This is a genomic window from Streptomyces griseoloalbus (genome assembly GCA_014650015.1).
Lineage (GTDB): Bacteria > Actinomycetota > Actinomycetes > Streptomycetales > Streptomycetaceae > Streptomyces > Streptomyces griseoloalbus.
The window spans coordinates 112,962-170,632 of the sequence record BMUD01000010.1; the positions used below are offsets into that span (position 1 = coordinate 112,962).

Below are 57,671 nucleotides of genomic sequence, written 5' to 3' on the forward strand. Positions count from 1 at the left end.
ACGCACCGCGCGGCGGCGGGGGCCCCGTGCGGCGGGTCGAGCTGCTGCCCGTGCTGACCGTGCGCGGGTCCACCCGGCGGTGGGACGGAGACTCGGACTGAGCGAAGTGAGCGTTTGAACGTTTTATTTTCTTCTGATCGATCTCTTGACCGTTTGTAGGTCGGGCGTTGAGGATTCCCGTGTCCCGAACAGCCGTGTCCCCGACACGCAGGAGCCGCGGGAGGCGCCATGCCCGGTCGACACCCCCGTCGATCCGTGCTCGCCGTGATGGCCGCCGTGCCGCTGACAGGAGCCCTGGGCGCCTGCAGCGGGGGCGCGGACACCCCATCACGCAGCACGACACGAGCCAGCAAGGCCACACGCATCACCTTCTGGTCCGCCCTGCGCGGCAGCCAGGAGGTGGTCGACGCCTTCAACCGCACACACGACCGCATCCAGGTCGACTTCCAGCAGATCCCCTCCGGCGCGCAGGGCGGCTACGCCAAGCTCAGCAACGCCGCCCGGGCCGGTAACGCCCCCGACGTCGCCACGATCGAGTATCCGCAGGTGCCGGGCTTCGCCATCGACGGCGTCGCCCGCGACATCACCGACCTCGTCAGCGACTCCCTGCGGGCCAAGCTGCTGCCCCAGGCCCTGGGCCTGACCACCTTCCAGGGGCGCACCTTCAGCGTCCCGCTCGACGTCGAGCCCATGGTCATGCACTACCGCACCGACCTCTTCGAGCGGTACGGCCTCGACGTACCCCGCACCTGGGAGGAGTTCGCCGCCCTCGCGCCCGTCGTGCGCCGCAAGGCGCCCGACCGGCGGCTCGTGCTGTTCCCCACCGACGGGGCCACCCAGTTCGCCGCCTACTCCTGGCAGGCCGGCGCCCAGTGGTTCGACACCCGCGACGGCGCCTGGAACGTCTCCCTCGCCGACGCGCCGACCCGGCGCGTGGCGGCGTACTGGCAGGACCTCGTCGACCGCGAGGACGTCTTCATGAACGCCGTCGAGAGCAGACAGTCCGACGCCCAGATCGGCAACGGGCTGGTCCTCACCCGGCTCAGCGGCGCCTGGGACGCGGGCGCCCAGATGAACGCCCGCCCGGGACAGAAGAACCAGTGGCGCATCGCCCCGCTGCCGCAGTGGGACACGGGCCGCCCCGCCGTCGGCACCCACGGCGGCTCCACGTTCGCCGTCACCAAGGACAGCCGCCACCCCGAGGCCGCGATGGAGTTCATCGCCTGGCAGGTCTCCCACCCCGACGCCCTGCGCGCCCGCCTCTCCAGCGGCACCAGCAGCCAGTACCCCGCGGCCTCCGCCCTCGTCGCCGTGGGCCGGGACGCCTTCGACCGGTCGTACTACGGCGGCCAGGACATCTACACCCTCTTCCAGCAGGAGGCGGAGAAGATCCGGGAAGGCTGGGTCTGGGGCCCGCGGATGACCGCCACCGGCAAGGTCATGCAGGACTCCTTCGCCCGCGTCGGTGCGGGCCGCGGCTCCCTCATCGACTCGATGCGCACCGCCCAGGACGGCACCATGCCCGACCTGAAGGCCCTCGGCCTGTCGACCAGCCAGCACAGCACCTGAGCCGCCCGAAAGGCAGGTGACACCCCTCATGACCGCGACCACCGAGCAACCCGTGCGGGCCCCCGCACCGCGCGCCGCCGCACCCGCCGACCGCGTCCGCAAGACCGCCCGGCGCCGCCGACTGGGCGCCTGCGGTGTGCTGATGACGCCCTTCTTCCTCCTGCTGGTCACCGTCTTCCTGATCCCCGTCGGCACCGCCACGTATCTCAGCTTCTTCAGCGACGACCAGCCCGGCCTCGGCTTCGGCCCCGAGCGCACCGTCTTCGTCGGACTGCGCAGCTACGCCGCCGTCCTCACCGACCCCACCTTCCTCGGCGGACTCGGCACCGTCGCCCTGTATTGCCTGATCTACATCCCGCTCATGGTCGTCGGCGCGCTCGCCCTCGCCCTGCTGCTGGACTCCGGAGTCGTCCGGCTGCGCGCCTGGGCCCAGCTCGGGCTCTTCCTGCCGCACGCGGTGCCCGGCATCATCGCCGCGCTGATCTGGCTGTACCTCTACACGCCCGGCATCAGCCCGGTCATCGACCTGTTCGCCCGCGCCGACATCACCATCGACTTCCTGGGCGTGCACACCGTCCTGCCGTCCATCGTGAACATCGCCCTGTGGAGCAACCTCGGCTACAACATGGTGGTCTTCTACGCCGCCCTCCAGGCCGTCCCCCGCGAGGTGATCGAGGCCGCCGTCGTCGACGGCGCCGGCCCCGTGCGCACCGCCCTGAAGGTCAAGACCCCGCTGGTGCGGGCCTCGATCGTGATGGTCGCGATGTTCACCCTGATCTGGGCGCTGCAACTGTTCACCGAGCCGATGCTGCTCAGCCAGTCCTCACCGATGATCAACTCCCGGTTCTCGCCCAGCATGTACATCTACGACGCGGCCTTCACCCGCAACAACTACAGCCTGGCCGCGGCCGCCTCGGTCGTCCTCCTGCTGTGCACCATCGCCCTGTCCTACGGCGTCACCCGCCTCACCAGCCGCAACGCCGCCGCCGAGGAGACCCGATGAGCGCCACCGACAGCACCCTGCTGCGCCCCCGGACGCTGGGCCGGGTCACCGTCAACGCCGTCGTCGGCCTGTCCGTCCTCTACACCCTGCTGCCCGTGCTCTGGCTGCTGTTCGCCGCCGCCAAGAACCGGGACGCGCTGTTCGGCAGCGACCTGCTGTCCCTGAGCGACTTCTCCTTCCTCACCAACCTGAGCGACCTGTTCGTCATGGACGGCGGTCAGTACGGGCGCTGGTACGTCAACAGCCTGTTGTACGCCGTGCTCGGCGCCGCCGTCGGCTCGCTGGTGAGCGTCGCCTGCGGCTACGCCTTCGACAAGTACCGCTTCCGCCACAAGGAGAAGCTGTTCGGCCTGGTGCTCGCCGCCGTCATGGTGCCGCAGACCGTCCTCGCCCTGCCGTTGTACCTGATGGCCTCCGAGGCCGGGGTCGTCAACACCTTCTGGGCGGTGTTCGTCCCCGTCCTGTTCAACCCCTTCGGTGTCTACCTCGGCCGCATCTTCAGCCAGGGCTATGTGCCCGACGAGGTGCTGGAGGCCGCGCGCATCGACGGCGCCGGCGAACTGACCACCTACGTCCGGGTGGCGCTGCGCATGCTCGGACCCGGCCTGGTCACCATCTTCCTGTTCCAGCTCACCGCCATCTGGAACAACTTCTTCCTGCCCATGGTGATGCTGTCCGACCAGGACCTGTACCCCGTCAGCCTCGGCCTGTACACGTGGAACAGCTCCGCGTCGGTCTCACCGGAGTACTACCCCGTGGTGATCATGGGGTCACTGCTCGCCGTCCTGCCCCTCATCCTCGCCTTCGCCCTGCTCCAGCGCTTCTGGCGCAGCGGACTGACCGCCGGCGCCGTGAAGTGACCCCGCTCGCACAAGGAGTGCCCTCAGCACCATGACCGAGTCCACGCCCGGCCCCGGCTCCCGCCCCCGCGCCGCACTGGCCATGTCCCCGGACGTCGCCTCGGCCGTCCTCGACACCGAATCCCTCACCGCCCTCGCCGCACTCTGCGACCTCGCGCCCCTCCCGGTGCTGACCGACCTGAGCACGCCCCGGGCCCGCACCGTGCTCGCCGACGTCGACCTGCTGGTCACCGGCTGGGGCTGCCCGCCCCTGGACGCGGACGTCCTGCGGGCGGCGCCACGGCTGCGGGCCGTCGTGCACACCGCGGGCAGTGTCCGCGGCCATGTCACCGACGCCTGCTGGGACCGCGGCATCGAGGTCTCCTCCGCCGCCGCGGCCAACGCCGTCCCGGTCGCGGAGTACACCCTCGCCATGATCCTGCTCACCGGCAAGCACGTGCTGGAGACCGCGCGCGACTACCGTGCCGCGCGCAGCCGGCCGGACTGGCTGCGCACCCCCCGCTCGGTCGGCAACCACCGCCGCACCGTCGGCCTCCTGTCCGCCTCCCTGATCGGCCGCCGGGTCATCGACCTGCTGCGCCCGCACGACATCGACACGCTGCTGTACGACCCGTACGTCGACGACGCCGAGGCGAGGGAACTCGGCGTGGAACGCGTCGAGTTGACGGAGCTGTTCCGGCGCAGCGACACCGTGAGCGTGCACACCCCGCTGCTGCCCGAGACCCGCGGACTCGTCAGCCGCGAGCTCATCGACTCCCTGCGCCCCGACGCCGTACTGATCAACACGGCGCGCGGCGCCGTCGTCGACCAGGACGCGCTCACCGACGCCGCGCTGGCCGGCCGCATCCGCGCCGTGCTCGACGTGACCGACCCCGAAGTCCTGCCCGCCGAGCACCCGTTGTGGCAGTGCGACAACGTGCTCCTCACCCCTCATCTCGCCGGCTCCCAGGGCAACGAGTGGCGCCGGCTGGCCGATCTCGCCCTCGCCGAGATCGCGCGCTGGGCCTCCGGCGACGGCTTCCTCCACCCCGTACGACGCGAAAGGCTGGCCTTCCTGGCATGAGCATCCCGTTCGACATGCCCGCCGACGACCACGACATGAGCCCCCGCACCGGCTACACCCGGGCCCACTGGGAAGCCGTGGCGGACGGACTCCTCACCGCTGCCTGGCGCTGGAGCACCCCCGGCTGCGCCCTGCTGGACCTGCCGGGGCGGCCCTCCCGCTCGGGCGTGCGCTCCGACGGCCTCGAAGGCTACGCCCGCACGTTCCTCGCCGCCGCCTTCCGCGTCGCGGGCTCGGGCGGCGACGACCCCCACGGCCTGCTGGAACGGTACGCGAGCGGACTGGCCGCGGGCACCCGCACCCCGGGCCGCGACGACACCGAGTCCTGGCCGCTGATCCTCGACCACGACGTGCAGGGCCAGCCGATGGTCGAGTCGGCGTCGGTCGCCCTCGGCCTGCGGCTGACCGCGCCCTGGCTGTGGAAGCACCTCGACGCCGGTGTGCAGGACCGTGCGGAGGAGTGGCTGCGGGGCGCGCTGCGGCACACCCCGGCGCCCAACAACTGGTACCTCTTCCCCTACACGGTCGCCGGGTTCCTGGAGTCCGTCGGCCGCGGGGACGCCGAGACGGCGGCGGCCCGGCAGCGGGCGCTGGAACTGCTGGAGGGCTGGTACCGGGGCGACGGCTGGTACGCCGACGGGGACGGGCGCGCCTTCGACCACTACAACGGCTGGGCGCTGCACCTGTACCCGGTGCTCGACGCCCATCTCGCGGGCGACGGGGAGGCGCTGGCCCGCCACGGCGCACGGCTGCGCACCCACCTGGAGAGTTTCGCCCTGATGTTCGGCGCGGACGGGGCGCCGCTGCACTTCGGCCGGTCGCTGACGTACCGCTTCGCCGCCTCGGCGGCCGTCGGGCTGGGCGCGGTGACCGGCCACACCCCGCTGACGCCGGGCGCCTCGCGCCGCATCGCCAGCGGCAGCCTGCGCCACTTCCTGGACCGGGGCGCGCTGACCGCCGACGGTCTGCTGAGCCTGGGCTGGTACGGCCCGCACGAGGCCGGTCTGCAGAGCTACTCCGGCCCGGCGTCACCGTACTGGGCGTCCAAGGCCTTCGTCGCCCTGCTCGCCCCCGCCGGCCACGCCCTGTGGACCGCCCCCGAGGAGCCGGCTCCGGTGGAGGAGAGCGACCGCGTGCTGGCGCTGCCCGCGCCGGGACTGCTCGTCCAGGCGACCCGGGCCGACGGCATCGTACGGCTCCACAACCACGGCAGTGACCATGTGCGCCCGCACGAGGGCGAGACGGCGGCCGAGGACGACCCGCACTACGGGCGCCAGGCCTACTCCACCCGCACCGGCCCCACGGCACCGGGCAACATCGCCGACAACCACCTGTCGGTGGAGACCGGCGGCCGGCCCAGTGTGCGCCGACGGGTCCATCCCCTGGGCGCGGGACACGGCGACGGGTGGGGCTGGGCGGCCTCGTGGCACCGGCCCGCCTTCGCCGGCGGTCGGCCGATGGTGCCGGGCCTGAGGGTGGAGAGCGTCACGGTGGCACACGGCCGGTACGAACTGCGGGCGCACCGGGTCGTGGGGGCACCGGCGGGATCCCGGCTCACCCACACCGGCTGGGCCACCGGCCCCGAGGAGTCCCTGACCTCCGCCCTGTACGGCCTGCACGGCTGGGACGATCCCTCCCCGGTCCTCGTCCGCGCCCCCCAGGGCACGGCCTGGACCCGGTGGGCCCACGTGCCGCGCCTCACCGGCGGCTGCGACGGCACCTCCGTGCACGTCGCTCTGGCATCCCTCACCGCGGAACCCGGCACCGTACCCCTGTCCGAAGCCGTCGGGGAGGTGCTGGTGCACGACGGGACGGTCGAGGTCGTCTGGGCCGACGGCACCACCCGCACCCGCATCACCTTCGACCCCGTGGAGGTGCGTCACACGCAGCGGTGATCAGGTGAGGCGGCGTCAGGACTGCGCCTCCTCGTCACCTGCCGCGCTCCCCTCGGTGCCGTCGGGCGCCGTGTAGAAGACCGACGAGCCCTGCTTGCTGCGCTGGGCCTGGTTGCGGGCGACCAGGCCCTCCAGGGTGCCGCGCACGACCGTGGTCCTGATGGTGCGCTCGGGGTGGGCCTGTCCGAGGGCGGCGGCGACCTCCGCCGCCGAGCGCGGCTCACTCTGCTCGCCCAGATGCAGGCGGACGAGTTCGACCAGCTTGGGCCCGTCCGTCCTGGCGGACTGCGCCTCGGGCCGCTCCGCCTCCGTGGACGGCTTGCGCGCGGACTTCCCCGACGCGGTGCGCGCGCCCGCCTTCTTCGCCCGCTTCGGCTTGTCCGCCCCCGACTTGGCGCCGCCCCTCCTGCGCGGCGCCGGGACGGTCGCCCGGTCGGGCGCAGTGCCGGCCCCGGGTGTGCCCACGGGCTCGGCGGGGGCGGCGGGCTCTGCGGCGGCCTTGGGCTCGGCGGGAGCCGCGGGCTCGCCGGGGGCCGCGGCGAGGCCCAGCGCCTGCCGCATGTTCACCAGAAGGGTGTGGTCGTGCTGAAGCACGGTCAACTGCTCCTGCAGCGCGGCGATCTCCGCGCCGACGCGCTCCTGCTCCTTGACGTTGCGCTCCAGGTCGTTCGCGACCTGAGCCGTGTACTGCGACGTCAGGTCGGTGGTGGCGGTCGAGTTCTCGGACACGGCAGTGCCCCTTTCTTCCTCGTGGTTCCCCTGGTGGCCAGCCATGGTACGGCCGCGCGCGGTTGACCGTTTCTTCTGAGCGGTCCCCGGTTGACGTTCCCGTGCGGCGCGAGAGGCAATGGGGTGCCCATGGACGTTGTGTGCGTGCCATTGACAAGAGGGACGCGAGCCGGAAACTTCAATCCAGGAGCCGCAAGAAACGAACGGGTCAATGCAAAACCTGTACTAGCGTCTGGTAATCCATGGCAGACGCTCTCTGGGCTGCCCTGGCCGGCCACCTCCGCCCGCTCCCGCGAGGGCTCCGTCCTGCTCCGCCGTACGTCCCGCGCACCGCCCGACCACGCCCCAGCACCCGCCGTGGAACGAGGACTTCATGAGACGGAAGCGTTTCGGCCTGCGGACGATCACCGGCCTGCTCCTGGCCGGCCTGATCGCCGTCGGTCTCCAACCCGGTACGGCCACCGCCGCGGCGAAGGCGGTCCGTGGCCCCAATCTGGCGCTCGGCAAGAGCGCCACGGCCGGCGGTTCCCACACCGGTCATCCCCCGACGCAGGTGACCGACGGAAGCCAACTGACCTACTGGGAGGGCCCGGCGGGGGCGTTCCCGCAGTGGATCAGTGTCGACCTCGGCGGCACCGTCGAAGTCGACCGGGTCGTCCTGGAGCTGCCCACCGGCTGGGAGGCCCGCACACAGACCCTCGCCGTGGAGGCCGGCACCGACGGCTCCTCCTTCACCGGCCTGTCCGGTTCAGCCGCCCACCGCTTCGACCCCGCCGACGGCAACACGGTCACCGTGGACTTCACCGCCCGCGCGGTGCGCCACATCCGCGTCCTGGTGAACGCCAACACCGGGTGGAACGCCGCCCAGCTGTCCGAGATCGAGGTCTACGGCAGCGACGACGACGGCAACCCGGAGCAGCCGCCGGTCGACGGCGGCGACCTGTCGCTCGGCAAGCCGATCGAGGCCTCGTCCACAATTCACTCGTTCGTGGCGACCCACGCCAACGACGGGAAGGTGGACACCTACTGGGAGTCCAACGGCCACCCCGCCACCCTCACGGTGGAACTGGGCGCCGACGCCGACCTCAGCGAAATCGTGGTGCGACTCAACCCCGACTCCGCCTGGGCGAAACGGACTCAGAGCATCGAAGTCCTCGGCCGGAAGCAGACGAGCGGCTCCTTCACCTCGCTCAAGGCCCGCGCCGACTACACCTTCGACCCCGGCCCCCACGACAACACGGTCGCCATCCCGGTCACCGGCCGCTACGCCGACGTGCAGCTGAGGTTCACGCACAACTCCAGTGGATACGGCGCCCAGGTGGCCGAGTTGCAGGTGAGGGGCACCGCCGCCCCCAACCCCGACCTGGTCGTCTCCGACCTCACCTGGACGCCCGCGTCCCCCACCGAGTCCGACGCCGTCACCGTCCGCGCGACCGTGCGCAACGCGGGGACGGCCGCGTCCGCCGCCGCCACCGTCGACGTCAGCCTGGAGGGCACCGTCGTGGGCAGCGCCCCCGTCGGCGCACTCGCCGCGGGCGCCTCCGCGACCGTCTCGGTGGACGCGGGCAGGCGTGCCGAGGGGAGCTACACGGTGTCCGCCGTGGTGGACCCCACGGACACCGTTCCCGAACAGGACGACACCAACAACAGCCGCACCGCCACCGGCGAACTGACCGTCGCCCGGAGCCCCGGCCCCGACCTGGAGGTCCGTGGCATCAGGACCGACCCGGCCAGCCCCGCCGCGGGCGCCGCGGTGTCCTTCACCGTCTCCGTGCACAACCGGGGCACCTCACCGGCCCCCGCGGGCTCCGTGACCCGTCTCGCCGTGGGCGACGGGACACTCGACGCAGCCGCCGGGACCATCGCGGCGGGCGCCACCGCCGAGGTCGCCGTCGGCGGCACCTGGACCGCCACCGGCGGCGCCCACGTCCTCACCGCGACCGCGGACGTCACCGACACCGTCGACGAGACCAACGAGAACAACAACATCCTCACCCGCTCGATCGTGGTCGGCCGCGGCGCCGCCGTGCCGTACACCGAGTACGAGGCGGAGGACGGCACGTACCGGGGCACGCTGCTCAGCGCCGACGCCGAGCGGACCTTCGGACACACCAACTTCGCCACCGAGTCCTCCGGACGCGAGTCGGTCCGCCTCGACTCCGGCGGTCAGTACGTCCAGTTCACCTCCACCAACCCGGCGAACTCGATCGTCGTACGCAACTCCATCCCGGACGCCCCGGGCGGGGGCGGCACCGAGGCCACGCTCAGTCTCTACGCGGACGGCAGATTCGTGCAGAAGATCGGCCTCAGCTCCAAGCACAGCTGGCTGTACGGCAACACCGACGCCCCCGAGGGACTCACCAACACCCCGCAGGCCGACGCCCGTCGTCTCTTCGACGAGTCCCACGCGCTGCTCGGAGCGACCTACCCGGCGGGCACCGTCTTCCGGCTCCAGCGCGACACCGACGACACCGCCGCGTTCTACGTCGTCGACCTGATCGACCTGGAACAGGTGGCTCCCCCCACCGCCAAGCCGGCCGGATGCGTCTCCATCACGGAATACGGAGCCGTGCCCAACGACGGGATCGACGACACCGACGCCCTCCAGCGCGCCGTGACCGCCGACCAGAAGGGTCAGATCGACTGCGTGTGGATTCCCCCGGGCCAGTGGCGCCAGGAGCAGAAGATCCTCACCGACGACCCGCTCGACCGGGGCCAGCACAACCAGGTCGGCATCCGTGACGTCACCCTCCGCGGCGCCGGCATGTGGCACTCGCAGTTCCACACGCTGACACCACCGCACCAGGCGGGCGGCATCAACCACCCCCACGAGGGCAACTTCGGCTTCGACATCGACGACAACACCAAGATCTCGGACATCGCCATCTTCGGCTCGGGCACCATCCGCGGCGGTGACGGGGGAGCCGAGGGCGGTGTCGGTCTCAACGGCCGGTTCGGCAAGAACACGACGATCAGCAATGTGTGGATCGAGCACGCCAATGTCGGAGTCTGGGTGGGCCGCGACTACAGCAACATCCCCGAGCTGTGGGGCCCGGCCGACGGACTGCGGTTCAGCGGGATGCGCATCCGCGACACCTACGCGGACGGCATCAACTTCGCCAACGGAACACGTAACTCCGTGGTGGAGGACTCGTCATTCCGCAACACCGGCGACGACGCGCTCGCGGTGTGGGCGAGCAAGTACGTCAAGGACCCCTCCGTCGACATCGGCCACGACAACCCCTTCCGCAACAACACCGTCCAACTGCCCTGGCGCGCAGGCGGCATCGCGGTCTACGGCGGCTACGGCAACACCATCGAGAACAACCTGATCCACGACACGATGAACTACCCGGGCATCATGCTGGCGACCGACCACGACCCCCTGCCCTTCTCCGGGCAGACGCTCATCGCCAACAACGGGCTGTACCGCACCGGCGGTGCCTTCTGGAACGAGGACCAGGAGTTCGGAGCCATCACCCTTTTCGCGCAGGGCCCGGACATCCCGGGGGTGGTGATCCGTGACACCGACATCCATGACTCGACCTACGACGGCATCCAGTTCAAGTCGGGCGGGGGAGCGGTGCCGGACGCCCGGATCACCGGCGTCACCATCGGCGCGTCGAACAACGGGTCCGGCATCCTCGCCATGGGCGGCGCGCGCGGCAGCGCCACCCTGACGGACGTCACCATCACCGATTCGGCCGAAGGGGACGTGGTGATCGAACCCGGCTCGCAGTTCGTGATCAACCGGTAGCGCCACCCCCGCGCGCTACTCCGTCCGGCGGGCCCGTACTCCACTCGGGGTGCGGGCCCGCCACCCGGACGGGCGCCCGGCCGCGGTCTTCCGGGTGACGGGGGGTTCCGCCCCGGGGGAGGGCAGATGGGGGACTTCCCCGGACTCGCGCGGGGAGCCGAGGCGTTTCGTGGAAGTCGAAGTCAGGCTGAGGGCATGGCTTCATCGATCCACTGCCCGCACCGCTCGTGTCACCGCGCTCCGTGGGCCGGCCGGCGGGCCGGCGTCCCCTTCCGTGCGCGCGGCCGTGCGGCGGTGTCGGCCGCCGTCCTCGTCGTGCTGGCGTTCCTGACCGGATGCGGGGCGGTCACCGGTACCCCGGCGCGGGACGTTGCGACGGACACCGCACCGACGGCGGATCCGCCCGGCACCGGGCACACCGCACCGACGGCGGGTCCGTCCGGCACCGGGCAGACCGCGCAGGGCCGGGCGGGCGCCGGGACGGAGCCCCGGCCGCCCGCCCGGATTCCCGGCCTCGGCCCCCGGACGCTGGCGTGGATTCCCGAGAACGCCCGCCAGGTCCTCGTCGTCACCGGCAGGGGCAGAAACGACAACCGCTCCGAGGCCGTGCTCCACCGGCGCACCGGCTCCGGATGGGAGGCGGGCCCGGCGTGGCCCGCGCACAACGCCCTCAAGGGCTGGACCGACGATCACCGCGCGGGCGATCTCCGCTCACCCATCGGCGTGTTCGCCCTCGGTGACGCCGGGGGACTGCTCCCCGATCCCGGTACCGAGCTGCCGTACGACCGGTCGGACGGATTCGGCGTCGGTGGCACGGGCTTCGCCGGAGAGCCACTGGCAGGGTCCTTCGACTACGTCATCGCCATCGACTACAACCGCCTGCCGGGCACGTCCCCGCTGGACCTGACGCGTCCGCTCGGCGCCGACAAGGGCGGCGGCATCTGGCTGCATGTCGACCACCAGGGGCCCACCCAGGGCTGTGTGACCCTCGGCGAGCGCCACATGAGGGAACTCCTGCGCACCCTCGACCCCGACCGGCACCCGGTGATCGTCATGGGCGACGCCCTGTCGCTGAGCCTGTGAGGGGCCGCACTCCGTGCCAGGGGACGTCGGACGCGGGGACGACCGGCGGCGACCGCCACAGGAACCGGCGCACCGCCGGCGGACCGCTACAGGAACCGGCGCAGCGGAGTGACCGCCGCCTCGCGCAGCCGCCGGGTCACCGGGCGACGAAGCCAGTGCGCGGGATCGACGGGCTCACCGGCGCGCCGGTCCTCGTCGAAGTCGCGGTCGAGCGCGGCCGTGAACTCCTCGTCGAGCACGGCCAGCATGACCTCCTCGTCGTGCTCCATCGAGCGCCGGTTGAAGTTGGTGGAGCCGATGAGCGAGGCGACGCCGTCGACCGTGACGATCTTCGTGTGGAGCATGGTCGGCTGGTACTCGCGTATCTCGACGCCCGCGTCGAGCAGGGTCCCGTAGTGCTGCTGCCCGACGATCCGGCACACCCGCTGGTCGGTGTACGGCCCGGGCAGCAGGATCTCCACCCGCACCCCCCGACGGGCGGCCTGCGCGAGCAGCTCGACGAAGTAGGTGTCGGGGGCGAAGTAGGCCGTGGACAGGCGGAATCGCTCCTCCACGGAGGTCAGCACGATGCGCATGAGCGTCTGCATGTCCTGCCAGCCGAAACCCGCCGAGCCGCGCACCACCTGCACGGTGGCCCGCCCGGGCTGCTCGTGCTCGGTGAACCGGTCGCGCTCGTCGTAGAGGGAGTCGTGGCACTCCGCCCAGTTCTGCGCGAACGCGGCGGCGATACCGTCGACGGCCGGACCCCGCACCCGTACGTGCGTGTCGCGCCACTCACCCGGGTTGCGGGCGTCGCCGCACCACTCCTCGGCGATGCCCACCCCGCCGGTGAACGCGGTGTGCTCGTCGACGACGAGGGCCTTGCGGTGGCAGCGGTGGTTCTGCTTGAACGGCGACAGGTGCAGCGGTTTGCGGAACCAGGCGACCTGTACACCGGCGGCGTCCATGGCGTCGAGCAACTCCTGCTCTATCTCCATCGCGCCGAACCCGTCGAGCAGCAGACGCACCCGCAGTCCGGCCCGGGCCCGCTCGGCCAGCGCCTGCGCGAACTCCTGCGCGATGGCTCCCTTCCAGTAGACGAACGTCATCATGTCCACGGTGTGCTCGGCCCCGCGGATCGCCTCGAGCATCGCGGGGAAGATCGCGTCGCCGTTGCGCAGCGGCACGAGCTCGTTGCCCTCGGTGGCGGCGATGCCGAGCAGCCGCTCCAGGCGTCTTCGCAGCCGCTGCTTGCGCAGTTCCGACATGCTCGCGGTGGTCACGCGGCGTCCTCGCCTTCCAGGCGCCGGGCGGCACGTCGACGCAGCCACAGGGGGAGGGCGTACCAGGACAGCACGAACCACAGCATGACCGCACCGGTGAGCAGCTCGGACAGCAGACCCGGGACGACGACGTGCAGGATGAGCAGGAGCGTGCAGCCGATCGTCAGTGCCATCAGCACCATGCCGCACATCATGAGCCGGTGCGCGACCTCCACCATCTCGTCCTTCATGCGCTGACCGGAGAGAAAGCGGTGGAGGGACACCGGCGCTATCAGGGACGCGGTGGCCGACGCCCCGAGTACCACGGTGATGACGTAGACGACGTGGGCGAAGGTCCCCAGGCTCCTGAAGTGGCTCGTGAAGGCCACGCTCAGCAGGAATCCGAAGAGGATCTGCACGCCGGTCTGCGCGACCCGCGTCTCCTGCATGATCTCGTTCCATCTGCGGTTCACGCGTTCACGCGGTGTCTCCGGTGTCTCCGGTGTCTCCGGTGGCTCCCGGCGCGCGGCGACGGCGTCGCCGTCGCCGCGGGTGCCGTCGGCCTCCTCCCCCGAACGCGACCGTCCGAGGTCGGACTGTTCCACCGGCTTCGTCGTCAAGGCCATCGAGTTCCTCCCCACCTTCGAGCACTCCTTGTGCCCCGCCCGGTCATATGCATGCCGAGCTACCGCCGCCTCCCCTCCCGACGGCGCCCCGGCTTCCTGGGACGGTCGGCCCCGGAGGCCGGAGCGCGGGAGGGAGGCCGCGGGAGGGGGCCCGTGAGTCAGGGGGCGATACCGACCCCCTCCACACGGCTCCAGGACTTCTCCTGTGCCGCCGTCATGGCGGGCCAGGTCGTCCCGCCCGGGCGCGGCCTGACGCGTGAGGCGTACGACGAGGGCCGGTAGGCCGGGTCGTAGAAGCATCCGGTGGCATACGTGCGGTCGAACGTGGCGCAGCTCGCGGCGATCGACCGCGGTGTCGGCTTGTCGCCGGTGCGCACCCAACGGTCCAGGGAGGCGATGGAGTTGGCGTATTCCGAGTCGCTCAGCGCGCTGTGCTCGTGCTCGTGCGTGAACGTCTGCACCAGGTGCGCGTCCCGGTGGGCGCCCGTGAGCGTGTCGCGGTAGGCCGCCTCGTGCTCGATGAAAGCGGTGGGGTCGTCGATGGCGTGCAGCGTGAGGACCGGGATCTTCACCTTGCCGGTGAGGTCACTGTCGTAGGACAGGTCGCGCACGGCCGTCGGATCGGCGGTGAACCGCTCCACCCCCGCGTTGAGAGCCTCGTCGTCGTGCGAACCGGAGTACCGCACACCCTCGTTGGTGAACGGGTTGCGGTCACCCAGCCGCTTGTGCACGATGTCGCGGAACGTGAAGACCGAGAAGCGCAGATGGGACTCCAGCGTGCGCTCCGGAATCCTGGTGACGGCGAGGATGTCGTCCAGGTTGCGCTGCTGCAGCGCGGTGCGCTCCTCGGGCGGCGAGGCGTATCCCGTGCACTCCTGCAGCCGGGCGCGCATCCCGGTCGTCGTCAGCGTCGAGGCGGGGCGCAGACCCTGCCACAGCGGGTACTGCGGCTCGCTCGGGCGCGGCAGGTTGGCGCAGTAGTACTGGTAGACGACGCGCAGGTCGACCCGGTAGTCGTAGCCGCGGGAGCCGCCGCCGAGGACGCCGTTGGTGAGCAGCGCGCCGTCGTAGGGGCCGCTTGCCCCGCCGTACGTCTCCACGACCTTGGCGGCCACGTTGCCGCCCCAGGACTGGCCGTGGACGTACGTCCGCTGGGGCCGGCCGAACTCCTCGGTGAACAGGCGGCGCAGGTTCTCGGTGTCGGCCGCCGCCATCCTGGTGCCGTAGCCGCCCCGGCGGTAGGACGAACCGGCCCAGGCGTACCCCTGGTCCACCATGACCTGCCACCGCTCCAGGTCACCGATGCTGCGCTCCGGGTCCGACCCGTCACCCAGATCGGGGCCACCGTGCGCGTGGACGACGAGCGACGTGTTCCAGTCCTCGGGGATCGCGATCGCGTAGTACGCGCCGTTCGTGTCCCGGCCGGTGTAGCACGTGGCCTTCTCCGCCAGAGCGGAGGGACAGGCGACGGGGGCCGGCTCCGCACCCTCGGCCCCGGTGGCCGGCGCCTGGGTGAGGGCACCGACGACGGCACCGGCGAGGCACAGAGCAGCCGCCCGCCACCGGCCTCGCCGGGAAAGGAACGATCGGGGACCACGGGTGACATGACGGGATCTGTTCAAGGCGCGACTCCTGGTTCGTGGCGCGTTCCTGCGCATGGGCCGGGATGTTAGGAAGACCGGACGCCAAGGGCCATGGGGGCGGCGGTTGCGTTCATACTGTTCGGTCGGCCCCCATCACCCTGTTCACTGACATGAACGGGGTGACCGGAGGACGTGGAGGGCTTGGCGGACCGCTGACCGGTGGAACCGGCGTGCCGATGGCCCGTGGGCCGTGCGGTGCGCCATCGGGTGCCGTGCGGTGCCGTCCGGGCGCCGTCCGCGCCGGCCGGTCACCCGTCCGCGTTCCGCCGGTGGCCGTCCTCGTCCCACTGGGGGCGGCCGGCCCCGGATTCCCCCGCCGTCAGATGCTCCAGCACCTCGACCAGTTCCTGGCAGGCACGCTCCACGGAGCGTCTGGTGTTGCGTTGTTCGGCGATCACCGCGGACAGCAGCAGGGCGGTCAGGGACACGGCGCCGTTGAAGGCCTGAAGGTTGATCATGATCTGCACGTCGGACAGGTGGACGAACGGCCCGGCGTGGTCGGTCGCCGCGACGGTGGCCATGACGGACGCGAAGAGGGCGCACACCATGCTGCCGGCGAGCTGGAACCGCAGAGCCGCCCAGATCAGCAGCGGAAAGACGGAGAACAGCACACTGGCCGGGGTGTGCGTCACCAGTGGCACGAGGCAGCCCGCGATCGCCGTCAGACCCACCGTCTCCTTCCACCTCGACCAGCGCAGCGGGGCGCGCACCTGCCGGAGCCCGAGCAGCAGCGGAGTGATGAGTAGTACGCCCATCGCGTCGCCCGCCCACCAGGCGAGCCACACCCTCCAGAAGTCCTCCCCCGGGAGATCGCCTGTGGCGACGAGGAGGCCGACACCGATGGACGAGCTGATCAGCATCGCCGAGATGGCGCAGAGGAAGACCAGGGCGAGACAGTCCCGTAATCGGGTGAGATCGGTGCGGAAGCCCACCTTGCGCAGCAGGAGGAACCCGACCACGGGCGCGGCGGTGTTGCCCGCCAGGACGCCCAGCGCGGATGCCCCCGGCGAGGTGAGGTGCGTGAGGATGGCCAGGGCGCCCAGTGCGATTCCCGCCCAGCAGCGCAGCCCGAAGATCAGCAGGCAGGCGACGGCCACTCCCGTGGGCGGCCAGATGGGCGAGACCACCGCACCGCCGACGGTCAGATCACGCAGCAGCCCCAGCCGTCCCGCCGCGTAGTAGCAGGCGGCGACCGCCAGCGTCTCGAACACGAAGACGACCGGTGTGCGCAGATCCCGGCTAGCCACCACACACGCCATCAGACACCGGGCCCGCCGGGTCGGCGAGGTGGGACGGGCACACCCGCCGCCCTATGGCTGAGTGCGCAGCCCGTCGTGCCCGATCACCAGGACGGCGGCGTCGTCCTCGTGTCCCACCCGCTCCGCGACCTTGATCACGGCGGCGGCGAGTGCGTCCGCGTCCATCCGCGCGACCGCCGCGATGCCCGCGAGCCGCACCACCTGGTCGAGTCCCTCGTCCAGCGGCATGGACGGCCCTTCCACGACCCCGTCGGTGAGCATCACGAACAGCCCGCCCGTGTCGAGCCGGTACCGGGTGACGGGGTAGACCACCCCGGGCTGGATCCCGAGCGGAGGCCCGCCCTCGTCCTCGGTCACCCCGGACCGGCCGTCCGCGGTGGCCCACACACACGGCAGATGCCCGGCCCGCGCGCTCTCCATCAGCCGGGTGGCCGGGTCGAGCCGCATGAAGGTGCAAGTGGCGAACAGGTCCGGGCTCAGTGACAACAGCAGTTCGTTGGTCCGGGCGAGAAGCGCGCCGGGTTCGCTGCCGACGGAGGCCAGCGCCCGGAGCCCCACCCGGACCTGACCCATGAAGGCGGCCGCCTCGATGTTGTGCCCCTGTACGTCGCCGATGGACAGACCCATACGGCCGTCGGGCATGGTGAAGGCGTCGTACCAGTCACCGCCCACATTGAGACCCTGATACGCGGGCGCGTACCGCACGGCCAGCCGTACGCCCTCACCGACGGGCAGCCCCCTCGGCAGCATGCCGCGCTGCAGGGCGACGGCCAGTTCGACCCGGGAGCGTTGCACCTCCGCCTGCGCACGCGCCTGAGCCGTCAGCGTCCGGAGCCTGACCAGAAGCTCGTCGCCGTCGTCCGTGGAGCCGATGCGGGACATGGATCACTCACTCGGGTGAGGACACGCACGCTCGGTGGCGCCGCCCTCGGGGACAAAGCGCTCATTCACATATGCACAGGATGATAGTCAGAAGGGGGATGACCAGGCCAGTCGCGTACCCGGCGAGACCCGGCCGACGAGGTCGCGGTGGGCACCCGTGCGCGTGGCCGAAGCCGTCTAGTCTGTGCGCATGGAGCAGCGTGAGATCATGCAGCGGAGCGTCGGCATCCTCACCGAGGCCCTCGAGATGCGGCGGCACATCAGGGAGAACCCGGACGCCGACGTGACCCGGAGCGGGGCTGTCTCCAAGCTCCTGGAAGAGATGCTGCCGCACATCCAGTTGCCGGCCGACGCGAGCGTGCGCGAGGTCGCGGACATCGTCACCGAGAAGCTGGGCCCGGCCATCGTGCAGATCACCTCCGCGCTCACCCACGCCTTCGTCCAGCTCGCCGAGATCCACGACGAGGGCCGCACCGACGTCTCCTCCGCCGATGTCCTGCGGGCCATCTCCCTGCACTACGAGGCCGGTGGGGAGCGGTAGCGCCCGCCGAAGGGGCGGGGGCGCCGGTGGTGATGCCGGGCCCGCGCTGCATCACGCGGCGCACGAACCGGCGGGGACGGCGGCCTGGACACGGCTGTGTTCACCGGCCGGCCGGCCCGCCACCTCCGCGTGCGGTTTCCGGATCGGGGGCTGGAACGGGGCTACTCGCTGCGTGAGGCCGGAGTCCGGGACAGGTGACGGGCGGGCCGCGTCAACTGCCGGGCGGCAGGGCCCCGTCCAGGAGTTCGCGGACCGCGTCCCGTGCCCTGGCGCGGTCGGCGGGGACGAGTCCGATGCGGGTGCGGCGGTCGAGTAGGTCCGCCTCGTCGAGCGCTCCCTCGTGGCGCAGGGACCACAGCAGCTCGGCGCCGGTGACCGGATACCCGGGCACCACCGGCTCGTTGAGCCGCGTGTCCCGCGCGCCGAGCGCCCGCACGGACGGTGCCTCCGTGCCGTAGCGCGCGACCAGGCGGCGTGGTGCGGCCAGGCCGGCGAGGAGGTGCGGCGGTGCGGCGCCCACGAGGGGAAGCGACGCGGTGGGGGACGGACCGGCCGGCAGGTGACGGACGCGTACGGCGGTGTCGACGGCGTCCTCGGCCATGCGCCGGTAGGTGGTGAGCTTTCCGCCGACGACGGTGACGACGCCCTCGGGGGACGTGAGGACCGCGTGACGCCGTGACAGGTCGGCGGTCCTCGGTGCCGTACCGGAGCGCGCCGGCGTCGTGTCGAGCAGGGGGCGCAGTCCGGCGAAGGCGCCGACCACGTCGGCACGGTGGACCGGGACGTGCAGGACGGAGCAGAGGACGTCGAGGAGGAAACCGATGTCCGTCTCCGGTGCCTCCGCGACGTCCGGGATGTCGCCCTCCACGGGTTCGTCGGTGAGGCCGGCGTAGACCCGGCCGTCGTCCTGGGGGAGGACGAGCACGAACCGGCTGCTCTCCCCGGGGATCGGGATGTGCAGTCCCGCGGTCGGCGGGCCGAGGCTCTCGGGACGCAGGACGATGTGGGTGCCGCGGGAGGGGCGTATGCGGACGCCGCCGACGAGACCGCCCGCCCAGACGCCGCACGCGTTGATCACCGCGCGGGCGCGGATCTCGCCCTCCTCGCCGGTGAGTTCGTCGCGGACCCTGGCGCCCGCCGGGCCGAGGTCCAGGGCCCGGACCCGGGTCAGGACCCGCGCCCCGTGCGCCGCGGCCGTACGGGCGAGGGCGGTCACCAGGCGGGCGTCGTCGGTGAGCCGGCCGTCCCAGGACAGCAGTCCGCCCCGCAGGCCGTCGCCGCGCAGGGCGGGGGCGAGACGGTGGGTCTCCACCGCGGAGAGCCGGCGCGGCGGGGGCAGGGTGGCCCGGGCCGTGCGGGCGGCCAGGCGCAGCGTGTCCCCGGCGCCGAAGCCGGCCCGGGCCAGGGCTGCCTGACCGCGGGAGACCAGCGGAGTCAGGGGCAGCACGAACGGCTGGGCCCGCACGAGGTGCGGGGCGGTGCGCTCCATCAGCACCCCCCGCTCCACCGCGCTCTCGTGGGCGACGCCGAGCTGCCCCGAGGCGAGGTAGCGCAGCCCGCCGTGGATGAGCTTGCTGCTGAAGCGGGAGGTCCCGAAGGCCAGGTCGTGGGCGTCGACGGCGACCACGCTCAGCCCGCGCGCCGCGGCGTCCAGAGCCGCCCCGGCGCCCGTGGCACCGAGACCGACCACCAGGACGTCGACGACGGGGCCGCCCACGGAATCTCTCAGTTCACGCGCCCGTCGGGCGGCGGACAGGGACGAGCCGGCGGCCGGGCCGGGGAGGGGGGTCATGGCGTGAGGGTCCTCTCCAGGATGTCGCGCAGCTCGCCGAGGAACGCCTCGGAGGCGAGTTCGGGGTCGTCCTCGTCGGTCATGGTCCGCAGGGACAGGGTGAAGGACTGCACGATCAGCAGCACCGACCGGGCCTGCCGCTCGGGATGGCCGGCACGGACCGAGCCGTCGGCGTGTCCCTCGCGCAGGGCGTCGGCCAGGAGCTCCAGCAGGGCCTCCTGGCTGGCCCCGCGACGGTCCAGGACGTAGGGCAGGAGCAGTTCGGGGTCCACGTCGAGGATCTTGCGGAAGAGCGGATGGGAGTCGAACGCCCGCACCGCGGCCACCAGTCCTTCGGTGATCACGTCGCGGCCGGCCGTCCCCGGCCGGCGCTCGGGGAGGGCGCCGGTGGCCACGGCGACCCACTCCCGGGTCATCAGGTCACCGACCAGGGACCGCACATCGGGCCAGCGCCGGTACAGCGTCATCCGGGAGAGCCCGGCGCGACGGGCCACGTCGGTGAGTGTGGTGCGGCGGACCCCGACGGCCAGGACACAGTCCCGCACCGCGTCCAGCACCGCGTCGTTGTCCGAACCTGCGGAAGAACCGTTGTGACGAATAGGCGTCATGTGTCATAGTGTAACGCCACGTGAGGCCGTCGGGCGACGGCATCGCTCCTTCGCGACCCGGTGAGGACGACAGCCATGGACATGCTGTGGAGCGGCTGGGGCGACCCGGCCAGGGCGACGCCGCTGCCGGAGACGGTGATCGGGCTGTTGCGCGACCTGCTCGGCGTCACGCCGCGCGAGGCCGGGCCCGTGGCGCTCGAGGACCTGGACGTCCCCGAGAGCCCACTCGCGCCCGCCGCGCACCGCGCCCTGATCGCGGCCCTGGGCGACGAGGCCCACGTACGCACCGACCCGGAGGCCCGCGTCCGGCACACGCGCGGCAAGTCCACCCCCGACCTGCTGCGCATCCGGGAGGGCGACATCGCCGACGTCCCCGCGGCCGTACTCCTGCCCGCCGGGCACGACGAGGTGCTCGCCGTGCTGCGGGTGTGCGCCGAACACGGCCTGCCCCTGGTGCCGTTCGGCGGCGGCACCTCCGTCGTCGGCGGCCTCGCGCCCGCACGGCGCGGCGCGTTCGTCGCCCTGGACCTGCGCCGCATGGACCGGCTGCTCGACCTCGACCCGGTGTCCCGCACCGCCACCCTGCAACCCGGCCTGCGCGCCCCGCGGGCCGAGGCGCTGCTCGCGGAACACGGCTTCACCCTCGGCCACTTCCCCCAGTCCTACGAGTGGGCCACCATCGGCGGCTTCGCCGCGACCCGCTCCAGTGGTCAGGCATCCGCCGGCTACGGCCGCTTCGACGAGATGGTGCTGTCCCTCACCCTCGCCACCCCCGAGGGCACCCTCGACACCGGACGCGCCCCGCGCTCGGCCGCCGGGCCCGACCTGCGCCAGCTCGTCCTCGGATCGGAGGGCGCGTTCGGCGTCATCACGTCGGTGACGGTGCGCGTCCGCCCCGTCCCGCGCACCCGTGTGTACGAGGGCTGGCACTTCCCCTCGTTCGGGGAGGGGACCGCCGCACTGCGCCGGCTCGCCCAGGACGGGCCGCGTCCGACCGTGCTGCGCCTGTCCGACGAGACCGAGACGCTGATCGGCCTGGCGCGGCCCGACGCGATCGGCTCCGGCGCGGCGCAGCCGGCCGGATGCACGGCCATCGCCGGTTACGAGGGCACGGACGAGGACACCGCGTACCGCAGGGAACGAGCCACGGCCGTGCTGCGCGCGTGCGGCGGTACGCTCCTGGGCGAGGAGCCGGGCCGGCGCTGGGCCGACGGCCGCTACTCGGCCCCGTATCTGCGGGACGCGCTGCTGGACGCAGGGGCCTTCGCGGAGACGCTGGAGACGGCCGCGTTCTGGTCCCGTGTGCCCGGCCTGTACGCCGCCGTCCGCGACGCGCTGACGGCCACCCTGACCGAGGCCGGCACCCCGCCCCTGGTCATGTGCCACATCTCCCACGTCTACGAGAACGGCGCCTCGCTGTACTTCACCGTCGTCTCGGCCCGGGGCGAGGACCCCGTGGCGCACTGGACCCGCGCCAAGCACGCCGCCAACGGGGCGATTCTCGCCTCGGGCGGCACGATCAGCCACCACCACGGGGTGGGCACCGACCACCGGGACTGGTACGTGCGCGAGGCCGGCCCGCTGGGCATCGACGCCCTGCGCGCCGTGAAGCGGCGACTGGACCCTGCGGGGCTGCTCAGCCCCGGCGTCCTCCTGCCCGCCGACTGACCCGGCATCCCGTCGGCTCCCCGCTCGTCCCCATCCCGTCGGCCGTCCCGGAGGCACACCGATGCGACAGTTCACCGCCGTCGTCAACCCCACGGCGGGCGCGGCCACCGCAGCGGCCGCACTGCTCGCCCTGGCCCGGCACCTCCGTCAGGAGGGAGCCGACCTGCGCACCGAGTACAGCCGCAGCCTGGCCCACGCGCGGGAACTGGCCCGCGACGCCGGGCGGCGGGGACGCGTCGTCCTCGCCGTCGGCGGGGACGGCATCGCGGGCGGCATCGGTGGCGCCCTCAGCGGAACCGGTGCGACCCTCGGCCTCGTCCCGGCGGGCCGCGGCAACGACTTCGCCCGCGCGCTGGGACTGCCCGAGGACCCGGTGGACCTGGCCCGCATCCTGCTCCACGGCGCACCACGGCCGGTCGACACCATCGAGGTCCGCTCCGCCGTCCACGACCGCACCGTCGTCCTCGGCAGCGTGTACGCCGGCGTGGACGCGCTCGCCAACCGGCACGCCAACCGGTCCCGGCTGCTGAAGGGCTCCGCGGCCTACTACGCGGGCGGCCTGCGGGCCGTCACGACCTGGCGGCCGGCCCGTTACCGGGTCACCGTCGACGGCGAGGAGCACACGCACACCGGGTACACGGTGGTCGCCGCCAACTCCGGCTTCTACGGGTCGGGACGCATCATCGCCCCCGGCGCCCGCGTGGACGACGGCCTGCTGGACGTCGTCATGATCCGGGAGGCCCCCCGACGGCTGTTCTTCGCCCTGATGAACGAGCTCGGGACCGGCGCGCACGTCCACCGGCCCCAGGTACGGATCCTGCGGGGCACCGAAGTGAGCGTCGCGGCCGACCGCGACCTCCCCTACGGCACCGACGGCGAGGTCGACGCGGCCCTCCCCGTGACGGCCAGGGTCCTGCCCGGGGCACTGCGCGTGCTGTACTGACCGCGCCGACCACCCCGTCGGAAGGCCCGTCAGGACCGTGCGCCGTGGTAGTGCTGGGCCAGCCGGGCGAGCGCCACCGCGCCGAGCAGCAGTCCGAAGTCGCGCAGCGCGATGTCGTAGTAGTCCGGGATCGTGAGCAGGTCGACGATGATGCCCGCGAGCCAGCCGGCCACCAGCCAGCCCCCGAAGCGCGGCGCGACGCCCACGACCACGCCGGCCACGATCTCGATCACGCCCACCGCGTACATGGCCGCCTGGGCGCTGCCCGGGACGATGTCGTTGATCCACGGTGCGAGGTAGGCGGGCCAGTCCACGAGGAGATTGGCGAACTTGTCCAGCCCGAACAGGATCGGCGCCACGGTGAAGCCCGTGCGCAGGATGACGAACGCCTGGTAGCCCGGGTCGGTGAGCGAGGCTCGCCGAGGTGCCGCCGAGGTGCCGCTGGTGGTTGTGGAGGCCATGGCCTTCCCCTTACGTCTGCTGAACGCGTGCCGAGTCTTCTATCGACAACTCTCATTAACGATAGAAGCCCCGTTCCTCTCTTTAGTCAATGGCTGTTGCTTTTACACTGGTGTTCGTGGACGACACGGAAGAAGTACGCGACAAGGACATCTCCGCCATCGCCGCACTCGACGAGCCCACCCGCCGGAGGCTGTACGAGTACGTGGTGGGCCGGCGGCACCCCGTCGGCCGGGACGAGGCGGCCGAGGCCCTGGGGCTGGCCCGGCAGACCGCGGCCTTCCATCTGGACCGGCTGGCCGCACAGAACCTGCTCGACGTGCTCCATGTGCGCCGCAGCGGGCGCACCGGACCGGGCGCCGGCCGGCCCGCCAAGCTCTACCGCCGCTCGGCGGCACAGATCGCCGTCAGCCTCCCGGACCGGCGCTACGAACTCGCCGGCCGGCTGCTCGCCCAGGCGGTGGAGGAGTCCGACGCCACCGGTGAACCCGTGCGCGAGGTACTGCACCGCAGGGCGCGGGAGCTGGGCGGACGACTGGGGGAGGAGGGCGAGGAGAAGGACCTGCCGCGCCTGCTGGAGCGGTACGGTTTCGAGCCGCGACGCGACGGCGAGTCCGTCGTCCTGGGCAACTGCCCCTTCCACACGCTCGCCCGCGCGCACACGCGGACGGTGTGCGGCATGAACCTCCACCTGATGCGCGGAATGCTCGAAGGACTCCACGAGAGCGGACTCGAGGCCCGCCTCGCCCCCGAACCGGGCCGCTGCTGCGTCCGCCTCGACCCGGCCGCCTGAACCGGCGACGAGGAGGCGCCCCCATGACCCCGCCCGAGCTGTCCACCTTCGGTCACGGAACGGCGGGCCGGGACGCGCTGACCGCACTGCTCCACGACGCCCGGATCGCCGCCGTCGTGGACGTCAGAATCGCCCCGGGCAGCCGCCGTGACCCCGACATGGCGCGGCGGCGACTGGCCACATGGCTGCCCGAGGAGGGCATCTCCTACCGGTGGGAACGGGACCTGGGCGGCTTCCGCAAGCCGCCGCCCGACTCGCCCGACATCATCTGGCGCAACACCTCCTTCCGCGGCTACGCCGCTCACACCCGCACCCCGGAGTTCCTCGCCGCGATGGACGTCCTGCTGGAGCGGGCGGCCCGGGAGCCGACCGCCGTGATGTGCGGGGAGGCGGTGTGGTGGCGGTGCCACCGGCGACTCATCGCCGACTTCGCCGTCCTGGCCCGCGGCGTGCCGGTACGCCATCTGATGCACGACGGACGCCATACGCGGCACAGTCCCACGCCGGGCGCACGACTGCGCGACGACGGGCTGATCGTCTACGACGACACGGCCGCCGCGTCACCCTGACGGCGGGCCGCAACCGGGAGTCACCGGCTGTTACCGGACACGCCCCAAGACTGGACTTGTTCGTTCTCTGGAATTATTCGTGTCTGGGGCTATAGGTTCGCCCCATGACCGGATCCCGGACGCCGACCACCGCGGAGGAGCTGCGCGGTGCCGGCCTGCGCGTGACCGCGGCGCGTGTCGCGCTGCTCGAAGCCGTCCGGGCCGGTGACCACCTCGGCGTCGAGGCCCTCGCCGGCGGGGTGCGTGACCGCGTGGGCCACGTCTCCCTGCAAGCCGTGTACGAGGGACTCCACGCACTCGCCGCGGCGGGACTCGTCCGCCGTATCGAACCGGCCGGCAGCCCCGCCCGGTTCGAGGGACGCGTCGGCGACAACCACCACCACGTCGTGTGCCGCTCGTGCGGTCTCGTCGTCGACGTCGACTGCGAGGCCGGCGAGGCGCCCTGCCTGACCGCGTCCGACGACCACGGCTTCGCCATCGACGAGGCCGAGGTCATCTACTGGGGCCTGTGCCCCGACTGCTCCACCCCCCGCAGTGCCCGAGCACTGTGATCCACCTAGTTCCGGAAGGTTTCCCATGGCTGAGAACCCCGATGCGATCGTCACCGACGCGAAGACCGAGGGCACCGGTGGCTGCCCCGTCGCGCACGATCGCGCCGCGCACCCCACGCAGGGCGGCGGCAACCGTCAGTGGTGGCCGGAACGGCTCAATCTGAAGATCCTCGCCAAGAACCCCGTCGTGGCGAACCCGCTCGGTGAGGAGTTCGACTACGCGGAGGCGTTCAAGGCCCTCGACCTGGACGCCGTGAAGCGGGACATCGCCGAGGTGCTGACCACCTCGCAGGACTGGTGGCCCGCCGACTTCGGCAACTACGGCCCGCTGATGATCCGCATGGCCTGGCACAGCGCGGGCACCTACCGCATCAGCGACGGCCGCGGCGGCGCCGGCGCCGGCCAGCAGCGCTTCGCCCCGCTCAACAGCTGGCCGGACAACGGCAACCTCGACAAGGCCCGCCGCCTGCTGTGGCCGGTCAAGAAGAAGTACGGCCAGAGCATCTCCTGGGCCGACCTCATGATCCTCACCGGCAACGTCGCCCTGGAGCAGATGGGCTTCGAGACCTTCGGCTTCGGCGGCGGACGCGAGGACGTCTGGGAGGCCGAGGAGGACGTCTACTGGGGCCCCGAGACCACCTGGCTGGACGACCGGCGCTACTCCGGCGACCGCGAGCTGGAGAACCCGCTCGGCGCCGTCCAGATGGGCCTGATCTACGTCAACCCGGAGGGCCCGAACGGCAACCCGGACCCGATCGCCGCGGCCCGCGACATCCGTGAGACGTTCCGCCGCATGGCGATGAACGACGAGGAGACCGTCGCCCTCATCGCCGGTGGCCACACCTTCGGCAAGACCCACGGCGCGGGCCCGGCGGACGCCGTCGGCGAGGCCCCGGAGGGTGCCCCGATGGAGCAGATGGGCCTCGGCTGGCGGAGCACGCACGGCACGGGCGCGGGCAAGGACGCCATCACCAGTGGCCTCGAGGTCACCTGGACCAGCACCCCGACCCGGTGGAGCAACGGGTTCTTCAAGAACCTCTTCGAGTTCGAGTACGAGCTCACCAAGAGCCCGGCCGGCGCCCACCAGTGGGTGGCGAAGGACGCCCCGGAGATCATCCCGGACGCGCACGACCCGTCGAAGAAGCACCGCCCGACGATGCTCACCACCGACCTGTCGCTGCGCTTCGACCCGGTCTACGAGCCGATCTCCCGCCGCTTCTACGAGAACCCGGAGGAGTTCGCGGACGCGTTCGCCCGCGCCTGGTACAAGCTGACCCACCGTGACATGGGCCCGAAGTCGCTGTACCTCGGCCCGGAGGTCCCGGAGGAGACCCTGCTGTGGCAGGACCCGCTGCCCAAGGCCGAGGGCGAGGTCATCGACGCCGCGGACGTCGCGGCGCTCAAGGCGAAGATCCTCGACTCCGGCCTGACCGTCTCCCAGCTGGTCGGCACCGCCTGGGCGTCGGCCGCCACCTTCCGCGGCAGCGACAAGCGCGGTGGCGCCAACGGCGCCCGGATCCGCCTCCAGCCGCAGAGCAGCTGGGAGGTCAACAACCCGGACGAGCTCGCGCAGGTCCTGCGCACCCTGGAGAACATCCAGGGCGAGTTCAACTCCGGCGCCAAGAAGGTCTCCCTGGCCGACCTGATCGTCCTCGGCGGCGCCGCGGCCGTGGAGAAGGCCGCCAAGGACGCCGGCGTCGAGGTCGAGGTGCCCTTCACCCCGGGCCGGGTCGACGCGACGGACGAGCACACCGACGCCGAGTCGTTCGCCGCGCTGGAGCCGACCTACGACGGCTTCCGCAACTACGTCGGCAAGGGCAACCGCCTGCCGGCCGAGTACCTGCTGCTGGACCGCGCCAACCTGCTCACGCTGAGCGCCCCCGAGACGACCGTCCTGGTCGGTGGCCTGCGGGTGCTGGGCGCCAACCACAACGGCTCCCAGCACGGCGTGTTCACCGAGACCCCGGGCCGGCTGACCAACGACTTCTTCGTCAACCTGCTCGACCTGGGCACGACCTGGAAGTCCACGTCCGAGGACCAGACCACGTTCGAGGGCCGTGACGCCTCCGGCGCGGTCAAGTGGACCGGCACGCGCGCCGACCTCGTCTTCGGCTCCAACTCCGAGCTGCGTGCCCTCGCCGAGGTCTACGCGAGCGACGACGCCAGGGAGAAGTTCGTGACCGACTTCGTCAAGGCGTGGGACAAGGTCATGAACCTCGACCGGTTCGACCTCGTCTGATCCCTCCGCCCCGCCGATCCCACAGCGTCCGGGCCGACCCGCAGGGGCCGGCCCGGACGCGTTTTCCTGCCCCGAGATGCGTGACCGCCGCCCGCGCATCAGGGTGGAAGCCAGTCGATCGTCATCCGAAGGAGGCGTCCGGGATGGGCAAGGGCAGCGACCGCGGGAAGAAAATCCACAAGGGCGACGAGGTCGCCTGGAGCAGCCACGGCAGCGAGACGACGGGCAAGGTCGAGAAGCGGATCACCGAGCGCACCGAGGCGGCCGGACGCACGGTCGACGCCTCGCAGGAGGAGCCGCAGTACGAGGTACGCAGCGACAAGTCGGGCAGGTCCGCCGTCCACAAGCCCTCCGCGCTCAAGAAGAAGAAGAAGTGAGCACCGTGGACCAGGAGGGCAAGGACGGGACCTGGGACGCGTTCCGCGAGCTGGTGAACATGAAGCCGGCCGATCTCGAGCAGTGGCTCGGGACGGAGGAGTCCCGTGACGCGGGCCAGCACAAGGACGGCGGCGAATCGACCGGGCACGCGTCCGGCCGTCGCATCGTCGGCATCCTCCGCGCCGGACGGAAGGACCTCTCCGACGACGACTACGAGCACATGCGCAAGGTCGTCGGCTACATCCGCCGCCACCTCGCCCAGCGTCCCTCCGGCGATATACGCGACACACGCTGGCGCCACTCCCTCATGAACTGGGGCCACGACCCGCTCATGGACTGAGGACCACGCTCGCGCGCCGGCACGTGCGGGCCCCGGCGGGCCGCCGCCGCTGCGGAACCGCCGGGCGGCAGCCCTGGACACGGTCAGCCCTTGCGGGGCCGCACCGTCATGATCAGCCTGCGGGGGCGCACGGTGGCCCGGGCCACGGGGGTGACGGTCTGCCCGGGGGAGAGGGTGAGCCGGACCTCGGGCAGGATCGTCGCCAGCGCGGTGACGAGCTCGGTGAGCGCGAACCGGTCACCGATGCACTTGTGCTTGCCCGCGCCGAACGGGAGGAAGCCGGCGGGCGGGGAGCCGTCCCGGTGGCGGTCGGGGTCGAACGTCAGCGGGTCGGGGAAGATGCCGGGGTCACGGTGCAGGGCGTGCTGGCAGTAGGCCAGTTCGGTCCCGGGCGGCAGCGTCCACGGGCCGAGACGCGTCTCGGTGACCGTACGGCGGGTCACCAGCCAGCCCGTGTGGTGCAGCCGCAGCGTCTCGGTGATGACACGGTTGAGGTGGGGGAGCCGGGTCAGGTGGTCGAAGGTCACCGGTTCGCCCCGGAGGACCTCGTCCAGCTCGTCCAGTACGCGGGACTCGATGTCGGGGTGGCGGGCGAGTTCGTACAGCACCCAGGACAGCACCGACGCCGTGGTCTCCGTACCGGCCACGGCCAGCGTCAGGATCTCGGAGCAGATCTGATATCCGGTAAGTGGCCGTCCCGTCTCCTCGTCCCGGGCGCGCAGCAGCAGGGAGAGCATGTCCCCGGTGTCGTGCCCCGAGGCCTGCAGTGCGGTGACCGCCCCGTCGATGGTGGCGCGCACGGCGTCGCGGGCCCGGTCGAAGCGACGGTTGGCCGGGAGCGGGAGACGTTCGACCCAGTCGGGCAGCATGACGCGCGCACCGACCCCGTTCATCACCACCGACAGATCGCGGCGCAGCCGGCGGAAGGTCTTCTCGTCGAGGCTGCCGGAGAACACGGTCTTGGCCAGCATGTCCAGCGACAGTTTCACCATCGCCTCGCGCACGTCGAGTCTCCGGCCCGGGCGCCAGCCGGCGGTGGCGGCGTTCGCCTCCTGGCGCATGATGGCGACGTACCGGGCGATCTCGGAGTGGGTGAAGGCCGGTTGCAGCTGGCGGCGTTTGCGGACGTGGCTCTGGCCGGCGGCGGTGACGACGGAGTCGCCCAGCAACTGGCCCATCTTCTCGAAGAACCGGCCCTTGTCGAGGCTCGGGCCGAGGTCGACGAGCATGGTCCGGATCAGGGCCGGGTCCTGGACGACGATCGTCCGGGTCCCCGGCAGGCCGATCTCGACGAGCGGACCGTGGTCGTCGCGGAGCGAGGCGATGAAGCCGAGGTTGTCACGCGCCAGTTGTAACGAGTGGCCCAGGACCGGAAGCGATCCCGAGGCCCTGGGTATGGGGGGAGGAGCGGCGAGCGTCATGGGGGGTGCTCCCTTCACGGCGGCACGGGCGCCGTGATCACTTCCCTTCCGCCGCGGGTGGGTAATCGGCGGCAGGGGGTGTCGTGCGCCACGCCTCCCCGTGCGGCCCGGGCGTGGGGACCCGTTCCGGGAGGAGTCCCGCGGACCCGGCCGCCGGCCAGAGGTCCTGCGGGACGGGGTGTTCGGGGAACGCCACGTTCTCGGTGACCTCGCCGGGGAGACCGCCGTGGCCACGGCGCTCGCCCGAGCGCTGTACCGACCCGCCCCCGCCGCGATGGATATTGAGGGCCGGGTGGACCGTCTCGGGGCGAGCACACCCGCGCCGAGACGGTCCGCCCGGCCCTCACGCACTACCTGGACCACCACGCCGACCGCAGGTGAACCCTACGCCCGTCCGGTGAACTCCCACTGCCCGTGCGGAACCCGGTAGACCACGAACTGCGGTTCCCTGCGCAGGAATCGTGCGCCGTCCGGCGCGGTGACCCGGGACCGGTCGGCTCCGGGGACGTGGACGTCGGCGGTCGCGCCCACGGGGACGCGCACCGCCAGCCGCAGCCGGCCGTCGATCCGCGACCAGGACACCGCGGCCGGTCCGCGCACCGTGCGTATCGAGGTGCGCGCCCAGTCCACCCCCGTACGGGCGTCGGGCCGCACCACGAAGGTGCGGTAACCGGCGTCGCCGGGCCGCAGACCGGCCACGTTCTCGTAGAGCCACTGCACGACCGTGCCCTGGAAGTAGTGGTCGCGGGAGCGGGAGTCCAGCGGCCACATCTCCCACATGGTGTCGGCACCGTGCTCGTGCCAGTGCCCCCAGCCCGGATACGTCCGCTGGGTGGCGATGGCGTGCGCCACGTCCGGGCGGCCGTGGGCGCACAGCACGCGCAGCAGCACGCTGGTGCCCAGCGCGCCCGTGTTGAGATGGTTGCCGCGCTCCTCGATGTCCTTGACCAGACTGTCGACGACGGAGGCGCGGGCGCCCGGTGGCACCAGATCGAAGGCCAGCGGCACGGCGTTGGACGTCTGCCGGTAGCCGGGATCCTTGGCCGTGCGGTAGTGGCCCTCCGGTCCCAGGAAGGCCGCGTTGAAGGCGTCGCGCAGCTTCCCGGCGGCCTCCCGGTAGCGGGCCGCGGTCTCCTGCTCACCCAGCAGGTCGCCCGTCTCCGCGGTGTGCAGCAGGGCGCGGTACAGATACGCCGTCGCCGTGAGGCGGGTGTCCTCGGGCGGGTTGCCGCCGTAGCCCGGTGGCAGGTAGTCGCCCAGCGCGGTGACCGCCAGCCCGTCGCGCAGCCGGGACAGCTCCCAGTCCAGGTAACGCACCAGCGGCGCCCAGTGCTCGCGGGCCGCCCGTTCGTCGCCGTACACGCGGTACATCTCGCGCACCACGAACGGGTACACCGTGGTCCACTCGGGCGACGGGCCGAGGTCGCCGTAACCCCAGCCGCCGCTCGGCACGATCACGGGCAACTGCCCCGCACCGGTCTGACTGTCCGCCAGGTCGCCGAGCCACTTGGACAGGAACCGGTGCACCCCGAAGGCGTACGCCATGACGGGCGCACCGAGCTGCGCGTCGCCGGTCCAGCCGTTCTTCTCGTACATCGGTGTGTCGGTCGGGATGCCGTGCAGATTGTTCAGCACCGTCCGGCGCATGGCCCCGTCCAGCCACTCGTAGAACGGTTCCGAGCAGGAGAAGTCGCTGACCTCCTCGACCCGGGTGTGCACCACCCGGCCGAGCACCTGGTCGGGGGAGGGCCGCGCGGGCAGCCCGCTGATCTGCACGTAACGGAAACCCTTGTACGAGAACGAGGGCTCCCACACCTCCTCGTCGCCCCCCGCGCACACGTACTCGTCCGTCTGGAAGCGACCCGGCACATGACCCGTCTCGGCGTGCACGCTGCCGTCGTCCTTCAGTTTCTCCCCGTGCACCAGCCGTACCACGGTGCCCGCGGAGGCGTCCCGTACGGTCAGCCGCGTCCAGCCCGCCATGGTGCGGCCCATGTCGACCACGTACACCCCGGGACGCGACTCGCGGATCTCCGTGGGCCGCACCGTCTCGATGATCTCGATCGGGTCGTGCGGCTGGGCGCGCAGCGTACCGGCGGGCGCCTGCTGCTCTCCGGCCGGGCGCCACGCGCTGTCGTCGAACCCCGGGCGGGTCCAGCCGGCGGGGAGCACACGGGCGTCGAAGGTCTCCCCGGCGTACAGGGAGTTGGTGCGGGTCGGGCCCTCGGTCAGCCGCCAGTCGCCGTCCGAGGCGACGGTGGTGCGGGAGCCGTCCGGGTGGTCGATCTCCAGCTGAGCGAGGAGACGCGGCTCGCCGTGCCAGGGCGGGCGGTGCCAGTTCCACACGTTCGGGGTGGTCATGCCGAAGAAACCGCGCCCCAGGGTGACCCCGAGGGCGTTCTCGCCGCGCTCCAGCAGACCGGTCACATCATGCACGGCGTACAGCACGGTCTCGTCGTAGTCGGTGAAACCCGGGTCGAGGACCTGCCGTCCGACACGGCGGCCGTTGAGGTGCGCCTCGTAGTAGGCGAGTCCGCTGATGTACAGCCGCGCAGCGGAGATCTCCTTGCGCACGGTGAAGGCCCTGCGCAGGAGCGGCGCGGGCTGCTCCGGCACCGCCACCGACACACCCGCGCCCCAGGGCCCCTGGCCGTACGGTGCGAGAACGGCCGCTCGCGCCCAGCCGGTGTCGTCGAAGTCCGGTCGCTGCCAGCCCTGTTGCTCCGTCTGCGAGGTGCGCCACTCGGGACCGGTGACCCGTTCGTGGCGCTGCCCGTCGGCGGTGTCCACGACCAGACGGACCAGCAGGCCGCCCGGGTTGACGGTGGCCCCGCCCCGGTTGGTGGCGAGCGCGGCCAGGACGACCTCACCCTCCCCGCCGGGTTCCCGCCCGGTCTGCGCGGCGCGGACGAGGTCCGTGATGTCCGCGAAGTTCCCGGTACGCCACCCGTCCTGCCGCTCCGGCGCGTGCAGCACCCGCTCCCCTGCGGCGTACAGCGTGAAGTCGTCGTCGGCGGTGGCGACCAGTACCGCCCGCCGGACCGCTGCGCCCGCGGGCAGTGCCAGCCGTGCCCGGAACCACCGCGGGCCCTCGGGCGCGTCGGAGGAGGTGGCGCCCGGCGACCAGATCCACGCGGCACCGTCGAACGACGGCGGCTGCGGCGGGGCGTCGGCACCGATCCAACGCGCCCGCCAGTCCTTCTCGGACAACGTTGTCTCCCACCAGCGCGGCTCGCTCCAGCGGGATGCCCGGCCCTTCGCGTCCCACACCCGGACCCGCCAGAAGTAGCGGGTGCGGGGGAGCAGTTCAGGGCCGCCGTAGACGACTCCGACCGTCCGGTCCGAGGCGACCTTTCCGGAGTCCCAGACCTTCCGGCCGCCCCAGCGGGCGTGGTCGCGGACCACCTGGATCCGGTACGCGCTCTGCCGGGCACCGTGCCCCGGCGCCGCCAACTCCCAGGACAGGCGCGGGCGTTCGACGTCCGTGCCGAGCAGTGTTCCGGCGTACTCGACACTGGTGCGCACGATGTGCAGCCCGCTCGCCCCCGGTCCGGACGACGGTGCGGCCGCCGCCGGTGCGGTGGCGGTGAATGCGCCGAGGCCCGCTCCGGCGGCCACGGTTCCCTGCAGGAAGACTCTGCGCTTCCATCCTTCAGTCATGATGCGCGTCCCTCGCTCGTTCCTGACCGACGATGCTTGAAACGTTTCACTGCCGCTCTTCAGCGATCCTATGGACGCGAAGTGAGGCCCTACAAGAGGTGTGACGGAGAGGATGTCGAGGACACGCCGACGGGAACGGCGTGTATTGCACGCACGTTGTCGGTGTGAGGTTGCACAATGATCTTAAAAGGAGATCAACTCCGGCGGCGCGCTGGGTAGACGGTCTCATGTCCCGGCTCCGGAAAGGTCCCGCTCATGCTTTCGACCGTCAACCGCACGAAGGCTCTCGCCGTCCTGCCGACCGCGCGCCGTGGGGGACCGGTGACGACCGGGCTCCGGGACGGTCTCTCCCGGTCCCGCACCCCTGCCGACACCACTCACGCCGACGTGCTGCGCATCATCGCCGATCCCCGCAGCCCCACGTACGTCACCGTGTACGCGGGCGGCCGCCGCAGATACAGCTACTGGCGCCCGCTCGACTCCGCCACCGGCGCCGGTGGCTGCTATGCCGCCCTGCCCACCGCCGCATGCGACGAGCTGCACGAGGCCGGGCGGATCACGCTGGGTGAGCCGGTCGTGGATCCCAACCGGACGACGTACCGCGTCCGTCCCGCCACCCGCGCCCAGTCGGTCACGCGCCCCCAGTCGGTCGCCCACCCCCGGCCCGAGCCGGTGCGCCCGGCGCGGGAACGCGCGCGGGAACGCGCGCGCGTGGCCTGAGCGGGGCGGGCGCCGTCGGGGTGATGCCCGGTCCGCGAGCCGTTGGCGCCTCGACGGCGCCGCACACGCTCACGTGCGCCCGCTCCTGAACCGTCACCCGCACCGGCCGGCTTGTGCGCCCGGACCGGGGCGCGGGAACCGTGGTCCCGTCTGGTCAGGCGATGGACGCCGAAATCACGGCGGACACCGCGAGGTTGCAGGAGGCGGTCACCCAGACCGCCGGGTGGGGTTCGGGATCGACCAGCGTGGCACCCAGGCGACCGGGCGTGATGAGATCCACCACCAGGAACGCCACGGCCATCATCACCAGCCCCAGCACCCCGAACGCCGCGGTCGACGCCAGCCCCTTGCCGAAGTCCTCGTACGTCGTCCAGATCGACGTGAACACGATGCCGCCGATGCCGAGCAGTGAGGAACTGAGCACCACGGAGGCGTTGCGGTTGCGCTCCTGCCAGATCTGCCGGCCGAGCTTTCCCGGCGTCAGTATGTCGACCAGGACGATGCCGAGAACCAGCAGGACCAGTCCGAGTGCGCCGTAGGCGGTGGCCCGGCCGAGTCCGTTGACGATGTCGCTCATGAGGTTGCCGGCTCCGTAGCGTGAGAGATCGTGAATGATCGCGGTCAAGGGCGAGCAAAATGTAGCGCACCCGTTCGGCCCCCTGACCTGGTGCCCCGCAGTCCGGCACGGTGCACGGCCGACCACGCCAACACAGAGCGGGGAAACACCGTTCGTGCGTGCCGGTGCCGGCGAGTCATGCCTTCGCACATCCGGGGCATCAGAAAGCCCATCGGGCGTCCGCGGGGCGCGGGCGGCGACCGGCCGCCGACACGACCCGCGACGGCACGCGAAGGAGATTCAGCCATGAGCAGGGGCAGCCGCGCTCTCACCGTCCTGTACGTCGCCGTCGCCCTCTGGCTCTCCTTCTGCACGGTACGCACCTGGGGCACGGTCCCCGCCTGGAGCTCCCTCGCCATGGCGGCCGCCGCCCTCGCCCCCGTCGTGGGTGTCGTCCGTGAGACCGTCATAGCCGACGAATGGCATGCCGTCGCCGTCCTCCGTGAACGGGAGGGCCGCCGGGCGTCGTGGCGCGACGCGGCGGCCGCGGCGCTCGCGCGGGCCGAGGTGGAGGCCGCGGCGTTTTCACGGGCCGAGGTGGAGGCCGCCTGCTGCGAACGCTGGTGGACGTCGTGCGCGACCGAACACGACCCCTGCTGCGCACATCGGACGGCGTGGGGCAGCACGGCGTGAACAAGGGGCCGGGGCCCTCCCCGGGTGCGGCGCTGTGCATTCCCGGTCTGTACCCGGGTCTTGACGCCTTCTTATCTCACACCTTGAATCAAGGGGCTGCACTTTTCCCCCCACAACCTCGGTCGGCGCACCCGTGCACACGGGTCGCCGTACGGAAGGGAGAGACATGTCCTCTCCGCGCACACGCCGCACCTGGCTGGTCGCCGCCCTGTCCGCCTCACTGATCGCGTCCGGTGCGGTCGGGTCCGCGCAGGCGGAACCGGCGGACGTCACCGCCCCCGCGGCCGTGGCGTTCTCGGACACCTTCGACGGGCCCGCCGGCGCGGCGGTCGACTCCTCGAAGTGGCAGATCGAGACCGGCGACAACGTCAACAACCATGAGCGGCAGTACTACACGGCCGGAAACAACAACGCCGCCCTGGACGGCCAGGGCCATCTCGTCATCACGGCCCGCAAGGAGAACCCGGCCAACTACCAGTGCTGGTACGGCACCTGCGAGTACACCTCGTCCCGCCTGAACACGTCCGGGAAGTTCACCGCGCAGTACGGACACATCGAGGCGCGGATGAAGATCCCGCGCGGGCAGGGCATGTGGCCGGCGTTCTGGATGCTGGGCACTCCGGTGAACTGGCCCGACTCGGGTGAGATCGACATCATGGAGAACGTCGGCTTCGAGCCCTCCACGGTGCACGGCACGATCCACGGCCCCGGCTACTCCGGCTCCGGCGGCATCGGCGCCGGCTACACCCTGCCGGGCGGCCAGGCCTTCGCGGACGACTTCCACACCTTCGCCGTCGACTGGGCGCCGGACTCGATCACCTGGTCCGTGGACGGCAACGTCTACCAGCGGCGCACCCCCGCCGACCTGGGCGGCCGCAGCTGGGTGTTCAACAAGCCGTTCTTCCTCATCCTGAACCTGGCGGTGGGCGGCTACTGGCCCGGCGACCCGGACGGCTCCACCGTCTTCCCGCAGCAACTCGTCGTGGACCACGTGACCGTGACCACCGGGTGACACGGCCCGTGGGCCTCCCCCGCTCGGCCTCGGGCTGGACCATGGCCGTGTTCGGCGTACTCGCCGCAGCTCTCGGCACGGTGGGCCTCGTCTCGCCGGCCGCGCAGCTGTCGATGCTGGGCCTCGCCACGCCCGGCGAGCGGGGGAGCGGCGACCACACGTCGGCCTTTGTGACGGCGTCGTCGATGGCGGCGGTCAACATGGGCGTGTACTACGTGCTGGCCGCACTCGCCGACTGGCGGGCCTTCTTCCGATGGACGGTCCCGTTCAGGCTGCTGACCTGCACGGTGTTCACGGTCGCCGTGATCGGCGGAAGGGCACCGGAGGCGTTCATCGGCGTCGGGGTCTGGGAGGGCCTCGGCGCCGTCGCGACGGGCGTGGCGCTGCTGCACGAACGGCGTGCCACCAGCAACGCCGCGCGGTCACGGGTCCGTACCGAGACGACGTGAGCGCGCCACCGCCCCGGACCGTCGGGTCCGGGGCGGCGGGTTCGACCCGACGCCGAAGGAGAGGGCGGCGGAAGGAGGTTCGCGACGCGGGGCGACGACGTCTCGGCGGAGCCTCGGGAGGGCGTGGGCGCCCTGTCCCTCACCGCCTGAACGCCCAGTCCGGCCTCGGTTCCACCGCCCAGCGGAAGACCCGTCGTACGGGTGCCGTGCACAGGGCCGTCACGATCACGGCGGCGGCCAGGGTGACGGTGATCGCGCCCAGCGGGCGGTACAGCCACTCGGGGTCGTACCAGCCCCCGTACTTGCTGCCCTGCGCGACGAATCCGTGCAGGAGATAGCCGTACAGCGTGGCCGAGCCCAGTGTCGTGAACCAGGTCCGCCGCTCCGGCACCCAGGCGAGGAAGCACGCGACGAGGAGCAGCGAGCAGCCGAACAGGACCAGGGTCATGGCGGGCCCGTACCAGGCCGGCGCGGACAGCTCCCGCGCGCTGTCACGGTGGTAGAGCCACGCGGACGTCACCCGGGGGGCGGCCCAGTACGCCACGGCCAGTGCGCCGGCGAAGACCGGTACGGCCAGGACGCGCACCCGGCGCCGGCGCACCGTCCGGAAGTGCTCCGGTCGCAGGAACAGGCCGAGCACGAAGTACGGCAGGAACTGCAGGGTGCGCTGTATGTCGAGGTCTTCACCGAGGGACGGGGAGAGCGTGGCGAGCATGGCGACGACGAGGGCGACGGGGACCGGCCACCGCACGAGCTGCCACAGCGGTGCGGTGAGCCGCCACACGAACAGCGCGGCCAGGAACCAGGTCAGGTACAGCGGCTCCAGCAGCGTGACCGGTCGGTCGGGCACGCCGTCCGTCCACCGGGTGAACAGGGTGTACGCCGTCTCGAACACCACATACGGCAGGACCACCCCGGTGATCAGGCGCTTGACGCGCTGCGGGCTGCCGTCGAAACCGCGCGAGTGGTACCCGGCGAGGACGATGAACGCGGGCATGTGGAACGCGTAGACGAGCATGTACAACGCGCTGACGGCCCGACTGCCGTCGCGCAACGGTTCCCATGCGTGCCCCATCGCCACCAGCACGATCGCCAGATACTTGGCGTTGTCGAAGAACGCGTCACGCCGAGGCGCCCGCCCGGACCTCTCGTCCGGTCCGGCGGGCGCCTCGTCGTGCGGTCGCGTGGGGGATGAGGCGACGGCGATGTGGGGCGACGACATCCCGGGCGCCTCACCCGTTCCGCGGGTGGCTAAACCTGCGACCGGTTCAGCCGCTGACCGAGATGCTGGAGTTGCCGCTGCTCCGGTACCCCTCGGTCGCGAGGATCATGTAGTAGTTGAAGCTGCCCAGCCGCATGCCGGCGCGCGACCAGGCGTCGAAGTGGTTCCCGGTGGTGATGGTGCCGCCCGTCCGCTTCTGCTGGCGAACGCTCCAGTACTGGTCGAAGGTCTTGGTGCCTTCCACGGACGGGGCGTTGTAGCGGGTGGTCTGGTAGATGTCGTACGTGCCGCCGTCGCTGGTCACGGTGCCCTTGTACGTGCCGGTGGGCCGGTAGGTGCCCCAGTTGTCGACGATGTAGTACTCCACGAGCGGGTTGGACGTCCACCCGTAGAGGGTCAGATAGCCGTTGCCGGACGGATTGAAGCTGCCCGAGTACCGCACGGTCCGCCGTCCGCCGTTGCTCCAGCCCTTGCCGCAGACGAAGTTGCCGCAGTTGGTCCAGGAGGTGCGGTAGCTGCCGCCGGAGGACAGCGTCATCGAGACCGATCCGCCGCCGTCGGTCCAGAACGAGTAGTAGTAGCCGTTGTTGTTGCCGGTCTGGTTGGTGGTGATGGTCGTGTCCGCGTGCGCGGTGCCGGGCAGTATCAGGCCGGATGCCGCGCCCAGCGCTAACGCGCCGGCGCCGCCGAGCACACTCCTGCGGCTGATCTGCGGGCTGTTGTTCTCGTGCATGCGTGCTCCCTTGGGTGAACCGGCGGAACGGCCGGGTTTCTTGGTGCCGCTCAGTGTTGGGTTGGGCCGCGGTGGTCGTCAATGGTTTCGACATCTGCTGCGAAAAGTTCAGCCATAGTCATGGCTGTCGTGCTGGACATAAGGCCAGTTCACGGCATCCTTGTGATGGTGTACTCAAGGACTGACGTCGGAACGCAGGATTCCAAGATCGGAATACCGGTCTCTTGGCATCGAAAGTTTCGATGTACTTCCGATCGGATTTTGCCTTGCTTTTGCCCTCCGGGAACATGGTCGCGGCCGCGTCCGTTGACCGGACGGACCGTAAAGATCCGGGACTGACACCAGGACCGGTCGGACAGCAACAGATGCCGAGGTGGCACCAAGTGGCGATGTGGGATCGGCTCAAGGACCAGGCCAGGACTCTCCAGCAGTCCCAGGGCGCAAGGGCGGGAGGCGCACAGCCGCCGCAGGCGCGGGGGCAGGGGCACGGCTCGTCCTCCGGCGGCTCCAAGGCGCAGCTGATGGGGCTGTTCAAGTCCCAGCTCGCGTCGGCCAAGGCCGAGCTCAAGAGCGGCGCCTACCGGGACGCCAGCATGGCGATGTGCGCGCTGGTCGCCGCGGCCGACGGACGGGTCGAGCCGGCGGAGCGGCAGCGGGTGGAGGAACTGATCGTCTCCAACGAGGTGTTGCAGAACTTCCCGGCGGACCAGCTCCGCAAGCGGTTCAACGAGCATGTGGACCGGCTCACGTCCAGCTTCGAGCTGGGCAAGGCGCGGGCGCTGGAGGACATCGCCAAGGCGGCGAAGAAGCCGGTCGAGGCCCGGGCGGTCGTCCAGACCGGCATCGTCGTCGCCGGTGCCGACGGCAGCTTCGAGCCGGCCGAGCAGTACGCCATTCGCGAGGCCTGCTCGGCCCTCGGACTCTCACCGACGGAGTTCGGTATCTGACGGCCTCTCCCGGCGAGCGGAGCCCGCCGCCGTGTCGAGGGTGTGGCCGAGCAGGTGCAGCGGGGCCGCCGTGATCCCGGCTCCTTCCATGGCCTCCCAGTGGGCGCGCGCCGCCGCCGCGTCCACCAGGCCGTGCACCGGCGGCAGCCGGTGACCCGCGGCGTGCAGCAGGGACTCGGTGCGGCAGGAGGCCAGGGTTCCCTCGATCCAGGGCTGGGCGAGATGGCCGGCCGCCGCAGCGGCCGGGAGGTCGGAGGCGACTTCCCGGTCGGTGCGGCCGACATGCAGCAGGCCGCCGCCCAGGACCAGCACGTCGCGCCGTTCACGCATGCGGGCCAGGGCCCGCTCGGTGTCGAAGCAGTGCGGGAAGGAATCGTCGACCACGACGGCACCGGGCCGGAGCCGGTCGACGTCGAGCACGGCGGTCGCACCGCTGACCGCCGTCACGAGCAGATCCGCGCCGTGGACCGCTTCCGGCAGCATCCCCTGTGACTCGGCGATCGCCACGTCGCCGGCCAGCCCGCGTTCGCGCAGCCGGCGTCCGAATTCCGCCAGCCGTGGTCCACTGCCCCGCACATCGCACAGCAGCAGTCGCCGCGGCGGACGAGCCGCCAGGGACAGCAGCAGTTCGAGCGAGGAGGCACCGATCGAACCCAGCCCCGCGAACGCCACATCGAGGTCCGCCAGATCCCGGCCCGTGGCCTCGAGCGCGGCGTGCACGGTCCTGACCACCGACACCACCGTCGCCGCGTGCCCCGTCGTCACCGTCGACGGGTACTGCTGGAACCGCAGCACCTCGAAGCCGTAACCGGTCAGCGACGGGATCATGCCGGCGAGGGACACACAGCGCGCGCCCAGGGAGGCGGCCAGCGACACCGCACGAGCGGTGTGGCCCACCAGACCGGCCTCCCGGCCGAGTTCGTCGGCGAAGAGCGGGACGCAGACGAAGCCCGACCGGCCCAGCGGTGTCCCCACCGTCTCCAGCAGCCGCGGGCCACCGTCGGGGAACAGCAGGTCACGCACCTCGGCCCGCGGCAGCGCCCCCTCGGGCAGTCCCGCCAGCCGCGCGAGATGGTCCGGCGCGGGCAGATAGCCGACGAGCGCCGCGTCCATCGTCTCCCGCCGCCTCCTCGGCGAGGGCAGCTGGGCTTCGTGTCCTGCCGCCGCCCGTATCAGACGGTCGCGTACCGAGCGGGCGAAGCCGTCCAGCGCGGCCGGCGAGAACGCGGCGGCCGCGCCACGGACCGTGACCCGCAGTCCGTCACCGTCGGGCCGCACCGCCATGAACAGGTCCGTCGTGGACGACGGCGGCAGAAAGGTGCTGTCGCCCCCTTCCCACGAGACCCGCAGCGCGCCGTCGCCCCGGGGCGCCAGCGCGGCGAAGTCCAGGTAGGTGAAGAAGAACTGCGAGGTCACGGGCAGCCCGTCGGCGTGCCGCGGCACCACGTCCTCGTGGGCCCGCGCCTCCTCGGCCTCCGCCGCGATGCGGCGCAGAGCCGCACCGAAGTCACCGTCCCCGAGCGGTGATGCGGCCGCACCGGCCGGCCTCACCGGCACGGCGGTGGCGAACGGCCCGAAGATTTCGTGCGCGCCGGGCAGCGCCCGGTCCCGGCCGCTCACCGCCAGGCCCACGATCAGGTCAGGCCGGCCCGTCACCGCAGCCAACTCCTGGTAGTAGGCGGTCAGCAGTGGTGCGTACAGCGTGGTCCGCGCGGCCGAGGCGACCGTGCGCAGCACGGCCGTCAGGGACGCGTCGAGCGTGAACTCCGCCGAGTCGAACCGGACGTCACCGTTCGCGGCGGCGGTACGCAAGCCCGGCGGCCGGTACGGTGCGCTCAGCCGGACGGAGCGGGCCCGGTGCTCCACCGAGGCCGGCGTGCCGGTGCCACTGTCGGTGTCGGTGTCGGTGTCGGCAGCGCGCGTCGCGGACGCCGCCTGCGCCAGGACGTGGTCGCGGAAGCCGGTCCGCGGCGCGGGCGGCCGAGGCGGGGCGCCGTCGGCCAACCGGCTGTACACCTCGGTGAGTTCCCGCATCAGCAGCGCCGCGCTGTAACCGTCGCCGATGAGGTGGTGCGCGTGCGCCAGCAGGACGTGCCGGTGCGGGTCGAGGGTGAGCAGCCGAAGGCGCAGCAGCGGCCACGCCCAGGGTTCCAGACGCCGCTCCGCCTCGGACGCGGCCCGCTCGTCCACCTCGGAGAGGTCGCCGACCGTCTCGAAGGCGACCGGCAGCCGCAGCGATCGGGGCAGCTCCTGCTGGACGGGCGGACGGGCACCGGCGGGAAAGACGGTGCGCAGCATGCCGTGCCGCTCCACCAGCACGTCCACCGCCCGCTGGAAGACATCCGGATCCAGCGGTCCCGACAGCCGGAGCCGCGCAAGCCACGTCCCGCCGCCCGGCGCGATCGCCTCGGCGAGCAGGAACCCACGCTGGCCGGGGGTGACGGGGAACGGGGCCGTGTCGTCGTCGGCGGCCGGAACGGGCGGGGCGGCCGGTCCGGCCGTGATCACGGAGTCCCGCCCTGCGGTGACGGCGTCCACGGCCTGCGCCAGCGCGGCGAGCGTGCGGTGACGGTAGATCACGGTCGGCCGGGGCAATGGGCCCGCGTGCTCCGCGAGCCGCGCGAACACCTGGAGCACGAGCAGCGAGTCGCCGCCCAGCGCGAAGAAGTCGTCCTCCCGGCACACGCCGGTCACCCGCAGGATCTCCGACCAGATCGCCGCCAGCCGCCGCTCGGTCGCCGTGGCGGGGGGAGTCCCCCCGGCACCGGACGACGTGTCCGGCCCTTCGGCAACCACCCCGGTGACCCGCGTCAACGCCGACCGGTCGACCTTGCCGGTTCCGGTCAGCGGCAGCGCGTCGACGAACGTGATCCGTGCCGGGACCATGTACGACGGCAGCAGCCCGGCCAGATGCCGGCGCACCTCACCGGCGGACGGCCGCCCGGCACCGGCCCGCGCGGTGACGAAGGCGAGCAGCCGCCCCTCGCGCGCGATCACCACGGCCCCCGCGACACCGGGACATGTCTGGAGCACGGCCTCGACCTCTCCCGGCTCCACCCGGTTCCCACGGATCTTCACCTGGTCGTCGATCCGGCCCAGGAACTCCAAGGCACCGTCCGCGGACCGGCGCACCCGGTCCCCGCTGCGGTACCAGCGCCGCCCCGCGCGCAGCGTGAACGCCCGTGCGGTCAACTCCGGTTCGCCCAGGTAGCCGGGCGTCAGGCCGACGCCGGCGATGAGGAGCTCCCCGGCCTCGCCCACCCCGCACACGGCACCGTCGGCGTCGACCACCTCCAGCTCGGCCCCGGCCGCGGGACGCCCGATCGGCAGCCGCCGTACCTCCTCGCCGGGGCGCGCGTCGACGATGTGGCACGTGGCGTTGACGGTCGTCTCGGTCGGCCCGTACAGATTCGCGATCCGCGTGCCGCTCCCCAACAGGTCGAACCACCGGCGCACATGGTCCACGGGCAGCGCCTCACCGCCCACGTGCACCCAGCGCAGCGCGGACAGGTCCACCGGCCCCGCCCCTCGCCCCGCCCGGGCCTCGGCGGCCGACAGCACCTGCTCCCACAGCGTCGGAACCGAGCTCCACACGGTCACCCGCGTCCGCTCCACGTGCTCCAGCAGCAGCTCGGGGTCCCGCAGCAGGTGCCGTGGCACGGTCACCACGGTGCCGCCGGCCAGCAGCGGCGCGAGCAACTGGCGTACCGAGGCGTCGAAGCACGGCGACGCCGTCTGCGCGAGGCGGTCCTCGGCCCCGTACCCGAAGGTGTCGACGGCCCAGTCGAGGTAGTTCTCCATCGCCCGGTGGGTGATCGGCACCGCCTTCGGGCGTCCGGTCGACCCCGAGGTGAAGATGACGTACGCGATCGCCCCGGCGTCGGAGGCGGCGACGAGACCGCCGTGGTCCGCCGGTGCCTCCCAGGGACCCTCGGTCGCCACCGTCCGTACGCCGCTCAGCGCCCCGGCGATGCCCAGGGTGGGGGAGTGGCACACCACCGTGGTGGCGCCCGTACGGGTCAGCTGATCGGCGAGCCGTGCCCGGGGATGCTCCGGATCCAGCGGGACCCAGCCGGCCCCGGCCCGCAGGATGCCCACCACACCCACCACGGTGTCCGCGCCCGGCTCGGTGAGCAGCCCGACCAGGTCACCCCGTCCGACGCCGAGCGCGCGCAGCCGCGCGGCGAGCAGGGCCGAGGCGCGGTCGAGCGCCCCGTAGGTGAGGGACACCTCGCCCGCGTCGACGGCGATCGCGCCGGGGCGCGCACGGAACCGGTCCAGCAGCCGGGCGGCCAGGGGACGGCTCCCGTCGGTCCGCTCGCGCGGCGCCGGTTTTGCGGGCGCGTCCTGCGTGCGCAGCGCCGCCGCCAGTTCCGCGCGGAACTCCCGGTCCAGACCGGCCACGGTCGCCCGCTCGAACAGCGGCGCGGGGAAGTTCCACGACATGCGCAGCACCGGACCGTCCGCCCAGCACAGCAGCGTCAGCCTGGTCGCGGCCGACCCGGTGCCGGCCGCGGTCGCCCGCACCTCCACCGGGCAGCCCGTGGCGGCCGCGGCCGGGAAGCGGGCGAAACTGAAACCCGCCGGGCTCACCGTGCGGGGACCGTCACCGGCGGCGGGCAGCAGCCGCGCAAGGTCCAGGCTGCTCAGCCCGGCGTGCCGCTCGCTGTCCAGCCACACGCGGCGCAGCCGCTGCGCCAGCGTCGTGACCTCGTCGTCGACCGCCACCTCGCACAGCAGCGGAAGGGTGTCGGCGAGCGGCCCGACGAGCCGCTCCACCCCGTCGAAGCGGTCGTCCCGGCCGGCCCTGGCCACGTTCACGGCGACGTCCCGGCGCCCCGTCCACCGTGCGAGGCAGCGCACGTAGGCGGCGAGGAGCAGATGGAACACGGACACACCGTGCGCGGCGGCCAGTCGTCCCAGCCCGGCGGTCGCGTCCGTGTCGAGCACGCCGTGGTGCTGCACGATCGGGCCTGTCGCCGGCGCCTCGGGATCGCCGTCGTAGGGCAGCCGCAGCGGTTCACCGCGCGCGGCGAGACGCTCCGCCCAGTAGGTCTGGACGGCATCCGCCACACCGGGACGCCTCGTGCTCGCCGCGTACCGGGCGAAGTCGGGCGCGGGGAGCGCCGCCGGCGCCGCGCGTTCTCCGTTCCACAGCGCGGTGTACGAGGCCCACAGCTCCTCGGCGAGGATGTTCAGGCTGTACCCGTCGGCCGCCGCATGGTGCACGACCAGCAGCAGATGGGCGAGCCCCGGCTCCTGGCGCAGCAACGTGGCGCGCACCGGGGGGCGCGCCGCCAGGTCGAAGGGCCGGTTGCACACGTCCGCCTCGATGCCGGCCACGTCGTCGGCGGCGCAGTCGAGCACCTCGTACCAATCCGCCACCGCGACCGGCGGCGTCACGCGCTGCATCGGCTCGGGGCCCGAGTCGTCCACGCGCAGCCGCAGCATGCCGTGCCGTTCGGCCAGGGCCGACAGTGCCCGGCCGAGGAGGCCGGGGTCGAGGGGGCCCCGGACCGTCAGCCGCAGATGACCGCGGGCCTGGACGTCCGGGTGGAGCCGGCTGCTGGTGTGCAGCGCGAGCTGAACGGGCGTCAGCGCGAACGGCGCCTCCTGCGGGCGGTCCGCCGTCCGATCGCCGAGGTGGGCGGCGAGTTCGCGTATCGTCCGGTGTTCGAAGAAGAGCGTGGTGGGCAGGTCCCGCCCCAGCTTCCGCTCCAGACGCTTGACGAGATCGACGGCGCCCAGCGAATCCAGTCCGAGGGTCAGGAACGGCGTGTCGTCGTCGACCGCCGATGCCGGGATCCCCAGGGACTGCGCCAGGAGTTCCCTCAGCACGACGGCCGCACCGGACGTGACCGATGGCCGAACCGACGCGCTAGCGGTCCGCTCCACAGCCGGACGTGCCACGGATACCGGATCGGATGCCGGATCGGATGTCGCATGGAGCGCCGGGCCGGATGCGGGATCGGGCGCCGGGTGGGTGGTCGAGTCGGATGCCGGAGCGAGTGCCGGGCCGGATGTCGCATGGAACGCCGCGCCGGATGTCGCATTGGGCGCCGGACCGGGCGCCTGATCGGCCAGGATCACCTGTGACACGTCCCTGCCGCACGCCGACCGCAGTGCCGCCAGTGCGGGCACCGTCGACAGCGGCCGGCCCGCGGCGCCCGCCAGAGCACCGGAGCCCCCGGCGGCGAGGCCCGTCTCGCGGAACGGACCGAAGTTCACCGACAGCCAGGGGCGGCCCGCAGCGCGCTCGGCCGCGGCGAACGAGTCGAGGAACGCGTTGGCCGCCGCGTAGGCGCCCAGCGCGCCGGCCAGTCCGGGAAGCACCGACGCCACCGAGGAGAACGCGACACACACTCCGGGACGCTGCCCGTGCCGGTCCAGCGCCTCGGCGAGCAGGACGGTGCCGAGCGTCTTCGCCCCCAGGGCGTCCGTCATCTCCCGGACCTCCGTCCCGCGCAGAGTGCCGGGCCGGGCGACCCCGGCCGCGTGGAAGACGGCATCCAGCGGCGGCAGCCCGGCCACGAGCCGCTCGACGTCCTCCGGCACGGTGAGGTCGGCCACGACGTAGCGGGCGTCCGCGCCGAGAGTGGCGAGCTCCTCCAGCACGCCCTCGGGCGGGCGGGAGGAACGTCCCGCCAGCACCACAACGGGCCGTCCACGGCCCGCGAGTTCCCGGGCCAGAGCGGACCCGATGCCTCCGCCGCCGCCCGTGATCAGGTACGCCCCGTCGGCGGGCAGCCGGTCCGCGCCGGCCGGTCCCCCCTCGCCCCCCGGCACGACCGCCCGCACCCAACGCCGCCCCTCCCGCCAGGCGACCGTCCCGTCCGCCGGCGGCGCCGCGGCTTCGGCGACCAGCGCCCGCAGCCGCTGCTCCTCGTCGTCGAGGGAGGAGAGATCGACCCAGTTCGCGACCACCCCCGCCGACTCCTCGGACACGGCCAGGGAGAGTCCGCCGAGGATCGCCTGGGCCGGGTCCGGACGCTCCACGCCGAGCCCGGTGACGTGCGCGTCCCGGGTCACGACCAGAAGCCGGCGCGCACCGGTCCGGTCGAGCAGCGCGAGCGCCTCGCGCAACGCCGTGACCGCCTCGCGCTGCCCCTGTTCGAGGTCCGCGACGGTCCGGGGCCGGGACACCCCGCCGAGCAGGATCACGGTCCGCGGGGCGTCGGCGTCACCGGTCCCCGTGACCGCGCGCACGCCCCGGGCGGCCAGACCGTCCGCCAGCCGCCGCACCGCCGCCCCGGCCGCACCGCTCACCACCACGGCACCGGTCGGCTCCTCACCGGACAACGGCGCCGACCGCCACACGACGTCGTGCAGCAGCCCGTGCGGGGCGGGCTCGGGCCAGTACCTGCGCCGCCGGTACGGGTAGGGCGGCAGCGGCACCCGTCCGCCTCCCGCGTCGAGCACGGTACGGTCCACCGGCACACCCCGGACCCACAGCCGTGCCACCGTCTCCAGCAACTCCCGCGCCCCACCCCGCGCGTCCCCGGCACCGTACGGATCCACCGGCGCGGACATCACGAGGACCTCGCCGCCGGCTGCGGCCGCCCGTATCGAACCGGCGAGGTTCTCACCCGTACCGAGCTCCACGAACGTGTCGTAACCCTCCTCCACCAGACGCGCCACGGCCCGGTCGAACCGCACCGGCCGCAGCGCGTGTTCGCGCCAGTGGTCCGGATCCATCGGCGGCTGCCACGCCGCGGTGAGCGTGCTCATCACCGCCACGGAGGGCGACGCCGGCGCCAGCCCGCGCGCCGCGTCCGTCAGGGCCTGCGCGACCGGCTCCATCAGCGGGGAGTGAAAGGCGCGTGACACCCGCAGCGGGTGCACCGTCGCACCCCGCTCGCCGAGCCGCGCGGACGCCTGGCGGACCGCGTCGGGCGTTCCGGAGATCACCAGCCGACCGGGCCCGTTGTACGCCGCGACCGCCAATTCCCCGCCGCGGGCGTCCACCAGGGCGGCCACCTCGTGCTCCTGTGCACCCCGTACGGCGGCCATGGCGCCCGGTGCGGTCGACCCGCCCATGAGCCGGCCCCGTTCCGCCGCGAACGTCACCGCCTCGCGCAGCGACAGCGAGCCTCCGACACACGCGGCCGCCAGTTCTCCGACACTGTGCCCGACGACCGCGTCGGGGCGTACGCCCCATGCCATCAGCTGCCGGGCGAGGGCGACGCCGTGCGCGACGAGCAGCGGCTGCGCCACCTCCGTCGCGGCCAGGTCGTCGGCGGCCACCTCGCCGTCGACGCACCAGTCCGCCAACTCCCGCCCGCGCACTGCCCCGACCAGCGCCGACGCCTCGTCGAGCGTGTCGCGGTACACCGGTGCCGTCGCGTACAACGCCCGGCCCGGACCCGGGCGCAGAGCCCCCTGACCGGGCAGGACGAAGACGGTCCGGGGGCGGCGCGTCACCGTCCCCGTGATCACGCCCTGCCGCGCCGGCCCCTCGGCGGCGCACGCCGCCGCGAGCCGCTCACGCAGGTCGCCGTCGGCCACCAGCGCGAGGCGGTGGGGGCGGTCGTCACGTGCTGTTCCGGCGACCCGGCAGACGTCGGCTTCGTCGAGTTCCGGGTGGTCGCGCAGATGCTCCCCGAGACGCGACGCCCAGGCCGCCAGCCCTTCCGCGCTGCCCGCCGACAGGGTCAGCAGATGCGGGCCGCCGCCGCCCCGGCGCGGGGCACGCACCGGGGCGGGCGGGGCCTGCTCCAGGACGGCGTGCGCGTTGGTGCCGCCGAATCCGAACGCATTGACGCCCGCCCTGCGTGGTCCGCGGGACTCCCAGTCGGTCGGCTCGGTGACCAGGGCGAACCCGGATTCCGCCACCGCACGGGAGGGGGAGGCGTGATGCAGGGACGCGGGCAGCCGACCGTGACCGAGGGCCAGGACGACCTTCACCAGCGAGGGCAGCGCGGCGGCGTTCAGCAGATGCCCGACGTTGGTCTTCACCGAGCCGAGCAGCCGGGGCCGGCCGTCCGGGTGGGGCGGGAAGGCGTGCGCCAGGGACCGCAGTTCGATGGGGTCGCCGACGGCGGTACCCGTGCCGTGCGCCTCGACGTACGTCACCGACGCCGGGTCGACCCCGCAGTCCCGGTAGGCCCGGTCGATCACCTCGCGCTGGCGCAGCGGATTGGGCGCCAGCAGGCTCAGGGACGTGCCGTCGTTGTTGACGGCGGTGCCGCGGACGACGGCCAGCACCTCGTCCTCGTCGCGGTGGGCGTCCGTGAGCGGCCGCACCACGAGGGCCGCCCCGCCCTCGCCCGGCACGAACCCGTCCGCCGCGGAGCTGAAGGCGCGGCTGCGTCCGGTCGGCGACAGGGCCCGAGCCGCCTCCAGGGCTTCGTGCGCGGCCGGGGTGAGATGCAGGTTGACCCCGCCGACGACCGCCAGGTCGCACTCACCGTCCGCGAGGCTGCGCCGGGCCAGATGCAGCGCCACCAGGCCCGAGGAGCAGGCGGTGTCCACGGCGAGCGCCGGACCGTCCAGATCGAGGCAGTGCGCCACGCGGGCGGCGACGAGGTTGGGCAGGGTGCCGGTCAGTGCGGCCTCGGCCGGGGGCGCGGCGCCGGGCGCGGCATCGGCGAGGATTTGCCGGTAGCCGCTGTCGCCGACGGCGGCGAAGACGCCGATCCGCAGGCCCCGGCGGCGCGGTCCGGCGTATCCGGCGCGTTCCAGTGCCTCGTGGGCGAGTTCGAGGAAGACACGCGCCTGCGGGTCGAGCGCGCGGGCTTCCTCGGCCCCGATCCCGAAGTGGTCGGCGTCGAGGGCGGCGGGGTCGTCCAGGAAGGCCCCCCAGCGTCCCCCTTCCGCCGCTGGAGCACGGCCGGCCGTGCTCCAGCGGTTCGCGGGCACCGCGGTCACGGCGTCGCGGCCGGCCGCCAGCAGATCCCAGAACTCCTCCGGCGTACCGGCCCCGGGGAACCGGCACGCCAGCCCCACCACGGCGGTCACCGATCCCTGCGCCGGCGCCGCGCCGTCCGCCGCCCGGCGCTGCGACGGCCGTTGCCCCGCTGTGTCCGCGACCGCGTCCAGGAGGTGGTCGGTGAGGGTGGCGACGGTGTCGTTGCGCATCACGGCCGGGCGGAGGGTGACGCCCAGGGCCGACTCCAGTCCGGCGAGCGCCTCCATGGCCTTGAGCGAGCCGCCGCCCAGTTCGGCGAAGCGGTCCCGGTCCCCGAAGGACGGTTCCGGCACCTCCAGCACCTTCGCCCAGACCTCCCGCACCACGCGCCGCACCTCCGCGCGGGAACGGGGCACCGGCGCCGGACGCCCGGACGGCCGCCGTGATCCCCCGGACGACGGCCGCGGTTCCTCGGACAGCCGCCGAGGTCCCTCCACCGGCCCCCGGCCCGTCGTGCCCGCCCCGGCGCCGGAGGAGAACGCCGGCCGGTACGTCCCCGCCTCGAACCGTGCACGCATCCGCTGCCGCTGCACCTTGCCGCTGGTCGTGCGCGGGAACGCGGACGGCGGCAGCGCGAGCACACGTACGTCGTCGTGTCCGAGCGCCGCGCGGACCCGCCCCGCGACCCGGTCCAGCACACCGGTGGCGGTACGCGGCGGCCGCGCCCAGGCGACGAACACCACCACCCGCTCGCCGCCCGTCTCCGGGTCGGTCGACCCGATCACCACCGTCACCCCGGGCGGCACCCCGGGCGTGGCGGCCACGACCTCCTCCAGGTCCGGGGCGTGGAACGTACGGCCGTTGACGAAGAGGACGTCCTTGTGCCGGCCGCTGACACACAGCCGGCCGTCGCGGAGGAAGCCGAGGTCACCGGTGCGCAGCCAGCCGTCGGCGAAGGCGGCCGCCGTCACCTCGGGCAGACCGTGGTAACCGCGGGCCACCTGCGGACCGCGCACCTCGACATGGCCCACTCGCCGGTCCCCCAGGGGACGGCCGCCGTCGTCGGTGATGCGCACCGAACAGCCCGGCACCGGGTGCCCGACGTCCATCAACTCCACGGCGTCGCCGCCCGGTTCCCGCTCCACCACCCGGCCGCGGCTGAGCGCGGTACGGTCCAGCACCACGGGCACGGCCACCTCGCCGAGCGGCGGAAACGCCACGGCCAGCGTCGCCTCGGCCAGTCCGTACACGGGCGTCGCCGCCCGCGGGTCCAGCCCGGCCGGCCGGGTCCTCGTGGTGAAGTCCCGCCACACCGCCGCCGAGATCGGCTCGGCCCCCACCAAAATCAGCCGTACCGCGCTCAGATCGAGCCCGGCGAACACGTCCTTCGGGACCCGGCGGACCGTCAGCGCCAGGGCGAAGTTGGCCGCGGACAGAATGGTGGCCCGGTGCGCGGCGGCCACGTCGAACCAGAGCCGGGGGTTCTTCGCGAACGACAGGGGACCGATCCTCACCTGCTTGGCCCGCGCGGCCAGCGGCGCCAGATGGGTGCCGACGAGACCCATGTCGTGGAAGTACGGCATCCAGCTGACCACCACGTCGCGGTCCGTGAGCGCCGCGGCCTCGATCAGCTGCCGCAGATTGGCCACGACGGCCGCGTGCGTCACCTCCACGCCCTTGGGCGCACCGGTGCTGCCGGAGGAGAACTGCAGGAAGGCCAGGTCGTCCGGGGCGGGAGCGGCGGGCGACTCCAGGGCCCGGGACGTCCGCAGCGCCGCCGACCGCAGAACGCGGGCGCCCGGCGGCAGTTGGCCGGCCACGTCCTCGCACCCCTCGTCCACCATGACCGGGGGACGGCCGAGATGTTCCCACACGGGGCGCACGCGCCGCACGTCGGGCGCCAGCGGCACCGGCACCAGACCGGCCGCGAGCGCGCCCCAGAACATCGGCTGGAACTCCTCACCGCGTTCCGCGAGCACCGGTACGCAGGTGCCCGGTTCGACCCCCGCCTCACGGAGCCCGCCCGCGACGCGCAGGGACTCCTCCCAGAGCCGCCGGAAGGTGACGGGCACTTCACCGCCGTCTCCCCGGACGTGGACGACCACCTGGTCGGGGGCACGGCGAGCGGCGTCCAGCAGGACGTCCAACAGCGTTGCGGCGTTCATGGATCCGTTCGTTCGTGCGGGGGCGACCGGTGCTCGGTGAGCGGCGACCGGTCGCCGGTGATGAGGCGACCGACCCATTGTCAGTGGCTCCGCCTACGGTTTGATCAGTAGGACCCGGCGGAGCGGCCGCGGGTTCCGTCCCGGGAGGGGTTCGCCATGTCCACCGTGTCGACGACGACGTATCTGGAGCTGTCGCAGGAGGGTGGCGGCGCGCACAAATTCTACGAAGTGAGCGTCGACGGACCGGTGGTGACGGTGCGCTACGGCCGGATCGGTGCGCCGGGGCAGACCCAGACGACGACGTTCCCCTCGGTCGCGAAGGCGCAGGCCGCCGCCGCGAAGAAGGTGGGGGAGAAGGTCCGCAAGGGCTATGCCCCGGCGGTGCCCGGTCAGCGGGCCCCGAGAGCGGTGACGCGCCGTCAGGTGGCTTCGGCCCCGTCCACCGCGCGCGCCGTGGCTCCCGTGCTGTGGCGGTTCGGCACCGGTTCCTCGGCGTTCGGCATCCATGTGGACGACGACCGCTGCTGGGTCGGCAACCAGGCAGGTGACGTCTTCACCCTGGACCACGAGGGCGGCGTACTGGCCCGCTTCAGCCTGCCGGACGGCGTGAAGTGCCTGGTCGCCGACGACTTCTGGATCTACGCCGGCTGTGACGACGGCAGGGTCTACGATCTCTCCTCCAAGCTGCCGTTCGCCGCCTACGACATCGCCGCGGACGTCGACATCTTCTGGCTGGACATCCACGAGGGCGTGCTGAACGTCTCGGACCGCGACGGCCGCCTGACCGTCATCGACCACGAGGACGAGCACCAGTGGACGCGCCGCAGCCAGGGTGAGCACGCCTGGATGGTGCGCGCCGACGACCGGGCCGTCTACCACGGCCACCACCGGGGAGTGACGGCCTACGCACCGGACGGCGGGGGCGAGTTGTGGCACACCCCCACGCGCGGCGGTGTGCTGTTCGGCTGGCAGGAGGACGACACCGTCTACGCGGGGACGGCACATCGCGTGGTGCAGCGGCTGTCGAAGGCGACCGGCACCGTCGAGGCCACCTACGCCTGCGACAGCGCCGTGTACTCGTGCGCCACCTCGCCGGGCGGACGGTTCGTCTTCGCCGGGGACGCCGCGTCGTCGGTCTACTGCTTCGACCGGGACGGCACGCGCCTGTGGAAGCTCGGCACGGGAGGCGGCTCGGCGCTGTCGATGCAGTACCGCGACGAGCGGCTCTACCTGGTGACCACGGACGGTTCGCTGGTGTGCGTGGACGCGAGCGAGGCGGCCGTCTCCGCGGCGCAGCAGGGGACGGTGCCGGTGGTGCGGGACGTCAAGCTCGCCGCGGCCCTGCCGACCTACGCGCCGGCCACGGCGGTGGCAGCGGTGGCCACCGTCGACCGGGCTCCCTCCGGTGCCGTCGTCGTCGAATGCGTGCGGCACGACGGCCGGGTGCGCGTCCACGTGGTGTCCGAGGGCTACGACGGATCCTGGAACGTGCAGTTCCCGCGGGCGATACGGGAGCCCGGCGCGCGCTATGTCGTGGACGCGCTGCACCCGGCGGCCGGCGGCTTCTACCGGGTGCGGGGTGAGATCCGGCGGCTGCTGTGACCGGGACGTACGCCGTCTGCGCACGCGCTGGGGGGTTCCCCGGCAGGGGGCCGGGGAACCCCGCTCACGGCTGACGTGAGGTCAGATGCCGCAGGTCGGCGCGGACCAGTACTGGCCGCTGCGGTGGTCGAGGTGGGTGTGATCGTTGTGGTCCGGGTAGCCGGGGCCGAGGATGCCGGGGAAGCCGTGGTAGCGGGCCTGCTTGGCCAGCGTGCACAGGGAATGCGGCCCGGCGCCGAGGTCGGCCCCGTCCCCGTACAGGTGGCGGCTGCTGCCGGCGCCGCCCACGGCGTTGTTGCAGGCGTAGGAACGGAAGCCGCTGGTGACGGTGATGGGCTGGTCGCCGAGCGCGTGCCGCATGGCCTCCAGCTTCCACATCGTCCGCAGGGCGTTGGCCTTGGCCGCCGAGGCGCTGACCGCGCCGCCCGACCAGGTGGAGTTGCAGCGGTTCAGCTCACTGTAGGAGAAGTGGACCGGCGTGCAGTCGTCGTCCTGGAGGGCGTACAGCTTGTTGTAGGTGTTGGTGCCCGCCACACCGTCCGCGGCCAGGCCGTAGGCCGACTGGAAGCGCTTGAGCGCGGCTGTCGTGGCCGGCCCGAACGAGCCGTCGACGGCGAGCACGGAACCGTAGCCCGGGTAGCCGCCGAGCCGGATCTGAAGCTGGGTGACATCGGCGCCCGAGGCGCCCTGGGACAGGGTGCGGGTCCAGGTGTAACAGCCGTCGGCGTGTGCGGTTCCCGCGGTGGCGACGGTCCCCACCACGGCACCAGTCATGAGCATGACAATAGCGAGAAGTGATCGTACAGCGCGTCTGAACATGCGATCTCCGGTTCCGGGACGGGTGGTTCGGCTGAGTCACGAGCCATGTGACGCGCGTCAACCATGGAGCAAGCGTCCGCCGAGCGCAAGGTCCCGCCGATGGGCGCATGCGGCGAACCCGTGAGCCCTGTACGCGCCCCCGGGTCCCTGCGGACAATGCAGTGCCCGCGATCACCCCGAGTTGCCGGTGTCCCGTCAGTGTCCCCTCGTTCCGTCAAGGAAAGCAGGTCGACCGTCGTGCAGTTGCGTCTGCCCACCACCCTGTCCGAAGCACAGCGGTATCTGGCCGAGGGAGCCGTGCCCATCGGCGGAGCCACCCTCGTATGGGCCCTCTGGCAGCGGGACGGATTCCCCGAGCAGGCGATGTCACTGCGCGACCTGCCCGAGGCCAACCTGATAGGGCGTGAGGCGCTGGGTGCGGCCGTGCTGCTGCACCAGGTGGACGACCGGGTGCCGGACGTGCTGCGCCGGGCCGCCTCCACCGTGGGCACGGGCGCCGTACGCCGGACGGCCACCGTCGGCGGCAACATCGTGGGCAGCACCCTGCGCTGTCTGCTGCCCGCCGCCCTGGTCCTGAACGCGCGAGCGACCGTGCTGGACGGAGACGGCACGTATGAGACCGACCTGGCCGACGTGGTGGCCAAGCGTCACCTGCTGCTCGGCCTGCGCTGGCGCGACCCCGTGACCAGCGGCTACCACAAGGCGGCCGCCGAAGCGGGCGGGCCGCCGCCCCTGGTCGTCGCCACCGCCGTGCACGCCGGGAGCGACGGCCGGCACCGCCTCTACGTCGCCGTCCGGGACGGCTACGAGGTGATCAGCGAGAGCACCCCCTGCCACACCGGAGCCGAACAGGTGCTCCATGACCTGGACCGTACGGAGCTCGGCTCCCTCCCGCCGACGGCTCGCGACGCGATACGCCGGGAGGTGAGCGAGATCCTGGCCCGGCCCATCGGTCACTGAAGGTGACGTCGTCCGGGGACACCGGCCGGTCCGGGGGCCGTTCCCGGACCGCGCCCGTCCTGCGGGGACACGGATGACCGGGTCCGCCGCGATCGGGCGGGTGAGACCCGGTGGGGCCGGGTACTCGTCGGCACATGATCAGGCGTGCGCTGTGGCAGGGATTGATCGCCGGAAGCGCCGGAGGCCTCGTGATGACCCTCGGCGAAAAGCTAGAGCAGGCCGTTACCGGGCGCCCGGACTCGCATGTGCCCGCACGGGTCCTCCAGCGCCTGACCGGCCTCCCCGAACGCCCCGGCGAACAGCCGGTGGCGGTCAATCTGGCGATGCACTACGGCCAGGCCGCCCTGCTCGGTGTGCTGCGCTCGATCATGGCTCAGACCGGATTGCGCGGGCCGGTCGCCTCCGCGAAGTTCGCGGTTGTCCGGATCACCAACGACCAGATCCTCGAGAACGCGACCGGGGTCGGCGCCCCGCCCATGACCTGGCCGCGCGGGGAACGCGTCGTGGACGTCCTCCACAAGGCGGTCTACGCCTTCACGACCGGAGCCGTCGCAGACGCTCTCGCCGCCCGTCACGGTCCGGGGCCAGGACAACGCCATGCGTCGCTTCTCCCCGGACGCCACGCCGATGCCGGCCCGCTTCCGCGCCAGGACGCCTACGGCCGGTGAGCCACGTTCTTCGCTTCCGCGCGGCCGGGGGTCAGGGAGCGAGGTGGTCCGCCGGCGTGCCCAGTCCGCCGGCGGCGGCGAGGACGGCGGGGGCACAGACGGCGTGGCGTGTGAGCACCTCCCGCCGGAGCGCCGCGTAATGAGGTGACCCCACGCTTCCGTGACCTGGCCGCCCTCCGGACGCCTGCCTCGGTCCCCCGATCACGTTCTGTCCCTCTCGTGTCCCGGGGCATCGATCACGTCGCGTTTGCCGGCGTTCTCGCTCTCGTCCAGCTGCGCCACGGTGGGGTGGTGCAGGTCGAAGGCGGGGGACTCGGAACGGACGCGGGGCAGGGTGAGGAAGTTGTGCCGCGGCGGCGGGCAGGAGGTGGCCCATTCCAGGGAACGTCCGTAGCCCCATGGATCGTCGACCTCCACGCGTTCGCCCTCCTTGGCGGTCTTCCAGACGTTGTACAGGAACGGCAGGGTGGACAGGCCCAGCAGGAACGAACCGATGGACGAGGCGGTGTTGAGGGCGGTGAAGCCGTCGGCGGCGAGGTAGTCGGCGTACCGGCGGGGCATTCCCTCGGCGCCCAGCCAGTGCTGGACCAGGAAGGTCGTGTGGAAACCGGCGAACAGGGTCCAGAAGTGGATTTTCTCGAGGCGCTCGTCCAGCATCGTGCCCGTCATCTTCGGCCACCAGAAACTGAATCCGCCGAACATCGCGAAGACGATCGTGCCGAACAGTACGTAGTGGAAATGGGCGACCACGAAATAGCTGTCGGTGACGTGCCAGTCCAGTGGGGGCGAGCCGAGGATCACCCCGGTGAGCCCGCCGAAGAGGAAGGTGACCAGGAATCCGACGGCCCACAGCATCGGGGGTTCGAACGACAGTGATCCCTTCCACATGGTGCCGATCCAGTTGAAGAACTTCACACCGGTCGGAACGGCGATCAGGAAGGTCATGAAGGAGAAGAAGGGAAGCAGCACGGCGCCGGTGGCGAACATGTGGTGGGCCCATACCGTGGCCGACAGCCCGGTGATCGCGATGGTGGCGCCGATCAGCCCCATGTAGCCGAAGATCGGTTTGCGGGCGAAGACGGGAATGATCTCGCTGATCACGCCGAAGAAGGGCAGGGCGAGGATGTAGACCTCGGGGTGGCCGAAGAACCAGAACAGGTGCTGCCACAGGATGGGCCCCCCGTTCTCGGCGTTGAACACCTGGGCCCCGAAACGCCGGTCCGCCTCCAGCACGAGCAGGGCCGCCGCCAGGACGGGGAAGGCGAGCAGCACGAGCACCGACGTGAGCAGCACGTTCCAGGTGAAGATCGGCATGCGGAACATGGTCATGCCGGGGGCGCGCATGCAGATGATGGTGGTGATGAAGTTGACCGCGCCGAGGATGGTGCCGAACCCTGCCAGCGCGAGGCCCATGATCCACAGATCGCCGCCGGTCTGAGTGGTCCGGGTGGGTCCGCTGAGCGGGGTGTAGGCCGTCCAGCCGAAGTCGGCCGCGCCGTTCGGGGTGAGGAAGCTGCCCAGGACGATCAGTCCACCGAAGGCGAAAAGCCAGTAGGACAGCATGTTCAGCCGGGGGAAGGCGACGTCCGGGGAGCCGATCTGCAGCGGCATGATCGCGTTGGCGAAACCGGCGAATGTCGGGGTGGCGAACAGCAGCAGCATGATCGTCCCGTGCATGGTGAACGCCTGGTTGTACTGTTCGCTGG

Annotated in this window: 41 protein-coding genes and 1 pseudogene (2 of these 42 cut by a window edge); 25 read left to right on the forward strand and 17 right to left on the reverse strand. The window is 72.4% G+C overall.

Going from position 1 to position 57,671, the window contains the following annotated elements; translation table 11 throughout:
- The 6 genes from IE178_RS17265 to IE178_RS17290 form a co-directional block, all read left to right on the forward strand.
- Positions 1 to 101: the final stretch of a substrate-binding domain-containing protein gene (locus IE178_RS17265; protein ID WP_184765189.1), read on the forward strand. Its footprint begins 1,000 nt before the window's first position; the window shows 101 of its 1,101 coding nt (coding positions 1,001-1,101); its start codon lies off the left edge, out of view; it ends in the stop codon at positions 99 to 101.
- A 127-nt stretch (positions 102 to 228) separates the two neighbouring features.
- A complete protein-coding gene (locus IE178_RS17270) occupies positions 229 to 1,569 on the forward strand; it encodes an ABC transporter substrate-binding protein (protein WP_193512929.1) in 1,341 nt (446 codons plus the stop codon).
- A gap of 28 nt (positions 1,570 to 1,597) precedes the next feature.
- Positions 1,598 to 2,572 (forward strand): carbohydrate ABC transporter permease, encoded by a 975-nt coding sequence (locus IE178_RS17275; protein WP_184765191.1) that lies wholly within the window; start codon positions 1,598 to 1,600, stop codon positions 2,570 to 2,572.
- Positions 2,569 to 3,432 (forward strand): carbohydrate ABC transporter permease, encoded by an 864-nt coding sequence (locus IE178_RS17280; protein ID WP_193512930.1) that lies wholly within the window; start codon positions 2,569 to 2,571, stop codon positions 3,430 to 3,432. The genes IE178_RS17275 and IE178_RS17280 overlap by 4 nt, the downstream gene beginning before the upstream one ends.
- 31 nt (positions 3,433 to 3,463) lie before the next feature.
- Positions 3,464 to 4,495, forward strand: a complete 1,032-nt coding sequence (locus IE178_RS17285; RefSeq protein ID WP_184765193.1) for a hydroxyacid dehydrogenase — start codon at positions 3,464 to 3,466, stop codon at positions 4,493 to 4,495.
- Positions 4,492 to 6,390, forward strand: coding sequence for a DUF2264 domain-containing protein (locus IE178_RS17290; protein ID WP_193512931.1), 1,899 nt, complete (start codon positions 4,492 to 4,494; stop codon positions 6,388 to 6,390). The genes IE178_RS17285 and IE178_RS17290 overlap by 4 nt, the downstream gene beginning before the upstream one ends.
- 15 nt (positions 6,391 to 6,405) lie before the next feature.
- On the opposite strand, the gene IE178_RS17295 is transcribed toward IE178_RS17290, so the two are convergent.
- Positions 6,406 to 7,119: a hypothetical protein gene (locus IE178_RS17295; RefSeq protein WP_193512932.1), complete on the reverse strand. Its 714-nt coding sequence runs from the start codon at positions 7,117 to 7,119 to the stop codon at positions 6,406 to 6,408.
- A gap of 373 nt (positions 7,120 to 7,492) precedes the next feature.
- Here IE178_RS17295 and IE178_RS17300 point away from each other — a divergent pair, with 373 nt between their 5' ends.
- Both IE178_RS17300 and IE178_RS17305 read left to right on the forward strand, forming a co-directional pair.
- Entirely contained in the window at positions 7,493 to 10,876 is a 3,384-nt protein-coding gene (locus IE178_RS17300) for a CARDB domain-containing protein (protein ID WP_193512933.1), read from the forward strand.
- Positions 10,877 to 11,071: 195 nt separating this feature from the next.
- On the forward strand, positions 11,072 to 11,959 hold the full coding sequence (locus IE178_RS17305) for a hypothetical protein (protein WP_318280101.1): 888 nt from the start codon (positions 11,072 to 11,074) through the stop codon (positions 11,957 to 11,959).
- Positions 11,960 to 12,045: 86 nt separating this feature from the next.
- Here the strand turns inward: IE178_RS17305 and IE178_RS17310 are convergent, their stop codons facing one another.
- The 5 genes from IE178_RS17310 to IE178_RS17330 all read right to left on the reverse strand — a co-directional run bounded on the left by IE178_RS17310 (position 12,046) and on the right by IE178_RS17330 (position 17,610).
- A complete protein-coding gene (locus tag IE178_RS17310) occupies positions 12,046 to 13,206 on the reverse strand; it encodes a phospholipase D-like domain-containing protein (RefSeq protein ID WP_193513021.1) in 1,161 nt (386 codons plus the stop codon).
- Positions 13,207 to 13,217: 11 nt separating this feature from the next.
- Positions 13,218 to 13,826, reverse strand: coding sequence for a DUF6328 family protein (locus IE178_RS17315; protein ID WP_193512934.1), 609 nt, complete (start codon positions 13,824 to 13,826; stop codon positions 13,218 to 13,220).
- A 158-nt stretch (positions 13,827 to 13,984) separates the two neighbouring features.
- The gene (locus IE178_RS17320) at positions 13,985 to 15,448 is read right to left on the reverse strand and encodes an alpha/beta hydrolase (RefSeq protein ID WP_438874386.1); all 1,464 of its coding nucleotides are present in this window, start codon (positions 15,446 to 15,448) and stop codon (positions 13,985 to 13,987) included.
- 269 nt (positions 15,449 to 15,717) lie between these two features.
- Positions 15,718 to 16,719, reverse strand: coding sequence for an MASE1 domain-containing protein (locus IE178_RS17325; RefSeq protein ID WP_438874387.1), 1,002 nt, complete (start codon positions 16,717 to 16,719; stop codon positions 15,718 to 15,720).
- 60 nt (positions 16,720 to 16,779) lie between these two features.
- The gene (locus IE178_RS17330; protein WP_184765199.1) at positions 16,780 to 17,610 is read right to left on the reverse strand and encodes a PP2C family protein-serine/threonine phosphatase; all 831 of its coding nucleotides are present in this window, start codon (positions 17,608 to 17,610) and stop codon (positions 16,780 to 16,782) included.
- Positions 17,611 to 17,800: 190 nt separating this feature from the next.
- Here IE178_RS17330 and IE178_RS17335 point away from each other — a divergent pair, with 190 nt between their 5' ends.
- The gene (locus IE178_RS17335) at positions 17,801 to 18,151 is read left to right on the forward strand and encodes a hypothetical protein (protein WP_193512936.1); all 351 of its coding nucleotides are present in this window, start codon (positions 17,801 to 17,803) and stop codon (positions 18,149 to 18,151) included.
- Positions 18,152 to 18,362: 211 nt separating this feature from the next.
- Here IE178_RS17335 and IE178_RS17340 read toward each other — a convergent pair whose 3' ends face one another.
- The gene (locus tag IE178_RS17340) at positions 18,363 to 19,943 is read right to left on the reverse strand and encodes a glycerol-3-phosphate dehydrogenase/oxidase (RefSeq protein WP_193512937.1); all 1,581 of its coding nucleotides are present in this window, start codon (positions 19,941 to 19,943) and stop codon (positions 18,363 to 18,365) included.
- Positions 19,940 to 20,551: a TetR/AcrR family transcriptional regulator gene (locus IE178_RS17345; protein WP_184765202.1), complete on the reverse strand. Its 612-nt coding sequence runs from the start codon at positions 20,549 to 20,551 to the stop codon at positions 19,940 to 19,942. Before IE178_RS17345 ends, IE178_RS17340 begins: the two co-directional genes overlap by 4 nt.
- Before the next feature lie 75 nt (positions 20,552 to 20,626).
- Between IE178_RS17345 and IE178_RS17350 the strand changes: the two genes are divergently transcribed.
- A complete protein-coding gene (locus IE178_RS17350; protein WP_193512938.1) occupies positions 20,627 to 22,219 on the forward strand; it encodes an FAD-binding oxidoreductase in 1,593 nt (530 codons plus the stop codon).
- A 61-nt stretch (positions 22,220 to 22,280) separates the two neighbouring features.
- A complete protein-coding gene (locus tag IE178_RS17355) occupies positions 22,281 to 23,162 on the forward strand; it encodes a YegS/Rv2252/BmrU family lipid kinase (RefSeq protein ID WP_184765204.1) in 882 nt (293 codons plus the stop codon).
- Between the two features lie 29 nt (positions 23,163 to 23,191).
- On the opposite strand, the gene IE178_RS17360 is transcribed toward IE178_RS17355, so the two are convergent.
- The gene (locus IE178_RS17360; RefSeq protein ID WP_193512939.1) at positions 23,192 to 23,623 is read right to left on the reverse strand and encodes a hypothetical protein; all 432 of its coding nucleotides are present in this window, start codon (positions 23,621 to 23,623) and stop codon (positions 23,192 to 23,194) included.
- Between the two features lie 110 nt (positions 23,624 to 23,733).
- On the opposite strand from IE178_RS17360, the gene IE178_RS17365 reads away from it, so the two are divergent.
- The 6 genes from IE178_RS17365 to IE178_RS17390 all read left to right on the forward strand — a co-directional run bounded on the left by IE178_RS17365 (position 23,734) and on the right by IE178_RS17390 (position 28,491).
- Entirely contained in the window at positions 23,734 to 24,414 is a 681-nt protein-coding gene (locus tag IE178_RS17365) for a helix-turn-helix transcriptional regulator (protein ID WP_184765321.1), read from the forward strand.
- Positions 24,415 to 24,437: 23 nt separating this feature from the next.
- Positions 24,438 to 24,983 (forward strand): DUF488 domain-containing protein, encoded by a 546-nt coding sequence (locus IE178_RS17370; RefSeq protein ID WP_193512940.1) that lies wholly within the window; start codon positions 24,438 to 24,440, stop codon positions 24,981 to 24,983.
- A 104-nt stretch (positions 24,984 to 25,087) separates the two neighbouring features.
- Positions 25,088 to 25,534 carry a Fur family transcriptional regulator gene (locus IE178_RS17375; RefSeq protein ID WP_193512941.1) on the forward strand — a complete coding sequence of 149 codons (447 nt, stop codon included), beginning with the start codon at positions 25,088 to 25,090 and terminating at the stop codon, positions 25,532 to 25,534.
- Positions 25,535 to 25,559: 25 nt separating this feature from the next.
- On the forward strand, positions 25,560 to 27,773 hold the full coding sequence (gene katG / locus IE178_RS17380) for a catalase/peroxidase HPI (RefSeq protein WP_193512942.1): 2,214 nt from the start codon (positions 25,560 to 25,562) through the stop codon (positions 27,771 to 27,773).
- Positions 27,774 to 27,916: 143 nt separating this feature from the next.
- Positions 27,917 to 28,150, forward strand: coding sequence for a hypervirulence associated TUDOR domain-containing protein (locus IE178_RS17385; protein WP_193512943.1), 234 nt, complete (start codon positions 27,917 to 27,919; stop codon positions 28,148 to 28,150).
- Positions 28,151 to 28,155: 5 nt separating this feature from the next.
- Entirely contained in the window at positions 28,156 to 28,491 is a 336-nt protein-coding gene (locus IE178_RS17390) for a DUF3140 domain-containing protein (protein ID WP_193513023.1), read from the forward strand.
- Positions 28,492 to 28,574: 83 nt separating this feature from the next.
- Here IE178_RS17390 and IE178_RS17395 read toward each other — a convergent pair whose 3' ends face one another.
- Positions 28,575 to 29,912, reverse strand: a complete 1,338-nt coding sequence (locus IE178_RS17395) for a cytochrome P450 (protein ID WP_193512944.1) — start codon at positions 29,910 to 29,912, stop codon at positions 28,575 to 28,577.
- Positions 29,913 to 30,296: 384 nt separating this feature from the next.
- Complete coding sequence (locus tag IE178_RS17400; protein WP_193512945.1) at positions 30,297 to 33,572, reverse strand: family 78 glycoside hydrolase catalytic domain; 3,276 nt, start codon at positions 33,570 to 33,572, stop codon at positions 30,297 to 30,299.
- Positions 33,573 to 33,827: 255 nt separating this feature from the next.
- Between IE178_RS17400 and IE178_RS17405 the strand changes: the two genes are divergently transcribed.
- A complete protein-coding gene (locus tag IE178_RS17405; RefSeq protein WP_184765213.1) occupies positions 33,828 to 34,292 on the forward strand; it encodes a hypothetical protein in 465 nt (154 codons plus the stop codon).
- 154 nt (positions 34,293 to 34,446) lie between these two features.
- Here IE178_RS17405 and IE178_RS17410 read toward each other — a convergent pair whose 3' ends face one another.
- Positions 34,447 to 34,869: a DUF350 domain-containing protein gene (locus IE178_RS17410; protein WP_193512946.1), complete on the reverse strand. Its 423-nt coding sequence runs from the start codon at positions 34,867 to 34,869 to the stop codon at positions 34,447 to 34,449.
- 285 nt (positions 34,870 to 35,154) lie between these two features.
- On the opposite strand from IE178_RS17410, the gene IE178_RS17415 reads away from it, so the two are divergent.
- The 3 genes and pseudogenes from IE178_RS17415 to IE178_RS17425 all read left to right on the forward strand — a co-directional run bounded on the left by IE178_RS17415 (position 35,155) and on the right by IE178_RS17425 (position 37,002).
- Positions 35,155 to 35,541 (forward strand): hypothetical protein, encoded by a 387-nt coding sequence (locus tag IE178_RS17415; protein WP_193512947.1) that lies wholly within the window; start codon positions 35,155 to 35,157, stop codon positions 35,539 to 35,541.
- Between the two features lie 166 nt (positions 35,542 to 35,707).
- Positions 35,708 to 36,550 (forward strand): annotated as a pseudogene (locus IE178_RS17420) (glycoside hydrolase family 16 protein); the annotation flags it as partial.
- 44 nt (positions 36,551 to 36,594) lie between these two features.
- Positions 36,595 to 37,002, forward strand: a complete 408-nt coding sequence (locus IE178_RS17425) for a hypothetical protein (protein ID WP_193513024.1) — start codon at positions 36,595 to 36,597, stop codon at positions 37,000 to 37,002.
- Between the two features lie 139 nt (positions 37,003 to 37,141).
- Here the strand turns inward: IE178_RS17425 and IE178_RS17430 are convergent, their stop codons facing one another.
- Both IE178_RS17430 and xynA read right to left on the reverse strand, forming a co-directional pair.
- Positions 37,142 to 38,224, reverse strand: a complete 1,083-nt coding sequence (locus IE178_RS17430; RefSeq protein WP_193512949.1) for an acyltransferase family protein — start codon at positions 38,222 to 38,224, stop codon at positions 37,142 to 37,144.
- Between the two features lie 46 nt (positions 38,225 to 38,270).
- The gene (gene xynA, locus IE178_RS17435) at positions 38,271 to 38,957 is read right to left on the reverse strand and encodes an endo-1,4-beta-xylanase XynA (RefSeq protein WP_184765218.1); all 687 of its coding nucleotides are present in this window, start codon (positions 38,955 to 38,957) and stop codon (positions 38,271 to 38,273) included.
- A gap of 383 nt (positions 38,958 to 39,340) precedes the next feature.
- Here xynA and IE178_RS17440 point away from each other — a divergent pair, with 383 nt between their 5' ends.
- A complete protein-coding gene (locus IE178_RS17440) occupies positions 39,341 to 39,904 on the forward strand; it encodes a tellurite resistance TerB family protein (protein WP_193512950.1) in 564 nt (187 codons plus the stop codon).
- Here IE178_RS17440 and IE178_RS17445 read toward each other — a convergent pair.
- Positions 39,881 to 51,916 (reverse strand): non-ribosomal peptide synthetase/type I polyketide synthase, encoded by a 12,036-nt coding sequence (locus IE178_RS17445; protein ID WP_193512951.1) that lies wholly within the window; start codon positions 51,914 to 51,916, stop codon positions 39,881 to 39,883. The genes IE178_RS17440 and IE178_RS17445 overlap by 24 nt on opposite strands.
- A gap of 156 nt (positions 51,917 to 52,072) precedes the next feature.
- On the opposite strand from IE178_RS17445, the gene IE178_RS17450 reads away from it, so the two are divergent.
- The gene (locus IE178_RS17450; protein ID WP_184765221.1) at positions 52,073 to 53,518 is read left to right on the forward strand and encodes a WGR domain-containing protein; all 1,446 of its coding nucleotides are present in this window, start codon (positions 52,073 to 52,075) and stop codon (positions 53,516 to 53,518) included.
- Between the two features lie 81 nt (positions 53,519 to 53,599).
- Here IE178_RS17450 and IE178_RS17455 read toward each other — a convergent pair whose 3' ends face one another.
- Positions 53,600 to 54,337, reverse strand: coding sequence for a D-Ala-D-Ala carboxypeptidase family metallohydrolase (locus IE178_RS17455; RefSeq protein ID WP_229875787.1), 738 nt, complete (start codon positions 54,335 to 54,337; stop codon positions 53,600 to 53,602).
- A 237-nt stretch (positions 54,338 to 54,574) separates the two neighbouring features.
- Here IE178_RS17455 and IE178_RS17460 point away from each other — a divergent pair, with 237 nt between their 5' ends.
- On the forward strand, positions 54,575 to 55,297 hold the full coding sequence (locus tag IE178_RS17460; RefSeq protein WP_184765223.1) for an FAD binding domain-containing protein: 723 nt from the start codon (positions 54,575 to 54,577) through the stop codon (positions 55,295 to 55,297).
- Positions 55,298 to 55,431: 134 nt separating this feature from the next.
- The gene (locus tag IE178_RS17465) at positions 55,432 to 55,965 is read left to right on the forward strand and encodes a hypothetical protein (protein WP_184765224.1); all 534 of its coding nucleotides are present in this window, start codon (positions 55,432 to 55,434) and stop codon (positions 55,963 to 55,965) included.
- A 201-nt stretch (positions 55,966 to 56,166) separates the two neighbouring features.
- Here IE178_RS17465 and ctaD read toward each other — a convergent pair whose 3' ends face one another.
- A protein-coding gene (gene ctaD, locus IE178_RS17470; protein WP_193512952.1) for an aa3-type cytochrome oxidase subunit I crosses the window boundary here: on the reverse strand, positions 56,167 to 57,671 show its 3' portion. It continues 208 nt past the right edge of the window; the window shows 1,505 of its 1,713 coding nt (coding positions 209-1,713); its start codon lies off the right edge, out of view; it ends in the stop codon at positions 56,167 to 56,169.

Bases quoted from the DNA above. Each gene is read 5' to 3' on its own strand.
- IE178_RS17270 (WP_193512929.1), top strand. From the start codon at position 229: ATGCCCGGTCGACACCCCCGTCGATCCGTGCTCGCCGTGATGGCCGCC.
- IE178_RS17275 (WP_184765191.1), top strand. From the start codon at position 1,598: ATGACCGCGACCACCGAGCAACCCGTGCGGGCCCCCGCACCGCGCGCC.
- IE178_RS17280 (WP_193512930.1), top strand. From the start codon at position 2,569: ATGAGCGCCACCGACAGCACCCTGCTGCGCCCCCGGACGCTGGGCCGG.
- IE178_RS17285 (WP_184765193.1), top strand. From the start codon at position 3,464: ATGACCGAGTCCACGCCCGGCCCCGGCTCCCGCCCCCGCGCCGCACTG.
- IE178_RS17290 (WP_193512931.1), top strand. From the start codon at position 4,492: ATGAGCATCCCGTTCGACATGCCCGCCGACGACCACGACATGAGCCCC.
- IE178_RS17300 (WP_193512933.1), top strand. From the start codon at position 7,493: ATGAGACGGAAGCGTTTCGGCCTGCGGACGATCACCGGCCTGCTCCTG.
- IE178_RS17305 (WP_318280101.1), top strand. From the start codon at position 11,072: ATGGCTTCATCGATCCACTGCCCGCACCGCTCGTGTCACCGCGCTCCG.
- IE178_RS17310 (WP_193513021.1), bottom strand. From the start codon at position 13,206: ATGTCGGAACTGCGCAAGCAGCGGCTGCGAAGACGCCTGGAGCGGCTG.
- IE178_RS17315 (WP_193512934.1), bottom strand. From the start codon at position 13,826: ATGGCCTTGACGACGAAGCCGGTGGAACAGTCCGACCTCGGACGGTCG.
- IE178_RS17330 (WP_184765199.1), bottom strand. From the start codon at position 17,610: ATGTCCCGCATCGGCTCCACGGACGACGGCGACGAGCTTCTGGTCAGG.
- IE178_RS17335 (WP_193512936.1), top strand. From the start codon at position 17,801: ATGGAGCAGCGTGAGATCATGCAGCGGAGCGTCGGCATCCTCACCGAG.
- IE178_RS17340 (WP_193512937.1), bottom strand. From the start codon at position 19,943: ATGACCCCCCTCCCCGGCCCGGCCGCCGGCTCGTCCCTGTCCGCCGCC.
- IE178_RS17345 (WP_184765202.1), bottom strand. From the start codon at position 20,551: ATGACGCCTATTCGTCACAACGGTTCTTCCGCAGGTTCGGACAACGAC.
- IE178_RS17350 (WP_193512938.1), top strand. From the start codon at position 20,627: ATGGACATGCTGTGGAGCGGCTGGGGCGACCCGGCCAGGGCGACGCCG.
- IE178_RS17355 (WP_184765204.1), top strand. From the start codon at position 22,281: ATGCGACAGTTCACCGCCGTCGTCAACCCCACGGCGGGCGCGGCCACC.
- IE178_RS17360 (WP_193512939.1), bottom strand. From the start codon at position 23,623: ATGGCCTCCACAACCACCAGCGGCACCTCGGCGGCACCTCGGCGAGCC.
- IE178_RS17370 (WP_193512940.1), top strand. From the start codon at position 24,438: ATGACCCCGCCCGAGCTGTCCACCTTCGGTCACGGAACGGCGGGCCGG.
- IE178_RS17375 (WP_193512941.1), top strand. From the start codon at position 25,088: ATGACCGGATCCCGGACGCCGACCACCGCGGAGGAGCTGCGCGGTGCC.
- katG (WP_193512942.1), top strand. From the start codon at position 25,560: ATGGCTGAGAACCCCGATGCGATCGTCACCGACGCGAAGACCGAGGGC.
- IE178_RS17385 (WP_193512943.1), top strand. From the start codon at position 27,917: ATGGGCAAGGGCAGCGACCGCGGGAAGAAAATCCACAAGGGCGACGAG.
- IE178_RS17395 (WP_193512944.1), bottom strand. From the start codon at position 29,912: ATGACGCTCGCCGCTCCTCCCCCCATACCCAGGGCCTCGGGATCGCTT.
- IE178_RS17400 (WP_193512945.1), bottom strand. From the start codon at position 33,572: ATGACTGAAGGATGGAAGCGCAGAGTCTTCCTGCAGGGAACCGTGGCC.
- IE178_RS17405 (WP_184765213.1), top strand. From the start codon at position 33,828: ATGCTTTCGACCGTCAACCGCACGAAGGCTCTCGCCGTCCTGCCGACC.
- IE178_RS17410 (WP_193512946.1), bottom strand. From the start codon at position 34,869: ATGAGCGACATCGTCAACGGACTCGGCCGGGCCACCGCCTACGGCGCA.
- IE178_RS17415 (WP_193512947.1), top strand. From the start codon at position 35,155: ATGAGCAGGGGCAGCCGCGCTCTCACCGTCCTGTACGTCGCCGTCGCC.
- IE178_RS17425 (WP_193513024.1), top strand. From the start codon at position 36,595: ATGGCCGTGTTCGGCGTACTCGCCGCAGCTCTCGGCACGGTGGGCCTC.
- IE178_RS17430 (WP_193512949.1), bottom strand. From the start codon at position 38,224: ATGTCGTCGCCCCACATCGCCGTCGCCTCATCCCCCACGCGACCGCAC.
- xynA (WP_184765218.1), bottom strand. From the start codon at position 38,957: ATGCACGAGAACAACAGCCCGCAGATCAGCCGCAGGAGTGTGCTCGGC.
- IE178_RS17445 (WP_193512951.1), bottom strand. From the start codon at position 51,916: ATGAACGCCGCAACGCTGTTGGACGTCCTGCTGGACGCCGCTCGCCGT.
- IE178_RS17450 (WP_184765221.1), top strand. From the start codon at position 52,073: ATGTCCACCGTGTCGACGACGACGTATCTGGAGCTGTCGCAGGAGGGT.
- IE178_RS17455 (WP_229875787.1), bottom strand. From the start codon at position 54,337: ATGTTCAGACGCGCTGTACGATCACTTCTCGCTATTGTCATGCTCATG.
- IE178_RS17465 (WP_184765224.1), top strand. From the start codon at position 55,432: ATGATCAGGCGTGCGCTGTGGCAGGGATTGATCGCCGGAAGCGCCGGA.